The following is a 42906-nucleotide window of genomic DNA, read 5'->3' as shown; positions in this document are numbered from 1 at the left end:
TTTAAGACAAGAAAAATGTTTCCCAAAAACTACGAAGGAGGTCGAAATTCCACTACAGACTAAAGTCTGTTAAGAGTTTCCTTTCGACAAGAATGAAAATGGAATATACCCAACAATTCTATGTGAAGAATAACAAAGAATTATATTTATTAGATGAATTGAAAAAATGTAAGATTTGTGAGTCTATTAACAAAACCTACAAAGAAATGAGCATTTGCCCCGAATGTGGCAGAATAGTTTGTCAAAGACATGTAAAAATAGATTACTTAGATAAAAAAACACCTATATGCAATCTGCATGCTAAACCCTTAAAACTTTGGATACAAACCAAATATTTTGCTAAAAAAGAAAACTTAAGTAAATATAATAATTGGTGGAAATCTCAAAATTTCTTAAAACGCGTATATGAAGATAAAATTATATTTGGATTAATGTTATTAGTCTTAGTTTTTTAATTTTTAGTTTATTCTATTTATTTTAAAGAGGTGACTACTTTTCTCTCTTTTTGTGGTCACCCAATTCTTTTTCTAACTGCTTGTATTGATTAATATAAAATTGAATAGTGGGTTTTAAATCTTTATTTAATTCATAAGCTCGGAGTGATTCGTAATATTCTTTTCTATTTTTGAAGGTTATATTAATTGGAGGTAAATTATGTTTAATTAAAATATTATTTAATAATATTCTTCCCACCCGACCATTACCATCTGCAAAAGGATGTATGTTTTCAAATTGGTTGTGAACAACTGCTCCAAGAACCAAAGCAGGATATTTACTTTTATTTAATTCATACCAATTAACTAAACTCTTAAGCAAATTTGTTATTCTTGCTTGTGGCGCACCTTCATGAATAATATTTCTATTGGCATCTAAGACAACAACTTCTTCTCCTTTTTTTCTTAGTTTTCCTGAAAAAGGTTTTGAATTCTTAAACACAATTTTATGAATTTTCTTAATTAAAAAAAGGGAAATGTGTTCTTTAGTTCCACGGATGAATCTTATAGCTTCTTCTACACCATAGGCTTCAGCAATATCCTCTTTAGATTTATCAGGCCATTTGTCTTCTTCTAATAAATTCTTTACTTCTTTTTGATTTAATTTACTGCCTTCTATAGCATTAGTATTATAAGTAAATAATTCCGAGAAGTTTTTCCAGTCTTGCTCAGATAAATGAGATATCTTTAAGGGGATTTGTTTTTCTAATGATTTTATTAAGAGAATTTCTTCCTTAGAGAGCTCAAACTGTAATGGGTCTTTAATAATATTATATTTATGGATTTCTTCTAAAATTAGTTTTTCTGCTATTTGTACTCTTTCTTTGAGTTTCTCTTTAGTTAAATCATGGCCAAGATATTTTCTGAGCTTATAGGTTTTAAGACCCTCTCTATACGAATAAGATAAGTAATACTTAATCTTCTTTCCAAATTTCCTCTTTTCTATGTTCATAAGAATATAATGGGTGACTACATATTTAAATGTTTCTATTTTTGGGACTACAAAATTATCTTTTCTTTTCATTGCGCATTTTTGTATACATTGCGCTTTCTAAATCTTCAAAAAAGCCATTTAGGGTTATAACTAAAAGATGTTTTCTTATCTTATTTGGGATCTTTTTCCAGTGAATAAAATCACACATTTCATTGACTATTGGCAATTTTTCCACCATTTTTTCTTTTTCTAATAAATCGGCTTCTAACCAATCTTTCCACCATTTTATTTCATATTCTTCTTCATTTTTTCTTTTTTTCATAATATTAAAAAGGGTTTATTTTTTATAAATTTTTGCCTTAATTGTAAAATAGAAATCTTCATCTTGTGATTCTGTAGTACACTTTATGTTAACCTTTGGTTAACAACTGTTTACTGCGTAAACATTTGGTTTATTTTTAATAAACTGCTGTTCATTTATGAACATTTAGTCAATCAATTATATTAATATGCGTTGCTTTCTAGTAAGAAGTATATGTAGCTGCTGAAAGGCAATTGGAAGATATTTTATAATTTAATTCTCTTTTTATGCTTGATTAAAGCAGCTTTATTTTTCTCTAAGAACGCGTTAAACATTTTTCTAAAATCTTTATTTTTAAAATGAGAGATTAAAAATAATCTCTTTTCAAAGAAATTTACTTGTTTGAGTCTTTTAATATAATTTAAAGAATTCTGTCTAAATATTTCGTAATTTAATTTTAATTGAATTAAATTCTTTTGATTAAATAAATTAACTTGTTTTTTAATTCTTTGAGCTATACCTAATGAGTTAAAGAAATCTATAGTTATAGTAACATAAAAAAGTTCTAATAAAATAAATATACTCCAAGAATTAGAACTAAAATTTATAAGTAAATTAAGAGGTCTTAATAAAAATCGATAAAGTAAACTAATCAATAAAATCCAATAAATACTGTATTTTAAACAAATTATTCCTTTAAAGTTTAAAAATTCGTTTGAATAATCCCATAATCTTAAATTATAAAAATTAATGAAAAATAAGCCAGTAAATAATTCTATTAAAGTAACTAAAAATCCACCAAATAAAATTTTTAAAAAAATATTAATATTTAATGAAAAAAGAATATAAAGCAAAACTATTCCAAACCCGTAAATCGGTAGGTAAGGTCCAAACAAGAAACCTCTATTAATTAATTTCTTTTTAGTAACTAAAGCATATAAAACTTCTAAAATCCATCCGAGAAGGCTAGCCACGCAAAAGATTAAAAGAAATGGATATATTGCCGTCATAAATAGATAGTTTATAAACTTCTTTTTATAGTTTGTTATTTTATTCTTAATAAACTAATTAGAATTAAGCTTAATGTAAAAAAGAATTAATCTGTTTTAAATTGATAAATCGTTGCACCTGCAAACTCTGCAATGGAATAAATTCCGTAAAAAAGATATTGTTTATTTGCCAAGAGTATTGAATTTATTTGGGATCCATATAAAAATCTCCCATAAGGTGTTAGTTTGATGGTTGGCTCTTTTTTTTCAAAATCAGCACCAAACTTAAGTTTGCCTGTTAATTCTGCTTGATTAGCTATTTTTTCTAATTCAGATGTGGCAGTAATAATTCCATCATTTTTAATTAAATTTTGAAATAAATTAAATTCTTCTAATCCTAAAAGAACATTTTTTTGAGGATAAGCGGTAGAACAAACTATATGCCGCGTAATTGCTTTTAAAGGTCTCATGATACAATCCAAAATATAAGGTTTTATAAATCTATTGTGAGATTTTAGGCAAGAAGGCATAAAAATGACAGTTAAAAAAGGAGATAAAGTAAAAGTAGAATATGAAGGAAGTTTTGATAATGAAGAAATTTTTGATAGTTCAAAGGGAACTCCCCTAGAATTTGAAGTTGGCACAAAACAAGTTATCAAAGGATTTGATGATGCAGTTTTAGGAATGAAAATCGAACAAGAAAAGACAATTAAGATTTTACCTCATGAAGGTTATGGAGAGAGAGTAGAAGATTTGAAAAAGACTATCCCAAGAGATCAATTCCCAAAAAATCAAAAAATAGAAGAAGGAATGATGTTAGGAATTAGATTGCCAGATGGAAGACAAATTCCTGCAATTATCACACACGTTTGTGATAAAGATATTATAATTGATATGAATCATCCAATGGCTGGAAAAGTATTAAATTTTAAAATAAAGCTTGTAGAAATAGTTGCAAGCTAATTTATTTTTTTAAAACAATAAAGTTTAAAAAGAAAAAGTTTCTATAAAATCAAGTGAAAATTCCACTTAAACTCCCAGTTAAATTACCTGTACAAATTATAAGTTATGAATCTCTAGTAAAATACCAATTATTTATTTTAATGGGTTTTATTATGGCTGTTGGTTCTGCTTTAAATGCTTTAGAAATAATAAAAATTTCTTCTGATTGGTTTTGGTGTTTAGCAGGATTAGCAATAGTAATTGAAGGTTTAACTTCTCTGATTAAGCAGAAAAAATTTGATAAAAAGTATAAAATTGTAGAAAAAGAAGAAGTTAAATAGGCTTTCATTCCAGATTTACTTTTTTTCCGTTTAATCTTACTATTTTTCCTGGTGCTCCAACAACTGTGCAATTAGCAGGAACATTTTTGTTTATAATTACAGGCTCTGCGCCAATTTTTACATTATTTCCAATTGTAATTGGTCCAAGAATTGTTGCTGCAGTTCCAATTGTGATATTATTACCCACTGTCGGATGTCTTTTTCCTATGTGCTTTCCAGTTCCACCAAGAGTAACATTATGAAATAAAATGCAATTATTTCCTAGACTTGCAGTTTCACCAATAACTACGCCAAGACCATGATCTATAAAAAATCCTTTTTCTATTTTTGCACTCGGATGAATTTCTATGCCCTTTAAAAATCTTGAGATTTGTGAAATTAATCTTGGATAAAAGGGATTTTTATTTGATATAAAGGATGTGCAAAATATCTATGTAAAACAATTGCATGCAAACAAGGATAGAGTATAAATTCTATATTTTTACAAGCTGGATCATTTTTATATATTAATTTAATATCTTCGAACATTTTTTAATTTTCAAAAGTATAAATATTTAAAGGTTTAGATTAACCTATTTAAATATGAATAAAAAGCCTGAATTGATGGCTCCTGCAGGAGATTGGATAATGTTAAAGGTAGCAATAAATGCAGGTGCAAATGCTATTTATTTTGGATTAAAAGAATTAAATATGAGAGCTGAAGCTGAGAATTTTAAAATTTCTGAGTTAGATCAGATTGTGGGGGAGTGTCATAAAAATAAAGTTAAAGCTTATTTAACATTAAATACAATTATTTATGAAACTGAAATAGTAAAAGTAAAAGAAATTTTAATAAAAGCAAAAAAAGCAAAGATAGATGCTATAATTGCTTGGGACTTTGCAATAATTAAAGAGGCAAAAAAATTGAAATTAAATGTGTTTTTATCTACACAGGCCTCAGTTGCAAATTCAGAAGCTGTTGAAGAGTATAAAAAGTTAGGAATAAAGAGAATTGTTTTGGCAAGAGAATGTAGTTTGGATCAAATTAAAAAAATAAAATCTAAAACCAAATTGCAAGTTGAAGTTTTTATTCATGGTGCGATGTGTGTTTCTCTAAGTGGAAGATGTTTTATGAGTCATCATTTGTTTGGAAAAAGCGCCAATAGAGGAGAATGTTTACAACCTTGTAGAAGACAATATTTAATAAAAGATGCTGAAGAACCAAACGAATTAATTTTAGGAAAAGATTATGTTATGTCTCCTAAAGATTTGTGTACTATTAATTTTATTGATAAAATAATTGAAACTAAAGCTGATGCTTTTAAAATTGAAGGTAGAAAAAGAAGTGCAGAGTATGTTTATACTGTTGTTTCTGCTTATCGAAAAGCAATAGATTTATATTTCAAGAAAAAATTAAACTTAAAAATCAAAGATGACTTATCTTCTGAATTAGAAAAAGTTTATAATCGTGGATTTTCAAGTGGATTTTATTTTAGAAAGCCTTCTGGAAATGATTTTATTGATGTTCATGGTTCAAAAGCAACTGAAAGAAAAGTTTATGTTGGAAAAGTTTTGAATTTTTATAATAAAATAAAAGTTGCTGCAATTAAAATCTATGCTGCTGAATTAAAATTAGGAGATGAAATTTTAGTTCAAGGAAAAACTACTGGCGTGATAAAACAAGAATTAAAAAGTATGGAAGTAGAAAATAAAAAAATAAAATCTGCAAAAAAAGGAAAGATAGTTGCAATAAAGCTCGATAAAATTGCAAGAATAAATGATTCAGTTTATAAAATTAAAAAAGTTAAATAATCCTGCCAGAGTCACATAACCAGGTAGTGTGTCGGTCTCGAAAACCGATGTCCTTCGGGACTTGTAGGTTCAAATCCTGCCTCTGGCGTCAATTATCTGATAAATAAATTATAAGTGGGATTTCTTTTTAGTTTTGTTTTTGTTATGCTCTCAAAATTACTTAAAAAGTGTTTGCATTTTGATGCTTTGCTAAAATTGTAAGAGTTAGAGGGATTATGAGCCAAATCTGAAAGTGAAACTATTTTGATTTTTGTATTTTGAATTGTACTTTCTTTAACTATTTCAAAATTATAATTATTTGGAACTGTTTTTAATAATTCTACTAATTCCTGAGTAGAATAAGATTTAATTTTAGTTTTAGGACTTTTAACTCTTTCAAGAATCAAATCTAAATTTGTTCTTTCTATATCTATTCCAATTTTACTCCAATCAAAATGTTTTCCAGGATCAGTATGATTTCCTAATTGATGATGATATTTGCTATCTGGATCTCCTGTGTAAGAAGCCATGCCATGCCCAATTACTAAATAATCTGGAAATTTATATCTTTCTTGAAGTTGTTCTTTTAATCTTTCTAAGGTTTTATATTGGGCATTAGTTGGATTAGATTTACAATTTCCACTTAATTCTGCGCCAATAAAAGTCATATTTAAAGAAAATTCATTTTTTAATCTTTCATCAAGAGTTCCTAAACATCTTTCTTCAAATCCGTTAAACATACTAAATCCTGCATGGTTTGATTTGTATTTTGGTGGAATTATAATTCTTAAATCACCATTGTTCATAATTAAATAGTTTGCACTTTGATCTCTAATTAAAACTTTTAAACTTAAGGTGTCATTTAGTTCTGTTCTGTGAACCACCATACCAAATCTATTTTTTGCAGATACAGAATTATCACTATAATATATACCTAAATTGTAAAAGATATAGTCCGGTCTTAAATATTTATGTTTAAAATTGTAAGAAGGTTTGATTAAATTTTTTGAGACAATTTTTGATTTAGCTAGGCTATCCCTATAAGGAAATATACTAAGAAATCCAGTTAATAATAATGAAATTAGTTTTTTGTTCATTTTTCGGGTTGTAAGCCATAATAAATAATAAGCTGAAAGATTTAAGAAAGTTTTGAAGAGTCTAAAAAGGGTTTAGAGAGGTTTAATTTGATTATATTTATATAGTTTTTCGCCTTTTTAAATAAATATGTTATATATAATAGGTATTGGATTAAGTGAGAAAACTGATATCTCTATGAAAGGTTTGTGGGCAATTAGACAATGTCAGACGATATTTTTAGAGGGCTATACTTCTGCATTATCTTCATCTCTTGAAGAAATGGAAGATTTTTATGGTAAAAAGATAACTGTACTAGATAGAGAAGATGTTGAACAAGCTGGAGATGCCATTGTTGAAAAAGCATCTAAATCAGATGTTGCATTTTTAGTTGTTGGTGATGTTTTTTCAGCCACGACCCATATAGATATATGGCTAAGAGCAAAAAAAGCTAAAATTCCTGTAAGAGTTATACATGGAAGTTCAGTTATTACAGCTGTAGGAATTACAGGTTTAGAAGTTTATAACTTTGGAAAAGTTGCTTCAATTCCCTATCCAAAAGAAAATTTTAAAGTTGAAAGTTTTTATGATGTTTTGAAAATGAACAAACAAAATGGATTGCATACTTTGTTTTTATTAGATTTAGATCCTAAAAAAGACAAATTTATGACTGTTAGAGAAGCTATTAACCTTTTATTAGAAGTTGAAAAATCTAGAAATGATAAATTATTTACAGAGGAAACATTTTGTGTTGCTTGCGCAGCTTTAGGAAGCTCTGAGCCAGAAATCGAGTATGGAAAAACAAGATATTTACATAATCTTGAGAAGGAACCAAGATGTTTAATTGTTCCTGGAAACTTACATTTTATGGAAGAAGAAGCTTTAAATTATTGGAAAGTGAAACATGAGTGATTTTAATTCTAAAGAGATTGAAAAATATATTCATAATAGTAAATTAAGAATAAGAGTAAAACTAGGAACACAGAAAACTGAAATTGTGGGTTGGGATGATAAACTGAAAGTTTTAAAAGTCCATATTCATGCTAAAGCTGAAGATAATAAAGCAAATATTGAGATTATAAAATTATTTTCTAAACTACTAAAGAAAAAAATTGCTTTAATAGGATTGAAAAGCAGAGATAAAATTATTATAATTAATTAACCAAAAGAAATTAAGGGTTTTAGACTTTCTTCAATTAAATCTCCTGTTTCTGCAGAGATTTTTAAGTTTAAAGTTTTAAAATTTGCAGTTAAATAAGTGATATTCCAAATATCTTGTTTCTTTCTATTTTGGATTATGATAATTATTTTGTAAGGCCTTTCATTTGAATAATTTTTTTCTCTTATTCTTTCAACTTTTTCTAGAATAGCTTCAAAAGAGATTTTTAAATTTTTTATGTTTACTTTGTGAACTTCTTCATCAGCTTTTACTATTTCTGTTGTTTTCTTAACATTTATTTTTTTATCTTCAAAAGTAAAACTAAACATACATCCAGAATCTTTGTCAAAAAAGTCAATTTGCCAGTCCCCATAATCTCCAGAGTCATAGTTTTGCTTTTCTAATAGAATAAAACCATCTGCGAGAATTAAGTTTTTACATGTTTTTTTGAGGTCTTTAAACTCTTTACTAGACTCTATCTTTTTAACATCTTCTTTAAACTTTTCAAGCATAGTTTAAAGGCTAGGTGTTTGGTTTAAATATTTTATGAAAAAGTTTTATAAAGGCAGGATTACTTATTTTATAATATAATTAATAGGTAAAAATGGTGCTAAATCAAGCTAATAAAGGAAGAATTGAAGATTATCTTATGCCTGCTAAAAAACTAGATTTACTTTCTGAAGAGCCTATACCCGATAGTTTAGTTGGAAGAAGAGTTCATGAATGGATTAAAAGATCTGCTGAAGATTTAAATGTACCTGGCCAAAACAATATAGAATCTTTTAATTTTATATTTAAAACTTTTCAAAGTGAAATCACTGGAAAAATATTATCTTTATACCCAGATATAATCTATGCTTTTGGAGATACAATGAGTGAAGTTGACTATGGTAGAGTTGGAAAAGAAGTACCTAATGAAATTTTATTTGCATTTAAGAATGCAGGTAAGATTGTTGAAGCTTTAAAAAACTATTATTATCGAAATGAAAACCCTAAAATTGATGTAATTACTCCTAAAAGATTTTGGCAAATTTATGGGAGATTTTTAGATACAGATTACATTAACGATACAGACATAAATAATACTGAAGAATTATCTTAAAATTATTTTCTTTCTTTTATTTCTTTAAGAATTCTTTCTATAAATAAATTAATTTTTTCTGTTTTTATTTTACCATCTAAAGTTCTTACTGCTAATTCTTTGTTTTGAATTTCTCTATCACCTATTGTAAGGATATAAGGAATATAATTTAATTGAGCGTCTCTAACTTTCTTACTCATAGATTCGTTTCTTGTGTCTATTTCTACTCTAATATCTAACTCTTTTAATTTTTGAGACAATTTTTTAACATATTCTTTTTGAGCATCTGTAATTGTAAGTAAAATAACCTGAACAGGTGAGAGCCATAAAGGGAATTGTCCGGCATAATGTTCTATTAATATTCCTATAAATCTTTCAAGTGAACCATAAATTGCTCTGTGTAACATAACTGGGCGATGTTTTTTTCCATCTTTACCTTCATAAGTTAAATCAAATCTTTCGGGCATTGCCATATCTAATTGTATTGTTCCACATTGCCAAGTTCTTGCAATTGCATCTTTAATATGGAAATCTATTTTTGGGCCGTAAAATGCACCTTGGCTTTCATTTAATTTAAAATCTAATTTAAGCTCTTTAAGAGCCTTTTTAAGTGAATCTTCTGCATAATCCCATTGTTCTTTTGTACCTATAGATTTTTCTGGTCTTGTAGAGATTTCTACAGAATAAGTAAATCCGAATTGTTTGTAAATTCTGCCAACTAATTTTATTATGTCTATAACTTCATCTTTAATTTGCTCATCAGTTATGAAAATATGTGCATCATCTTGTGTAAATCTTCTTACTCTAAATAATCCATAAGTAACACCTGACATCTCATGTCTATGAACTAAACCTAGTTCTGCAACTTTTAATGGAAACTCTTTATAAGAATGTAATTTTTCATTATATAATAACATTCCACCTGGACAGTTCATAGGTTTTACTGCAAAGTCTCTATTATCTACTTTTGTAAAATACATATTTTCTTTATAATTATCCCAGTGTCCAGATTTTAACCATAATTCTTTATCTAATATAATGGGTGTTTCAATTTCTTGATAATTCTCTTGTTGATGTAATTCTCTCCAAAATTTAATTAATTCATTTTTTATAATCATCCCATTATTGTGCCAGAAAGGCATTGCTGGAGCTTCTGAATGAAATGAAAATAAATCTAGTTTTTTTCCTAAGTGGAGGTGATTTCTTTTTTCAGCTTCTTCTAAAAGCTTTAAATAATTATTTAATTCGTCTTTAGTTTTAAATGCTAAACCATAAATTCTTTGTAATTGTTTATTATCAGAATTTCCTTTCCAATATGCACCAGAAACTTTTGTCAATTTGAATGCTTTTATTGCAGGAGTATAATTCACATGTGGACCCTTACACAAATCTATAAATTCTCCATTTTTATAAAAAGTTGGTTTATCTAATTCTTTTAATAATTCTAATTTATAAGGTTCATCTTTAAGAATCTCTTCTGCTTTTTTCTTTGTTGATTCAAATCTTTCAAATTTTTCATTTCTTTTTATGATTTCTTTCATCCTTTGTTCTATTTTTTCTAAATCTTCTGGTGTGAAAGTATGTTTTAAATCAAAATCATAATAAAAACCATTTTCAATTGCAGGACCAATTCCTAATTTAACATCTGGAAATAGTTCTTTTACTGCTTCTGCAAGTACATGGGCTGCAGAATGCCTAATAAGCTCCACTTTTGAAGATTCTGGAGCATTTTCTTCATCTTTTGCTGAACTAATTTTCATAAAAAAAGGGAGATAATAGGAGTATTTAAATCTAACTTAACTAAATCTTTGTAGGAGTAAAAAAATTAGTAAAGTTTTTATATAAGCTCAACATAAAAAAGAGTTATGAAAAAAGGTGTTTTATTAATATTCGGACTATTATTATTGATGGCTAATATAGCATTCGCGACAGTTTCTATCAACAATTTGGCAAGTACTACCTATAATTTAGGTAGGACTATTTCTGTAAATGGGTTTGTAGTTGAAAACCAGAATATAGAAGGCTTATTAAAAATGGGCATAGATTGTAATAATGGTTCCACATATTCAAATGTATTTTCAAAATATACTACACTAAAAGCAGATGAAAAAGAATTTTTCTCTGAGAAATTAAATATCCCTTCGGATGCTGAAGGAAGATGTATTATTAAAGCAAGTTTTTCATGGGATAGTGAAATAGATGAAGCTGAAAGTTCTTATTTTACAGTGTCTAACGCATTAACTATTAAAACTATATTGTCTGATTATACCCCTACACCTGGCTCAGAGATTATTGTTTCTGGTGATGTTAAACTTGCATCAGGAGAAAATCTTGAAAATGGGGTTGCATATATAATAATCGATTCTAAAATTGACAAAGCTGAGGTTGTTAGAGGTTTTTTTGAAAAGAAAATAGAATTAAATACAAATATAGAATCTGGAGCACATATTATTAAAGTTGAAGCAAGTGATGTTTTAGGTAATATAGGCAATGATGAAACTACATTTACTGTAGATGCCATACCAACTGCATTGAAAATTGTCGTTGACAAAATGAGTTATGGACCGGGAGAGACAGTTGTTGTAAATGCTGAATTAAAAGATCAAACTGGTGAATTATTGGCTGATCAAGCCTCGGTAGTTTTAAGAGATCCAAATGGGGTTGTTAAGTTAAAAAAAGTAATTAATACTGATGAAGATTTTAATATAGTCTTAGAAGGATTAGCTATTCCTGGAACCTGGATTATAGCGGGTGAATCTAAAGATTATTTATCAGAAGCCAAATTCATTGTTGAAAAATCTGAAAAAGTGGATGTTGCGGTTTCTGGAACTATAGTTACTATTCAAAATATAGGTAATGTTGAGTATAAAAAACCGGTTGAAATTAATTTAAGAAGTGATGCAAAGAATTATAGAATCATAAAAAACGTAAATCTAAAAGTAAATGAAAGTATTTTATATGACTTAAAAGAGGAATCAGTTAAATATGGGGCGTATGATATTAAAATGCCGAGTTATCCAGAAATAACAGGACAAGTAGTCTATGAAAAAGTTCCTTTATCTAAATCGCCATGGACATATGTAATTTTAGCATTAGCTTTAGTTACAATAGGAGTATTAGTATTCAAGACAAGTAATGATTCTAGAAGAAAGGAAATAACCTGGCACAGAGATAGAATGGAAGGACAAAATATTCTTAGAAAAATAAAAGATCGGGGATATGTTCCTGCACAAAATAAAGCTAAATCAGATTCAATGACACCAACCAAAGAAGATTATCAGTTTTTAGTAAATCAGGCAAACAAAACTGACTCAAATTCTGGCGGTAATGTCTTTGATGTTTTTAAATAATTTTTTCTTTTTACTATGGTTAAATGCTCTGTATGTGGAAAAGAAATAGAAGAAGAGGACAAAGCAATACTTGACGTGCCCTTTGCAGGAGAAATATTAAATTTTTGTAGTTTGAAATGTATGAACGGAGATTCCAAAGATGAGTGAACTTCAAGATATGTTTGTTTATTTTGGACAATTGAAAGATCGTGTAAGAAGAGTTATAGATCCTAGTACTGCGCAAATCTATGACAATGGTTTAAAAGCAAATGTAGATTATGTTAGAAAAGCTAGTGTTAATATTATTGAATTAAGGAAGTTTCTAAATGAGAATGCTACTAAGTATGAAATTGATTTTAAAGAGGCAATAAGACTTATCGAAGAAATTTATAGAGACATAAATGCTTTGATGGATAATAATTTTGTTAATTATAAAGTTAATGCCTGGGGCAGTAAAACGGTTACTAAACAAATTAATGAAAAGATGTATGAAGTTGATCTAAAATTAAATAGAGAATATATAGAACATACTAAGAAAAAAAACGATGAAGCTAAAAAAGCTCATGAAGATCAACCTTTTGGTTTAAGAAGAAAAACCGAATCTGCTAGTTCTGTTGGTTTGATTTAATTTCTTTTACAAACATAATATCAATGCCTATATCTTTTTGTTTGTAGTCTTTAAGAATTTTTGAAACCTTATTTAATTTCTTTGATTTCTTTAAACAAGTAATTATAATTAGTTTTTGTGCAACTCTTTCTATTTCTTTTATTGCCTTTTTTATATCTTTAAAATTTTGAATTGCTGTAACTGAAATTACTGTATAAAAAGATTTATTTTTAAAAGGTAAAGATTCTGCCTCTCTGACTAAAAATTTGATTTTTGGGTAAGAAGATTTTGCAATTTTTATTAATTCTTTGGAAGGATCAATTCCAACCGAGTTGATTGTCTTTATGGTTGAAATTCCAGTGCCACAGCCTATGTCTAAAAGAGATTTAGACTTGTTTATACGGGGAATTATAAATTTTAGCTTGTTTAGCTGTTCTTCTTTGTGAAGTTCATTATATCCTTCTGAAATTGAATTATAATAGCCCATAAGAGCTTAATTTATAAAAAGATTTATATAGTTTTTTAAATATCTTATTAAAATAACAATTAAAAGAAGTAATTAAGATGAATGATTTGACAAATCAAACAATTGCTCTAAAAACAATTCAGGCCAGTAAATTAAAGGCTCTCGATGAAAGAGATTTTTGGCTTGTTAAAACCGATTCTAATTCTTTAATCGACCCAAATAGTAAGAGGGTTATCTTTAGGCTAAAGGAAATATCTCCTGATGCAGGAAAAATTAAAAAAGGAATTGATAATGAAATAGACTGGATAAATAAAAACTTCTGCGGTATAAATGGTAAGGATATTGCGCTATCATTAGAAAATATTCCAGAAATGATTTATAACGATTTAATTTATGCGTCTAATGCAAAACTCGTTAGACAAAATATTTATTTCTTTTTAACAGGATTAAGAAATTTAAAAAGCAGACAAGAGTTTCAACCTAGAAAATTTTCTATAATTAACCCCAGAAAAGATTTTTTCTTATACTCATGGTACAAAAGTCATGATGTATTGAAGGATGAATATTATAAAATTTTTGAAAATCATTCAGATTATAGAATGAGATATGTAAAAGAAAGAAAGGATTTAGATGAAATACTAAATAAAATAAATTCTAAAGAAATGCACAAAGATATAGAAAACGCTTTGGTGGTGCTTATTAAGGGTTGGGATGGAGCTATAAAAGACAGAAATTTGAAAATGATTATTCCCAATCTTAAAGAATATGATCAAGATATATATAGCCAAGATGAAATGAAAGAGATATATAAAAAAGAAAGATTTGAAAATTTGTATAAACAATTTGCAAGATTTATTGGAGAGATTAGAAGTAAGAATGGTAATTTTACAAATAATACAGATTTATATTCACTTTCTTTAATTTATTTAGAACTAGTTGCTAAGAAGATTGGATCTGCCAAAGCAATTTTAGAAAGATATAATAAAGGAATAGATTCTAAGCTAAATACTGAACAAATTATTCTTAGAAATGAAATAGCGCCAGACAAAATAATAGAAACGATGCATAAAATTAGAGAAGCCCAAGTAAAGAAGGCGCTTAATGATTATGGTTACATAGCATATCTTCAGGCAAAAGAGATTTTAGGAAAATTAGAAGACCCTTATTCTATTATTTGTGATAGATAATCTAAATTTATTAGTGTATCTTAACAAGGCTAACCGTAACATTTAAATATTAACTATAGTTTAATAAAATTAAACTGAATTTACTTGGGTAAATTATAGTTTAATAAAATTAAATATTCAAAGGAGTGTAAAATGACATTAAAACAATTTCTAACGCCTCAAGAAATAGAAGTATGGTATATATTGCCTGCATTAAGAAGAGCCATTGCATTAGAACTACAACATAAAGGTTTAAGGCAGAATAAAATTGCAGAGTTATTGGGAATAACAGAAGCGGCAGTATCTCAATATCTAAGTGGAAAACGTGGAACTGAGTTAAAATTTGAGATGGATGTTGCACAAAAAATAGAACAGTCTGCTGAAAAAATAAAAAATAATGGTGACTTGCTTGAAGAGATTGAAAGTTTATGTAAATTAATAAGAAATAAGATGATAACCTGCAAAATTCACAAAAAATATGGTGTGGCTAAAAAAACTTGCGAGGTTTGTTTTAAATGAAAAAATTAATTTATCTGGATAATTCGGCAACAACACCTCTCGATAAAGAAGTGTTTAAAGCGATGAAACCTTACTTCTCAAATAAATTTGGAAATGCATCTACTTTATATGGGTTAGGTTTAGAATCTAGAATGGCTATTGAAAAGGCAAGAGAGCAGATTGCAAAAGCTATAAATGCTGAGCCTGAAGAAATTTATTTTACATCTGGAGGAACTGAATCAAATAATTTAATTATAAAGAACTTTGATTCTGTTTTAACCAGTACTATTGAGCATCCGGCTGTATTAAATACTTGTAGATTGAGGAAGAATTGTGAAATTGTTAGTGTCGATAAAAAAGGCTATGTTAATTTAGAAGAATTAAAACAAAAATTAAATTCTAAAAAAATAAATTTAGTAACAATTATGCATTCAAATAATGAAATTGGGGCAATCCAACAAATAGAAAAAATACATAAATTATGTCAAGAAAAAAATATTCCATTACATACAGATGCAGTGCAAAGTTTTGGAAAAGTTGAGCTAGATACAAAGAATTTTGAAATGTTAAGTTTAAGTGCGCATAAGATTTATGGTCCAAAAGGCGTTGGAGCAGTTTATATTAATAAAAAAGTTAAAATTAAACCTCTTTTAATTGGTGGTGGACAAGAATCTGGATTAAGATCTGGAACTGAAAATGTTCCTGGAATTGCTGGTTTAGGGAAAGCAACTGAGATGGCTATTAAAAATATGGAAAAAGACAATTTAAGAATATCTAAACTAAGGGATTATCTTAAAAATAGGGTTTTAAAAGAAATTAAAGATTCTTGGGTAAATGGAGGGAATAATAGACTTTCGGGAAATATTCATTTTGGATTTAAGGGTATAGAAGGTGAAGCATTGATTCTAATGTTAGATGAATACGGAATTTGCGCAAGTACTGGAAGTGCTTGCTCTTCAAAGTCTCTAAAGTCTAGTCATGTCTTAAGTGCTATTGGACTAAAACCAGAAGATTCGCATGGTAGTTTAAGAATTACAATTGGAAAACAAAATACTAAACAAGAAATTGATTATGTTTGTGAGGTTTTACCAAAAATTGTTAAAAAATTAAGAGAGATAAGTTCAGAATATAAAGGGTGAAAATATGATATTATCTAAAGAAAAAATATTGGAAGAGATTAAAAATAAAAAAATTGTAATAACTAAAACTGAAATAGATGATACAACAATAAAACTTCATTTAGGTAATGAGTTTAGAATATTCAAAGAAGGAATTAAACAAATAGTGTTAACTGAAAATCAAGATTGTAAGAAATTTACTAAAGTTGTAAAGAAAAAAGAATATCTTTTGCAACCAGGTGAATTTATTTTAGGTGTAACAAAAGAAACAATAAAACTTCCAAATAATGTTGCGGGTTTATTAACAGGAAGAAGTAGGTTTGCTAGATTGGGTTTAAGTGTGCATTCTACTTCAAATTATGTTCATCCAGGAGTTAATAATAAACAGGTTTTAGAAATTAAAAATAATTTAAATAGGCCTATAGTCTTAAAGGAAGGAATGGGTATCTGTCAATTAATTTTATTTGGAGTTGAGGGAAAAGCAGGTTATAAAGGTAAATTCTGGAGGCAAAGTCATGTCTGATTCAAATATTTATAGTAAAAGAGTAATGGAATATTTTAAACATCCAAAATTTGTAGGTGAAATCAAGAATCCAGATGGACATGGAAAGAAAGGAAATGTTAGTTGCGGTGATGTAATGGAAGTTTTTATTAAAGTTGAAAAAAATAAAATTAAAGATATTAAATTTAAAACTTATGGTTGTGTTGCGGCAATTTCTTCTTCTGAAGCTTTGTGTAGGCTGGCTAAGGGCAAAACTTTAGAACAAGCCGAAAAAATAAATGACAAGGATATCGCGGAGCATCTTGGTAAATTACCTGCAATAAAGCATCATTGTTCTATATTGGGTTCTGAAACTTTGGAGGAAGCAATTAAAGATTATAGAAAAAAGCATAAAAAATGAGTTATTTCTTTCTCTGGATGTTATTTATAAGATTACAACACTGACAAATTTCTCCAGAACAAGGCTCTTTACATTTCTTACAAGATTTAGTATCTGGCAGAGAAGAATATTTCTTTTTTAACAAAGGTAAAATTTCTATAAAGGATTTTATTATTGAATTTTTTATTCCAGGATGATTTTGTTCAAAAGAATTTAACATATTTCTTACATCTCCTCTATAAGACTTATAAGTATAGGGACAGGAGTTATAATTTGAAGTAAATTTGTGAAGATAAGCATATGCAGTGGTTTCTTTTTCTGTTAAAAAGTAAAAGGGCTTAATTCTGCGTATAAATAAAGGATTGTCTTTTATACCTGTTATAGGTCCTAATCTTGCATTTACTTCTGGATTGTTTCTGAATTGATTCATAACTATAGCTTGAGATTCATCATCTAAGTTATGCCCTGTTGCAATTTTAGTTGTTTTTAACTTTCTTGCATATTTATTTAATAGATATCTTCTGAGAACGCCACAAACAGAACAGGGTTTTTCTTTCGAAAGTTCGAGTAATTGATCCAAAGTATAGCCGAACTCTTTTTTATATGAAAGGATGTTCAGCTTCAGATTTAATTGTTTACATAATTTTTTAGCATCTTTTATTGTTTTATCCCTATAATCTTTTATTCCCTCATCGATTAAAATAGGAATTAATTTAATATTTTTATTTTTAGAAGTAATTTTATTTAAAATATACAATAAACTTAATGAATCTTTTCCTCCCGATACTGCAACCGCAATATTATCATTTTTATCTACTAAATTAAATTGTCTAATTGTTTTAAAAACATTCTTTTCAAAATATTTATTAAAACAAGAGATACATAAATAAATGTTTGAGTTAGGAAGATTAAATACCGGATTTGTTTTACAACTTTTACAAGTCATTTTATCCTCCAGAAACCACTTCTAAAATTTTTAATTTATCTTTGTTTTTTAATCTTACAATTTCTGGTGTAAGTTGGTTATTTCTTGTTACTAAGACTATTGTGGGATTTAGATTTAATTCTATTAAAAGGTCTTTTACAGTTGAATTTTCTTTTAATTCTAATTTTTTTGAATTTTGATTACTTTTTTCTTTTTCAAATTCTATGAAGACTTGCATTTTTAACTGCCTCTTTAACAAGTTTTTCAACATCTAATTTTTCTTCTTCTTGTAAAATAATATTTAATTTCGATTTTGTAATGGGACATTGTGGAACTGCACCACAACAACTGTTTTGTGTTATTGAAATTTCAAAAGTTCCTATTTTCTTTGCAATGTTTATTACTTCTTGTTTATCTCTACATAATAAAGGTCTTAAGATTATTAACTTAATTGATTTATCAGTGTTAACCATATTCTCTAAAACTTGACTTGCTACTTGTCCTAAATTTTCTCCTGTTGCAAGATAGTCTGCTTTTTCTTTTTCTGCTAATTTTTCTGCAATTTTAAACATAAATCTTCTACATAAAACGCATCTGTATCTTGGATTACATTTTTTGATTATTTCAATTTGTAGGTTTCCATATGGAACAAGATAATAATTTTTAAAATTGAGTTTTTTGCATAATTTATCTATTTTGAGCTCTTTAGTTTGTCTCAAAGGATAATGATCAAAATGAACTGGAATTAGGTCTGTGCCCTGTTCTTTGAGCAAATAACCTGCTACAGGGCTATCTATACCTGACGACAGCAATAGTAAGGCTTTATTTCTTTTAAATTTTGCATTCATAAGGGGTATTTAAATCAAAGAGCTTTTAAAGGTTTTCTAAGAATTATTAAATTTTCACTAATTCAGCTATGACTTCTGAATGAAAGGTTTGTGGAAAAAAGTCGAACAAAGCTACACTTTTAATCTTGTATTTTCTGAATCTGGGAATATCTTTACCTAATTGCTGCGGGTTGCAAGAAATATAAATTATAACTTCAGGTAAAAGTTGATTTAAATGGTTTATTGTTTTTTGGTGCATTCCACTTCTTGGTGGGTCTAAAATAACAAACAAAGGTTTTATTTTTTCTAGGTTTAGTTTATTTATTTTTGCTGCATCAAGAGTAATTGCTTTTATATTTTTACAATTATTGTTTTTTGTATTTAATTCTGCAGATTCTGTACACTCAGTATTATTTTCAACTGTAAAAACTTGTTTAAATAAGTTTGAATTTATAATTCCAAATGTTCCTACTCCACCATATAAATCTAAAAGGTGGGCTTCTTGAGTTGGATACTGCTTTAACAAAGAATTACAATAAGAATGCATTTCTTCAAGTAATTTGGAGTTGTTTTGAAAAAAACCTTGTGAGGAATAAACAAAATTCTTATTTAAGATATTTTCTTTTAAAAATTTTGAACCCTTGATTACTAAAATTTCTTTAGATATACTTAATTCTGAATTTGAAGGTGTATAAGCAACTAAAACCTTTTTTGCAGTTGTATTTTTTGAAAAGTGTTTTATTTTTTTTATGGCTTGTTCAATTCTAAATGAATCTGAATTTAAAACGAATGAAATTGATGAATCTGATTTTGGAGTTCTTATAACTGCATATTTAAAAGTTCCTTTATAAGTTTTAAAGTCGAAATGGTCTACTTCTTTAAAAAAATCCCTTAATTCGATTAAAAGGGAGTTTATTTGTTGTTCTGCAATAATACATTGGTCTATATCTAAAATTTGGTTTGGAGTATCTTTTTCTCTAAAACCTAAACCTTTTTCATGAAAAACAAAGTCCATTCTATTTCTATAATTAAATTCGTTGGCTGAGAAGAGGTCTATTTCTGAATTTTTAATCTTTAAGAGACTAGCAAGTAAGTTCTTTTTATTTATTAACTGAGTTTTATAGGGGATATGTTGAGAAGTACAACCACCACATTTACCATAATATTTGCATATTTCAGCCATAACTTAAAATTTATGGGTTAGCTTAAAAAGATTTCCAAAAAGAAAATTTATAAACTTGGGTTATTGATTAAACCTATGGATATAGATTTAAAGATTTTATTGGATAAAGTAAGAAGGAATTATCCAAAAGAGGATTTAAGTTTAATTGAAGAAGCTTATAATTTTTCTAAAGAAAAGCACTCTGGTGAAAAGAGGGTTTCTGGAGAAGATTTTTTTATACACCCTTATAATGTAGCTTTAATCTTAGCAGATTTAGGATTAGACCCCGAGACAATTGTTGCAGGTTTATTACATGATACCTTAGAAGATACTTCAACAAAAATAGATGAAATAAAAAAGTTTGGAGAAAAAGTTTATGAACTTGTTGAAGGAGTCACTTTGCTAAAAAAAGTAAAAAATGCTTCTGCAAAAAAATTAAGTAAGCATGAATGGGCGGCTGAAAAAGTAAGAAAAGTTATTTTGTCGTCTGTAAGGGATATAAGAGTAATATTTGTTAAACTTGCAGACAAACTACATAATGCAAGAACATTAGAATACTTGGACTTAGAAAGTAGAAAGAGAATATCTCAAGAAATATTGGATGTTTACGCTCCTCTGGCTTACAAACTAGGCATAATAAATCTAAAGCATGAGCTTGAAAATTTAGCTTTTAAAAATTTATATCCCAAAGAATATTCTGAATTAGTTGGAAAAATAAGAAGAAAGGAAAATAAGAGCCAACAGGTGATTGAAAGGGCAATATTAGACATAAAAGAATTACTTAAACAGCAAAATATAGACGCTAAAGTGTATGGAAGGCAAAAAGAGGTTTATGGTGTCTATAAAAAAATACATGGAAAAATTGATGATTTAAACAAAATTTATGATTTGTTTGCAATAAGAATAATTACAAAAGATATTAAAGATACTTATAAAGCCTTAGACTTAATTACTAAAAAATGGAATGGAATTCCTGGAAGATTAAAAGATTACATTGCTCAGCCTAAAAAAAATGGTTACCAAAGCATCCATATTGGAATAAATTATTCTAGAAATCCTTTAGAAATACAAATAAGAACTGGAGAAATGCATGAAATTGCAGAACATGGCTTGGCTGCACATTGGAGTTATAAGAATGTAAAAGACTCTGAAATAGATGATAAAATAAAATGGTTAAAACAAGTATTGGATTGGCAGAGAGAATTAAAAAGTGAAAAAAAATTTACAAAGAATCTAAAAATAGAAGTATTTGAAGATTTAATATTTGTGTTTACTCCAAATGGAGATTTAATTGAACTTCCACATGACTCTACAGTTGTTGATTTTGCATATGCCATCCACAGTACAATAGGTGATAGATGTACAGGTGCAAAAATAAATGATTCTTTTTATGGAATATCACATACTCTAAGAAATGGAGATATTATTGAGATTATTACTTCTAAGAATCATAAACCTAATCGAGATTGGTTAAAATTTGTAATTACAAGTAAAGCAAGAAGTAAAATTAATAGTACAATAAGAGCGACTAGTAATATACCTACTAATGCCCAAAGAGTTAAAATTCCTGTTAAAAGAAAATTTAGTTTGTTTAATCTTAATACTAATTTTCCTGTTGCTTCAATTAAACTTGCTGTTTGCTGTGATCCTTTACCTGGAGACTTAATTGAAGGATTTCTAGCTGGAACAGGAAAGTTAACTATTCATAAAAAAGGTTGTATAAAAAGTTCAAGAAATTCTGATAAAATTAAAGTAGACTGGGCAGAGGCTATTGAAGGGATTGTTAATTTAAAAGTTTTAGCTAATGAAAGAGTAGGAATATTAACTGAATTGTTAAATGTAATTACGACTATGAAATTGAATATAGATTCTGCTAAAGCTAAAAACTCTGGAAATCAGACTGTGGCTTGCTATTTTGGTGTTTTGGTTGAAAATTTAAATAAGTTAAAGTTGCTAATTAAAAGATTGGAAAAGATAAAAAGTGTTAAAACTGTTTCAATTGAACTGAGTTAATTACCTATATATTTAGAATAAATAGATTTAGCTTCTTCTAGAGATTTGGCTTTTATTATTACCCTACCATCTTCAAAGAAAATATTGTTATTATAATTTACGTAAGAATCCATTTTTCTTGCATTTGGAAGATTTTTAGAAAGATTTGTAAGATTTAATTTTGGTCCGGTAATTTGATAAGTGCCGACACCACATAATTTTATTGCATCTGTTGCTTTTTCTCCATTAAGAAATTCGTAATTTCCTGAGCAAGCAGGACATTTTTGTAATTTTTTTGTTTTAGTTTTAGAAAGTTTGCCTTTCCATATTTCGAAATGAATTAATTCTTTTGAATAAGCTTGTTTTGTGATAATTTTTATTGTTTCTGTTACTTGTAGTGCTGAGATTGCTGCAGGTATTGTATTAATTATTCCTTCTGTGTCGCAAGTTCCCAATTGAGATGTTGGTGGTTGAAATATGCATCTAAAACAAGGTGTTTTTTTGGGAATAATATTCATGACCATACCTTCTGAACCTAAAACTGCAGAATATATCCAGGGGATATTATTTTTTAATGCAAAGTCATTAATTAGAAATCTTGTTTCCATATTATCTGTACAATCTAAGATTAAATCTGATTTTAATAAAGAACTATTCTTATGAGTTAAATCTGCAAAGTAAGATTTTATTTGTATTTTTGAGTTTATTTGTAAAAGTTTTTCTGTTAGTACTTCGGTTTTTAGTCTGCCTATATCTTGCTCGCCATAAACATTTTGTCTCTGTAAATTGGATTCTTCAATAACATCTCTATCTATTAAAGTTAATTTGTTTATTCCTGCTCTTACTAAGAAATTAGAAGTATATGAGCCTAAAGCACCTAAACCAACTATACAGACATGTGCCTTACTTAGAAAATCTTGTCCTTTTTGGCCTATTCTTTCAAATATAACTTGTTTTTCGTAACGCATAGTTTAACTGAGAAGGGGTTGATTTTTATACTTTTTGGATTAAAAAGCTTTAAATAGCTGTTTCTTATTTTCAAATCTATGGAACAAAAATGCGAGATGTGTAAGAAACCTTTAAAAGAAAAGGAAAGGCAATTATGTAAGAATTGCCGCAAAATAGTCAATAGTAAGTTTTAGCTAATTTTATAAATTTCGTGCTTTGGAAGTATTTCATCTGTTATTTTGTTTATTACTTGATCCACACTTAATTTTGTTGTATCTATGATATAATGGAAGTTTGACTTTGAATAAACATTTTCAATATCATACCATTTGTAATATCTCCTTGCATCTGATGTAGCTCTATCCTCAATTGCCATTTTCGCTTCATCTATACTTTTAAATTTTTCTTCTGATCTTCCTGCTTCAAAAACACGTTTAGCTCCTTCATTAGGATCTACATCTAAAAATATTTTGAGTGCATAAGGTATAAAAAAATAAGAAAGTCTTCCATCAACAATAAAATTATCTTCTTCTTGAGCCAACTTTTGCATATAGGCGTCTGCATCATTATCTGTATAAGCTTCATGCTCACCTATTTTATTTAATTCTGCTAAAGGAACTCCTTTTTCTTTAGCCATTTTTCTTCTTATTTCGCCTATAGAATAATGTGTGTAACTTATTTTTTCTGCTAATTTTTCTGCAAATGATCCTTTTCCTGAACCAGGTGGTCCTGAAATAGCAATAATATTTTTATGATAATAAGGTTTTAAAGTCGCGTAAATTTCTTTTAGAATTTCATCCTTACTGCGATTTCCGTCAATGAGATATACACCTGGAAATTGTTTTGCGAGGATATGGTATGTTGCTTGGACCCTACAAAGTTTTTCTTTTTCTTCAAATAACTCCATAGAAGATCTTGAAGCTTTGATTCTTTCTATACATACTTCTGGTGGGACATCAATTATAAATGTAGCGTCAGGGGTTCTAAAATAACTATTTAAACTTTTTAGCCATGAAATATCCGCATCTAAAGAACCATAAGCTATTGTTGAAAAAAAGTATCTATCTGTAATAATATTTCCTTTTTGCAAGGTTGGTAGAATTTCATCATCTAAATGATGTGATCTGTCTGCAGCAAATAATAACTGAAAACCCTTTGGATCTATTTTCCAGTTTTTTCTTAATACACCTCTAATCAATCCGCCAACAAGATTGTTTGTTGGTTCTTTTGTTTCGAAAGCTTTTCTTCCTGTTAGGTTTAATAAATCCTTTAATGCACCTACCTGTGTAGAAGAACCGGCACCATCACATCCTTCAATTGCTATAAATAAATTTCTTTTCATCTCAAAAAAACTGAGCTTATTTTATTTAAAAGGATTTACCAACTCTAATATAGATACAGAAAATGATATATTTTTTTATTACTAAAATTTACAAAAATGAGGATAGGTTTTTAAATCTATGGGGTATTTATAAACTATGAAGGAAATAAGTGAAGAAAGGCTAAAAAGGTACTTTAAAGTCACTAAAGAAGCGTTTGCTATGGCTAAAAAATCAGGAAATAGACTGCCTGAAATGGATAAGCAAAGAGCAGATTTTATAGATATGATATTTAGATATATTTCAGATGCAGAACATTTTTATAAAAAAGAAGATTATGTTAACGCTTTTGCTGCCTTAAATTATGCTCATGGTTGGTTGGATGCAGGTGCAAGATTAGGATTATTTGATGTTCATGATTCAGAATTATTCACAGTTGATTAAAATAAAAAAGTTTATAAACAAGTGTTTAAAGAAGTTTACTAAAATCTGAGAGTTGTTTTATCAAAAATTAATGAACTAAAACTATAAAATGAATAAAATATTAAAAAATGGAATGGTAGTATTGTTATCTGCTTATTTTTTAGCAGGAAATTATATGCCTAATAAAGTAAGTGAACAAAAAGTAAATAATCGTCAGGTAAAAAGTGTAGGAATGTACAACTTTTTACAGAATAGAGATCTTCACCTTATTAATGGGTTAGATGAAACTATTAATGAAGTAATGAATAAACTAGTAAAAGATTTCGGTCATGATCCTTATGAAGTACACTTACTTCTTTCTAATAAAGCTATTGATTTTGATTTGTATGCTCCTAAAAAAAGTAGATTAAAACTCTTGAAGCAAAAAAAGAAACCAAATTTTGATAATAGTTTTGGAAATTTATATCTTGAATATTATCAAGCAAAAAATCTTAAACTAGAAAATTTAAACTTAAAGAGTTTTGTCAATAAGTATAAACCTGAACTTAAAAAAGCTGAAGCGGAATTGGGTGTTGACTATAGATGTTTAGTTGGAATTGTAGGAATTGAAACAAAATATGGTAATCCAAATTATATTGGGAATCATAGGCCTGTAAATGTTTTTTTATCTTTGTATAAATTTGAACCAACTAAAAAAAACTTTGCAATCAGAGAGTTATCAGAATTACTTAAATTTGGGAAGAAAGCAGAAATACCGCCTTATAGACTAAATGATATACCTTCTTCCTATATGGGTTGTTTTGGTTTTGGACAGTATCTTCCAAGCACAGCAAATGAATATTATCCTGATGGCGATATTTGGAATATAAAGAAGACAATACATGCTTCTGCAAAATATCTTGCGGATAATGGATGGAATTCGGATTTAAATGGTGAGCCTTTACATCCCAATAATCCTAATTGGAAGGTTGTTAGAAAATATAATAGATCTGATGAATATATAAGAAATGTTGGAAATATTGCTGAATCTCTATCAGGGGAAATTTAAATGAGTGAGATAATATTTTTAGATGATATAAAAAAAGAAATTGTTAGTTCAGAGAAGTCTATATTAACTTTTGGATTTAAAAAATTTCAAGACGAGAAAAGAGGTGATTTTAATAATTTATTTTTTTATAATCACACATTTAATGATGAAGAACTTGATTATTTAGTTGAAATTGCAAAAGATGAAAAGGGGTTTAATTTGGGTCTTATGTTAAACCAACAATTTGAATCTACTTCTGATTACATAAATACAATTTCTAAGCTGTATAGATATTCTGAAGGTAAATTAAATTATTATTTAATCAGAAATCTTCAAAAAGATTCAACCCTTAGAGAAAATAAAGTTGTGAGATCTACACTCTTAGATGCTTATCACCTTTCTGGAACTCATGGTCCAATAAATATAGATAGGGCAGATTTAAAATATCTCCCAGGAGGCTCCTTAGATTTATTTAAAGAAAAAATAGATCAAATTAAAGTAAGATATGAATTTAAAAGTTTAAAACTTGTTTAAGCTACTGCTTGTGTGTATGTGGGCAGATAATGAACATTTCTATTTCCTTTTTTATTTAAATTTTCAACAGCTTGCTTTAAATGATTATCATTACTTAAAATAACCACATTAATATTTTGTCCTGCAAAATAAATTCCTTCAGCTAATATGTCTGCGTCTGTATTTGAAAGGCCATAATTTTGATCCAGTTTTTTAAGAATATAATCTTTAGTAATCGTTTCTCCGGGTCTAGCATTCTTTTGTATAGTTTTAACAGTTTTAATTATTTGATTCATTTTAGTATTATCTAGATTTTTTGGTGGCTTTCCTGTTTGAATAAATTCTTTTGCTATGAGATAATTTTCATTTTTAATAGTTCCTTCTAAAGAACTTTGGGCCCAATCTATGCAATGTTTATAATTATTGGGATCTTTTTCAATCTTATCTAAGATTATTACATTTTTTTCTAATATAGATTTGGTAGGATAATCGTGTACTTCATTTAAAACAGATTTTGTTATGTAGAAATTACCTTTACTAGTATTTAAAAGAGTTAATAATTTTTGAGTATTTTCTGAATAAGTAAAAATCGCTGAGCTATCTAAAATATAAATTATTTTTTCCCCTGCTGTTAAATTAGCCATTTCGTTAGCTAAATTAAATTCAGATTTAACTAAATCTTCAAGTGGTGCTTTTGGAGCAGTTGAAGTATAAAACAAACTAGAAAGCAAAAGAAAAGCTAGTGAAAATAAAGAGCTTGCAGTAGCAGGTATTGAAACACCTATAAAACTGCCTGTAATATTTGTTGAAGTATTCAGAAAGAAAAAAGCAGCTAAAACTAAAGAAATTTCACTAAGAAGTCTATTTAATTCCCTCTTTTCCATGGATTTAGATAAAATTAAGAAGTTTATAAATTTTGTCCATTTGTTAAGATAAATTTAAATAGAATTAGGAGTTTTTAATTGTAAAAGGGGTTTAAATGAAAATAGTAATATCTTTAGGTGGAAGCTTGATTGTTCCTAATGAAATAGATTATAATTTCTTAAAAAATTTTAAAAAGTCTTTAGCTAAGATTAAAAAAGACAATAAAGTTATAATCGTAACTGGTGGCGGAAGTATTGCAAGAAAATATATTGAAGCTTTACGTAAAGATAAATTATCAGAAGAAAGATGCTCTTTAATTGGAATTAAAGTTACAAAATTAAATGCTATGTTCTTGAGTAATTTTTTAGATGAAAATAAAACAATTCCAGATTCTTTAGAAGAAGTAAAAAAACATTTGAAAAAATCTAATGTTGTTGTTTGTGGTGCTCTTGGATATCATCCAGACATGACTTCTGACGGAGATTCTGCTATGATTGCAAGATATTTACATGCAGATATTTTTATTAATATGACCAATGTTAAGGGTTTATTTGATAAGGATCCTAGAAAATTTAAGAATGCTAAGTTTATTTCTGAGATAAGCTTTAGTGATTTTATGAAAATTTCAAACAAAATAAAGTATAGGGCAGGGCAACATTTTGTTCTTGATCAAAGTGCTGCAAAAATAATAAATAGATATAAAGTAAAAACTGCAATTCTTCAAGGTATAGAAAATCTTGAAAAGGCTATTTCTGGAAAGAGATTTATTGGAACTATAATTCGTTGAGTTTAAAAGAGAGCTTTATAAACTATTTAAATAAAGTTGGAAAGTTTTAAAAGGTTTTGAGGGTTAAAAAGGCTATGAATAAACCTTCAAAGATAGCGACTTATGGTGCTGCATTAATCTTTCTTCTTGGTGGAACAGCTTATGCTGCAGACAAAAAAACTAAACCTGCAGAAATTAAAGAATACTCTACTGAGGGTTTTGATAGAAATACTATAAAAGATTATAGCTTTCAAAAAAGTGCTTTATTATTCTTAAAATCAATAGGCTATTCAGAGGAAGAAATTTCTAAGTTTGTAGTAGGTTTTGATTATACCTGGGGAAAGTTGGATAAAGGTGTTTTAAGTAAAGAAATTGCTCAATATGTGCTGGCAAATAAAAAAGAAATATGTAAATTAACTAAACAAGCCATTAATAGGGAAGTTGAATTTAATAAAAATAGAATGAATCAGTTTTATGAAGAAAATTTAGAAAAAATAAAAGATATAAAATCTCCCCAAACTACAATTATAGATTATCTAAAAATAAATGAGATAAATAGAAAAGATTTGGATAAAAAATTAGATAAATCTGATATTGAAAAGAAAGTAGAGGAAGAATACCGAAATATCTTGGATTCTAAATCAAGTAAGAATAATAATTTTAAAGTTGAACAAGCTATGAATTATTACGAACTTGCTCTGAAGATTATTGATCAAAAGAGAGATCAAATAGAATTTATTTATTCTAATTCTGAAGATAAATTAAAGAAAAAATATGAAAAGTTCTTAAAAGAGCTCAAAACTACAAGAAAGGATTATCTTAAAGATATTGATGTTCTTGCAAAATATGAAAATCAGCTTGTTGATAATATTGAAAAAATGGTTGAAATAGATATTATAAATAATACAGATGCAACTAGAGATAAATTATATAATCAGGCTCTAAAAAATGTAATTAATTTAAGCAAAAGAATTTCTGAAACAAAAACTGCTATGAACGCTGCAAATGAAAAATATAATAAACAAATGCAAGAACTAACTGATAGTTATTCTAAATCTTCTGAAAGTTTGGTAAATAGAAATCAAGAACGAGCTCAGAGAGTTATCAAGGGAATGGAAGAGCTTTTAAAACAAAATTATAACCAAGCAATTGAACTGATACAAATGCAAGGTGAAGAGTAAGTTTTAGTATAAGATAAAGAATCTAGTTCTCACTAAGGCTATAAATTGTTTAATAATTTTAATTATCTAGACTTAGGTCTAATCAAAGTATTATTAGTTTCAAATTTCTTATAGAATTATTTCTAAGTGTATTCAATTTAATCGAATACGCTCGCGTTGATACACTCAACTTGTTGAAGTACAATCAACTATGTTGATAGTAAGCGTGCGTGTTATAAAAAAATGAAAGCCATTCATAAATTAATTTTAGTGGTGGAGCGATTAGTAATTGCATGCTGAACATCTCGTTACCTTAATGCTTACACATCAATCCTATCAAACCTGTCATTTACAGGAGCTCCAGTGTGTCTCTTTTCAAGGCGGGTTTCATCCTTAGATGCTTTCAGGATTTATCCCTTGGGGCGTGGCTGCTCGGCATACCTTACCAGATAACCGATTGACTAGAGGCCCCGATTCCTCGTTCCTTTCGTACTAGAAGATCCTTCCCTTCAGACACTATACACTTCCAATAGATATCATACATACTGTCTCACAACGTATTGAACCCAGCTCACATCCGCTTTAATGAGTGAACTCCTCCACCCTTGGCCACTTCTGCATGGCCAGGATGCGGAGAGCCGACGTCGATGTCGCAAACCGCGCCGTCGATCCGAGCTCTTAGGCGCGACCACTCTGTTATCCCCGAGATAGCTTTTCTATTTGCCTTAGCCCTCACCAAGAAGGCATAAGGGTTCGCTAGACCGGACTTTCGTCCCAGAATTTTTTATTTTTCAAAATTCTGTCAAGCTGGCTTTTGCTCTTGCACTCTACAGAGGATTTCTAAACCTCTTGAGCCAACCTTAGGGTCCTACTGATATCTTTTCAGCAGGGTGCCGCCCCAGCCAAACTGTCCGCCAATAATTGTCCTCTTCCGAGTAAGCAATGTAGAGTCCATTGAGTAGTATTACACTGTTGTCTACACTTAACCTAGCGATCAAGCTTTGGCGACTCCTACTTATGCTGGACAACAAACTCCACATTGCAGCTACAAGCTACAGTAAAGTTCTACGGGGTCTTCGCTTCCCATTGGAAGTCACTGGCCTTTGCACCAGTACAGTGGATTCAGGGGGTTCCAACCAGGGACAGAAGCGATCTCGTTATACCTTCATGCAGGTCGCCAATTAAGCGACAAGGCATTTCGCTCACATTTGTTACTTTCCTCTTTAAAATTAAAGAGTACTAACCTAAAAAATATTTTAGAATTAATTTAGGCGAGTATGCATTTCTACATACTTCCATTACTCGCATAATGGGTCGGACTATATCTTACTCTTTCGAGTTTCAGCGTATAGTCTCTGAGGATACAAAATGTTTTTTCAAAAACATTCAGTCTTTCCTGCTGATTGTCTGCACTCAACACATTGTTACTTTAAAAATTTTAAAGTAGTGTGAGATACTCAGATTTTCCAGCATATAGCTGAATTTTACTAAGGCAACTTTTATTTTTACCTTAAGAGAATTATAGTTATTCCCGCCGTTTACTCGCTCTTAGACCCGTTGAAACAGGTTTTGAAGTACGAGCACTGGGCAGATATCACCTTCTATACACATCTTTTCAGATTGGCAGAAAGTTACGTTTTTGTTAAACAGTCGGATCGCCCTTGTTATTGAACCCTGCAATCGCATACATACGTACACAATCACAGGGACAGCTTAAACCGAAGTTACGCTGCTAATTTGCCGAGTTCCCTTGATTGGATTAGTCCCTCACATCTTAGGCTTCTTACCTAGAACACCAGTGCCGGTTCTGGGTATGGTTATTTGAAATCCTTGATGATTCTTTTTTCATGGACTCCAGGCATCAACCAGATGCGCCATAAGCGCACTATTCCCAAATTTAATCAGGTTCTCACCATTACGGTACTTCCCCAATTTATTTTAGTTAACATTACAGGTTAGTAATGCTGATTTAGCCCAAAGTTTCAAAAATCACCCTTGTGTTGCCACACGTATTCAAATAGTAAAGGAATCTTAACCTTTTTCCCTTTCTTATAGGTCATGTTATGACTTAAATTAGGACCAACTTACCCTTAGCTGAACTACATTGCTAAGGAACCCTTGTTCTTTCGATGCTAGAGATTCTCACTCTATACAGATCCTACTAACGCCAGGATTCTCATTTTTGCAAGGTCCACTCCTCCTCTCGGAAGAGCTTCTGCCCTTACAAAACGCCTGCCTACCACTTTCATTTCTAGAATGAAGTCTGTAATATCGGCAACTGATTTAGTCCCGTCCGTTTTCAGGGCACAAGACCTAGACAGGTGAGCTATTACGCTTTCTTTAAAGGATTGCTGCTTCTAAGCAAACCTCCCTGCTGTCTTGGGTATTATACACCTTTCACCCTCTAACAATTAATCAGTATTTTGGGGCCTTAATTACAGTCTGGGTTGTTACCCTCTTGCGATACACGTTTACCGCGCACCGCCGTTTCTCAAGGTCTACAATACTATAACCTTCGGAGTTGAACAGAGAACCGAGGAATTTCTTCCCCTAAATCCCCAATCCGTAGCTCTACAGCTATAGTTATCTCGCTCGAGACTAGACTTAGGCCTATTTCGGCAGGAACCAGCTATCACCAGATTCGATTGGCTTTTCACCCCTAATCCAAGGTCAGAAGAACAGATGCACCTAGAACCTCTTCAGGCCTCCACAGGGTTTTACCCCCACTTCGCCTTGCCCCGGATTAGATCATCTGGATTCGGGTCGCATCCAAGTGACTAATGGCACTTATCACACCATGCTCCTCGTAAACTGCGAGCTATTGGTTTCCCTGCGGGTTCTCTTTTAGATTACCCTTGCCACTTAAATGCACTCCCTGGCCCGTTTTTCGAAACGTACGATACAACTCCTTTAGAGCCGTATCCTGCTATCTCCAACAGATTTCAAGTTCTTTTAATTCCCTATTACGGGTTCTTTTCAACTTTCCTCCACAGTACTCGTTTGCTATCTGACTCAAGACATATTTAAGGTTGGAAGTTGATGCCTCCCAATTTCCTGCACAATTTCCAATGTGCAGTACTCAGGATACCTAAAAAATCCACTTATGAATTTCTACGGGACTTTCACCCTCTATGGTATTTCATTTCAGAAAACTTTGAATATACAAGTTTGGATATAAAATAGGTCCTATAACACCACATCTCTACCGTATTACTACGGCAGATTCAGTTTGCCTTACACCCTTTTCTCTCGCTGATAATCAGGGCATCTCGATTGATTTCTTTTCCTTCGGGTACTAAGATGCTTCAATTCCCCGAGTTCGCCATCCTTTCGGATTATGCTAAAAGCATAGGAAGTCCTATTAGGGCATTCCTGGTTCGAAGGCTACATGCGCCTCGCCAGGACATTTCGCAGCTTGCCGCGCCCTTCTTCGCTGTCTTGAACAGAGTTATCCGTCTGCTGGACTAATCCACTATTAATTTATGAATGGCCTCATCAATATGAATATGAATTAAAATTTTTATGAAAAATATTTTAAAATATTTTTTTTATTTTATTTTAACATTCAGAGCAAAGATACAATTTTAAAATTCCGATTTTAAATTGTAATTCACATCTCGGTTCTTCACTAAACAATCTCTTGATTGAATAGTTGTCTGCAAATAAATTTGCAAATTTTTCTCAAAGATTTGATTTTAAAAAGTATGAAATGGACTCGTCGGGATTCTCAATAAAATGCTTTTAGGCAAATTATACTTGAACCCGAAACCCCCACCTGTCTTTGAGAATCTTGCGATTCTTAACATGCAAGGGTGGTGCGATACCATTACGCTACGAGCCCATTTTTTTTGTGATGAGTAGTTTGAGCGTTATAAAAACCTTATAGTAACATTTAGTTTGAATTTCATTTAAAAATATTTTTTTATTATGATATAAAAATAAAAAAAAGGAGGTGATCCAGCCGCAGGTTCCCCTACGGCTACCTTGTGACGACTTGCCCCTCCTTACTGAATCTATGTTCGATTTAAGCATATCAAACCTCACATAGACCCTGCTCGGATGAGATGACGGGCGGTGTGTGCAAGGAGCTGGGACATATTCACCGTAGTATAGTGAGCTACGATTACTAGGGATTCCGACTTCATGAGGGTGAGTTACAACCCTCAATCCGAACTAGGATAAGGTTTAGAGGTTTAGCTTCTCTTCTCAGAGTTGCATCCCATTGTCCTTACCATTGTAATGCGCGTGTAGCCCAACAGATTCGAGGCATAATGACCTATCGTTGCCTGTACCTTCCTCCCATTTACACGGGCAGTCTCTACATTGTGCTCACATCCCGGAGGATATGATTGCAACTGTAGATACAGGTCTTGCTCGTTGCCTGACTTAACAGGACACCCTACAGCACGAGCTGACGATGGGCATGCACCATCTCTCGGCTTGTCAGGTAAAACCTTTAATCTGACCTTCATACTGCCGTCGCCGTTGGTGAGATTTCCCGCGTAGTATTGGATTAAACCGCACATTCCACCCCTTGTGTGCTCCCCCGCCAATTCCTTTAAGTTTCAGTCTTGCGGCCATACTTCCCAGGTGGCGAGCTTAACATCTTCACTTCGGCACTGCAGGTTCCCAAAGAACATGCAACACATAGCTCGCAGCGTTTACAGCTAGGGCTACTCGGGTATCTAATCCGGATCGTTCTCCTAGCTTTCGTCCCTCACTGTCAGACCTGTTCTAGACAGACGCCTTCGCCACTGGAGGTCCTCCTTGGATTATCACATTTTACCGCTCCCCAAAGAATACCTCTGTCTCCTCCCAGTCTCAAGTTCTACAGTCTCTCTTGCAAGCCGTTAGGTTAAGCCCAACGATTTCACAGGAGATTTATAGAACCAGCTACGGACGCTTTAGACCCAGTAAACGTGGTTGCCACTCGTGGCGCCGGGGTTACCGCGGCTGCTGGCACCGGTCTTACCCACCACTTATTCGCCAAGCTATTTACACTTGGCAAAAGCCAATTATAAATTGGCACTAGGGATTCCCTTATCGCACTTTCGTGCATTGTAAAGTTTTCGCGACTGCTGCACCCCTTAGGGCTATGGTCCGTGTCTCAGTACCATCCTCAGGGCTTCCTCTCTCAAGGCCCTTACTGATCATAGGTTTGGTGAGCCATTACCTCACCAACAGCCTAATCAGCCGCCGACTCACCTTTAGGCATTACTTTTGAGAAAATGCACGATTCCAGTGTCAATTTCTTATCCGGGTTTACTCTCAGTTTCCCAAGGATATTCCAGACCTAAAGTTAGATTATCGACGTGTTACTGAGCATTACGCCGAGAACTCTTGCGAATCCTCTGACTTGCATGTCTTAGTCGAATCCCTATAGCAGCAACCTCCCATAGGATAAATGGGATTTAAAATACTGGCCGCTATAATATAAAGCTTAAAAAAAACTAAATTGTAGGAACTACAAGGTTTAATTTATAACAAAACTCCTACTCATCTGCATCATACTCTCCAACAATATGAAAAGTACTCATAACAAAGATATGTTTATCATTTTTCCAAACATATCAGAACAAAAAGCATTTGTATAGCTTTTCCTTAGTTTTGTGAAGACAACATGTATATAAAGCTTCCGAAAATAAGACTGCGCTTTATCAACGCAAGCCACCTTCGGTAGGCTAAATAAAAAATATTTATAGACTGATTTGAGATTTTATTAAAATCATTACTTTATGGTTGTGAACTTTGAATAGTTTTAAAAATCTAATAGTAGTTTATTTTTGTTATTGTATATAAATTGAAACACTAAAAAGTGAGAATCTGAAAAAGACACTTGTAAGTGTTTTGGAAAAGATGTAATATGTTAAAATTATGGGTTTTCCAGAAGAGAATTTTTGAGAGTTTTTTAGTTTGAAGTATATTGTTTTTCTTTGAAATTGAAAATTATTGTGAAATAAGTTAGGAATAGGTTTTAAAATAAATTTGAAGTGAGTTATGAAAAAGCTATTACTTGGATTAGGGAATTATATTAATATTCTTTCAAAGTTGACTTTTCTATTTATATTCCTTTTTGTAGTTTATATTTTTCTTGAAAAGAAGATGATTACTACATCAGATATACTAATCGTTTTTTCTATTATCCTGATACAATATGCACTACCGCCGTTTATTAGTTGGATAGTCAACATGAAGATTAAAAAATAAAAATTAAAGGAGAAAAGAGAAAAAAGAGTTCTTTGCAAAATATTCTGAAAATTGAAGGGGGTAAATACTATGAACTTGATAAGAGTTGTTTTAATAATTATTATCTGGGCAATTTCTCTCCCACTTTTATGTTTAGATGTTATGTCTCCACAGAGCATAGATCCAGATACTCGCCTCGGAGTCATGTATGGGATAATTTTCGTGGCAACAAGTCTAACGTTATTTCTTGCCTATAAACATCCTTGGCTTAAAAAATTTAACGATTAAATTTGGGAGGAAAACAAATGCGCGGAGTTTTTTCAGCAATACTTACAGGTCTCAAAGAGATGTTTATAGGAATTGGAATTCTTACATCAGCTTATATCTGCGTAAATGTTGCAAAGGTAATAATAGATATTGTGATGAAATAAATTTCGCTGAATTTAATTAAGTTTAGTATATTTGAGAAGTCGGCATGAGATTTTAAAAATTATGCCCAAGTTTTTAGCTTGTGCCGGCTTTTCTTTTTTCTTTTTTTAAATTTGATATTAAGGAGAAATAAAATGAAAGAAAAGAGGGTATACTACTGGATAATTCTTGCTTGCCTTGCAGTTATAGTAACTTATTTTCTTTATAGGCTGATGGTGCCCGCTTTGTTAGTTTTCTTAATATATAAAGTATATCAGCTTGAAAGATTAATAAGATCAAAAGATGATACTTTTTCTGAAAAAAATAATTAAAACAAATTTTAGAAGGGGGGTAAAATTATGCTATTCAGAAACTTTATATTCCCTGCAGTTATAATGGCAATAGCCACATTAGTTGTAGGAGAAATATTTGCTAGTATATTTGCAAAAGAAAAAAATGGAAGAATAATTATAAAGAGGATATTTACTGTTCTTTTTATTATTGTTCTCTTTTCTTTTGTTGGACATAAGGCGATTTCTAAAATTCAGAAGTATTTAGTTTATGAAACCAAATTCAAAAATCTTCCACTTCAAACAGCAAAAGAAACTGTTTCTAAAGATAAAAAAATTCTTGCTAAAGAAGAAGTTGAAGATACTTATGTTCTATCTCGAGTATATTACGCAGAGATAAATCAAGGGTTTAAACCCTTATCTGAACAAGCAAAGAAAGATTCTGATAGAATTAAGTCTTTTCTTGAAAATATTGAATATGTTCAGATGTTTAAAGGATTTGTGATAATAAATTTCAATTCTACACTATGTTACTTAAATAATAATTCAGAGATAAAAAGGCTACAAAATCTGAAGTTTAAGATTATTAAATCAACGCATAAAAGAATTGAGATTGAAATTCTTGATGAAGAGGTTTAATTGAAAAAATTTATCTTTAATGTCTACAACAGGCGGGGTGTTTTTTTCTCTTCAATCACAACTGTTTAATGTTTTCAATAGTGCACCGCCATTGTACTTAACTGAAAAATAGAACATCTTGTGTTGAGCCCTGCCTGTTTGAATATATCTGGGAGAGCTGGTGTCTTGCTGTTTTTTGCGCCCACATCTTGCAGTGAGCATCAGCTCTTCTTTTTTAATTTAAATTTTAAAGGAGGTGAAAAAGAATGAAAGATTATTGGACATTTATCTTAGTGGGACTGCTACTTGCTTTTTTGGGTGGATTTATACTTTCATCAAATCTGCCTAATTCTATGGGGTCATTATTTGGATATGCGGAGGAATACTCACTCTGATTTCAGGTATTTGCCTCTATAAAAAATGGTTCGAGAAAAAAAGAGAGCAATATTCTATTGAAGAAATCAAAAAATAGAACGGCCTGTTTTTAATTTTAAGGGTCTAAATAATTTTTAAGGGGGTATTTTTTTATGAAAAAGATGTTTTATATTCCTATGGTATTTTTTGTTATTTTCTTTCTTACAGGGTGTGGAGTTACAAATCCGTCAACTCCCCAAGGCTGCGTAGGCTATCTGATCGATAAACCTTTTCTTTTTGGTAAAGGTGGCTACTTAGGCATGCAAGTAGGACCTACAAAATATGGCATGGGTTGGAGAAACATGGTCCTGAATCTTAATTATACACCTAAAACTTATCACGAGAATTTTGAAATCCTTGCTAAAGACGAATTAAAAATACGTCTTAATTCTCACGTGATATTAGCCATTGATCCACAGAGGATTAAAGAAGTTGTGGAAAAATATGGGGCAGATGGGTGGTATGAACGATCATTTAAAGCGCTTCATCGCGGATTTGTAAGAAATGCTGTAGTAAAATATACTACCAAAGGTGTAAAGGATGAACAACTCAAAGTCCAAGAAGAAATTAAAACTCAACTCTCAAAGGTTTTTGAGAAAACTCCTTTCATTTTCGTAGATTCCACGATAGGTAGTATAAACTATCCTGACTCTGTAGCTGCATCTATTGAAACGAAAATTGTAAAAGAACAGTTGCTCCAGCAAAAAGATTTGGAAGAGCAAATTGCTCAAAAAGATGCCAAGATAAGAATTACTAACGCAGAGGGAATAAGGAAATCACAGGATATAATTCAGTCAACCCTTACCCAAAATTATCTTCAGCATGAAGCAATCGAAGCATATGCCAAACTTGCTGGATCACCTAACACAACTTTTGTGATACTTCCTACAAATCCGAATGCGGCCGGGATGCCCCTCATCTTGAACGCGAAATAGAATTTATTATCTCACAATATAAGAAGCCAATTTTATCTAAAAAATAAGATTGGCTTTTTTTTCTTTTCAAATCTAAAGGAGGTGAAAAAGAATGAAAGATTTATTATTCTATATCTTAGCTTATATTACCCTACCTCCAGTCTGGGCAATTATTGGTTTACTGGTTTCATGCTTTTTAACCATTATTATAGTTGCCTGCGTTCCAAATAAATTCTACGGTGAACATTCAATCTCAATAGTATCCCTTGCTTATTCTGCGTGGTTTAGTGTGTTTTTAGTGTGGACTTTTGTTTTATTACCTAAGACATATTAAGTCAACAAAAAATTAGAGGTTAAATTTAGTTTTAACCTCTTTTTTATTTATAGCATTAACTATAGTTAATATAAATCTAGGAAAAAAATATAAATTTTAAATCAAATAAAAAATAAGTTCTAGAACTACTTCATCTTTCTTCTACGCTTTTCTTTCTTCATACGTTTTCTTTGCCATTTCCAACGCATTTGGCCTTTCTTTTTCCAACGTCTTGAGCTTCTCTTCATTTAAAACTTAAAATTGAGTAAGGGGTTTATAAAGCTTTCTTTTAAACCTTTTTAAAGTATTCAGAGTCAAATATATTCTCAGGATTGAGCTTTTTTAGGTCTTTTAATAAATGTTTATCTTGCAATTGGTCTTGTTTTAAAGGAACTGCAATTCCATCCACAGTTAAAGCATCTTTCATATGTAAAGAATAAGGTGCTCTTGCTAATTTGCCTGAAACAGATTGTGAAGGATCCAAATTAATTTTATTTGGAAATTTTTCATGTCCTGCAAAAACATCTATTTTTGTTTTTGACTTTATCAAAGCAGCCCACTTTCCAGTAAAACTTTTTAATGGGTGTTTATTATTATAAGATAAATAGTCTTCATAAAATTCGTGTTCTACTTTATCTTTTAATAACAAATATATATGAAATGATGAACCTGTCCACATAAAGAATTTTTTATAATTTATAGGAAAATTTGAATCTGAATCTATTATTTTAATTAATTCATTTGCAACAATTTGTGCTTTTTCAGCAGGAAGATTGTGTCTGTCTATATCAATGAAAATTCTATCTAAGGGCTTTTCATAACCTTCACCATTTGTAGAATAAAATAAATCCATGTTTTTTCTTGGAACAAAATAATTCCAAAGCGATTCTTGTTTTTTAGTAAGTAAACTTCTTGCATCTTTGAGATGTAAAAATTCTTTTCTTGCGTCTAAGAATTTTTTATTTGTTAATTCAACAACATCTTTTGCATAAATAATTCCATTTTTCGAACCACGCTTTAATAATTTAGGTCCTGCTGGGATCCATATTCTTGTTGCTAAAGGTTTTTTATCTAAGAAATCTGTTAATTTCTCACAGACCTTTTTATAGTATAATATATGGTCCATCAGTGGTTTAAAAAGTTTAGAATATATAAATTTACTTGTTAGAAATAATTTCTACAACATCTCCAAATTTAAGAAGATGCTCTTTTCCAACTGTTCTTTTAGTTTTAACATCAATGGCTCTAATAAATCCTTTTCCTAAATCAGTATGTATCCTAAATGCAAAGTCTAAGGCGGTTGAATTTTTAGGCATTAAGAAACAATCTGGAAGTACATTTCCATTTCTGTCTACTAAATTATTTAATCCACCAGGAAAAACAGGCATATATTTCAATAAGTCAAATATTGCGATATCTAAAACTTGTTGTACCCCCGTACTTTTAAATTTATCAAGAATATTTTTTTGTATAAAGTTTAAGGCTTTTATTTGCGATTCTGAAAGTTTTTCTTTGTTTAAAATTTTAAAAGTACCTTCTCCAGGAATATATTCTATTAAACCTTTTTTTGCTGCTTCTCTTAATGCGAGTTCAGATTCTGCTGAACAAGGAATTATTTTTAGATTTGTAAATTTTTGTTTTGCTCTTTCAAAATTCTCTTCTGCACCAGGAACGTCGATTTTATTTGCAGCAATGATTAAAGGTTTATTTCTTTGTCTAATTTCTTTTGCAAATTTTCTTAAATCTTGTTCTGTCCATTTTTCTAATTCAGTTGGAAAGGGTTTAATAACTTCTTCAATCATTTCTTTAGTAACTTTTAGTCCAGTTAATTGTTTTAATAAAGCATCAACTGCTTTTGCTTTTTCTTGTTTTGCAGTTCTTGCAAACTTTTCCCAACCTTTTGAAATAATTTGGAGAATCCACATTTCCATTTCATATTCTAAAAATTCAATATCTTTTAATGGATCATATGACAAGGGTGTTACTGGTTCTCCAATTTCATTTATTGAACCTGAAATATCTACAACATGAATTAAGACATCTGCCGGAATTAAATCATTTAAGAATTGGTTGCCCATTCCTTTTCCTTCATGTGCACCTGGAACTAATCCAGCAACATCAATCATTTGAACAGGAACAAATCTATTTCCGTGAATACAAAATCCCTCTCTAGGATTACATTTAACATTAAAGAATTTTTCAACACATTCTAATTTTACATAACCTACTCCAGAATTAGGTTTTATGGTTGTAAATGGATAATTAGCTATTTCTGCTTCTGCTAAAGTTGCAGCTTTAAAGAAAGTACTCTTTCCGGCTGAAGGTTTTCCTACAAGTCCAATTATCATAAGATTAGTTGAAATAAAAGGATATAAAAAGGTTTCCTAAGCAAAATTTAAATAGCCTTAAAATTAAAGAAGATATATGTATATTGATATTGATGGTATAAAAATTCACTACCTTGTGAAAGGCAAAGGTAAAGATGCAATATTTATTACAGGTGTTTTTGGAGATATAAAAAGATATGATGAAATAATTAATATTTTAAGTAAAAAATATAGAGTGTGGGCATTTGATTTACCCCTGCATGGAAAATCAGGTAAACTAAAAAAAGGTTTTTCTTTAGATGGATTAGTAAATTTAACTAAAAATTTTGTTGAACTTTTAAAAATTAAGAATCCAACTTTATTTACTCATTCAGCAGGAGGTTTAATAGCAATTAGATATGCTTCTAAAAATCCTACTAACAGAATAGTTTTGATGAACGCCGCAGGATTAAAAGTAGATAAATCCAAAGTTTCACCAAAAGCAATGGCTCTTGGAACTATCCGAGCCTTTCTAAAGTCTAAAGGACATTTTTGGAATTCTTTAGTTGTTATGCTTTTTGGAACTTATAATTATGCTAAGAATATATTTAATAGAGATTTTCAAAGATTATTTAAAAATTGTTTAGACCAAGATTTAAAAGAAGATATCAAAAATATTAAATGTCCGATTATATTTTTATGGGGAAGGAATGATACCCTTTTGAATGAAAATTATGTTAAGACTATGAAAGAATTATCTAAAAAAGGGGAAATAATCTGGCTAGATACAAACCATGATTGGCCATTATTTGAACCTGAAAGGATTGCTAGATATTTATCAAAATGGGCTTAAAATAATAGTAAGCTTTAAAAGTTAGTCTTTTGTTTTTAAAGGTAAGGATGATCCCGTAGCTTAGTCTGGTAGGTGTAAACACCTGGACAACTATAGCACCGGTCTTATATGGCCACCTTCGGTAAATATTACCGAATCTCTCTAAGAGAGCCGGAGGTCCGGAGTTCAAATCTCCGCGGGATCACCATTTTTCTATAAGTTTATAATATCTCAAATTTTAATTAATTAAATGAATAGTTGGGATGAACTAGCACAGACAGAAATTAAAGGAAAGGCTAAATTCTTAAAAGCATTTTCAGATATAATTGAGAGGGTTAGAAAAGATACACTTAAATTAAAACTTGGAGAAAATGAAAGAAAAGATTATTTTATTATTGTCGAAGAGAATAGATTAAATAGTTATTTTATTCATGTTGTTCCTAAACAAGTTTATCAATTATTTAAAGAAATGCAAGTAAATAATCCCAACGCAGTCCTTGGTTTTTCTGTTTTAGCTGGAAGACACAAAGACAAAGATGTAAGAGTAAGCTGTTTTGGCATTAAATGCAATTTATTGGGCAAGGCATTATTTTCTAAGAAAGATTTATAAACAAGCTACTTAAGAAATTGAAGTTTGCGAAGGTAAAAAAATGACCCCAAGAATTTATTCGATAGTCACACCTGAAGATATTAGTAATAGGGTTAGAGATTATTCTGATAGACTGAAACATAATGTACCCATTGAATATACTTCTGCAAATGGAGATATAAAAAATTTACTTTGTGAGTATTTAAGACATAAAAAAAATTTAAATACTGATATAAGTAAAAAAATTGGAGAAATTTATCTTACAGTTGTATGGGCAATAGAAGATGAAAAAAACAAAAAGATGTTAATTAATCCTAATATTAGTCTTTCCTCTTATGGTTTTATTACTAAAGAACAAAGGCATAAATTTTATGATAAAATAAGAAGTAAATTCAAACTTTCTACACCAAATATAAATGGATATGGTAGTAAGCCTTTGTATGAACTATGTTGGTTTTTATATGAGCACTGCATTAGTAAAGAGAAGAAGATAACTGAGAAAAAAGGTTGATTTTAGTCAACGACATAAATAAGGCATTTCTGCCCTTGTATTATTACCTGTCTTGTTTAACTAAGCCAATTTATTCTTCTTAGACATATGCTTTTCTTTTGTCATAGACTATTTAATAGTAAGGTTTAAAAAGTGTTCTTATCTCTTTTTAAAAGGTTCTATGCTCCCATGGTGTAGCCCGGTCAATCATTCGAGCTTTTCGAGCTTGAGACACGAGTTCAAATCTCGTTGGGAGCGTTATACCTTAAGGTGCGAAGCTCCCCCCTAATTAGGGGTTATAGTTGGAGATAGCAAGTTTTAATTGAAACCCTTTTACTCTTTCTGAATGTAAAAATATGCATGACATTCCAAGAAGAGAAAATGGATACGAAAAAGAGTTGCAGCTTCTAGAAAAAGCCCAAATTTCTCAGATAAATAAGGAAATTATACTAAAATATCATAGACATATT

Annotated in this window: 46 protein-coding genes, 4 tRNA genes, 2 rRNA genes and 1 pseudogene; 32 read left to right on the top strand and 21 right to left on the bottom strand. The window is 30.0% G+C overall.

All coding sequences use genetic code 11. The annotated features are described in order from the left end of the window. Window positions 1–98: 98 nt before the first annotated feature. Entirely contained in the window at window positions 99–455 is a 357-nt protein-coding gene (locus J4403_04465) for a hypothetical protein (protein ID MBS3167427.1), read from the top strand. A gap of 34 nt (window positions 456–489) precedes the next feature. Here the strand turns inward: J4403_04465 and J4403_04460 are convergent, their stop codons facing one another. The 4 genes from J4403_04460 to J4403_04445 all read right to left on the bottom strand — a co-directional run bounded on the left by J4403_04460 (window position 490) and on the right by J4403_04445 (window position 3188). After that, a complete protein-coding gene (locus J4403_04460; GenBank protein MBS3167426.1) occupies window positions 490–1518 on the bottom strand; it encodes a Fic family protein in 1029 nt (342 codons plus the stop codon). Continuing rightward, on the bottom strand, window positions 1502–1750 hold the full coding sequence (locus tag J4403_04455) for a hypothetical protein (GenBank protein ID MBS3167425.1): 249 nt from the start codon (window positions 1748–1750) through the stop codon (window positions 1502–1504). The genes J4403_04460 and J4403_04455 overlap by 17 nt, the downstream gene beginning before the upstream one ends. A gap of 245 nt (window positions 1751–1995) precedes the next feature. Continuing rightward, window positions 1996–2739 carry a putative ABC transporter permease gene (locus J4403_04450; protein ID MBS3167424.1) on the bottom strand — a complete coding sequence of 248 codons (744 nt, stop codon included), beginning with the start codon at window positions 2737–2739 and terminating at the stop codon, window positions 1996–1998. Window positions 2740–2825: 86 nt separating this feature from the next. Then, entirely contained in the window at window positions 2826–3188 is a 363-nt protein-coding gene (locus J4403_04445; GenBank protein ID MBS3167423.1) for a hypothetical protein, read from the bottom strand. Between the two features lie 64 nt (window positions 3189–3252). Between J4403_04445 and J4403_04440 the strand changes: the two genes are divergently transcribed. Next, on the top strand, window positions 3253–3681 hold the full coding sequence (locus J4403_04440; GenBank protein MBS3167422.1) for a peptidylprolyl isomerase: 429 nt from the start codon (window positions 3253–3255) through the stop codon (window positions 3679–3681). A gap of 53 nt (window positions 3682–3734) precedes the next feature. Then, window positions 3735–4001, top strand: coding sequence for a hypothetical protein (locus tag J4403_04435; protein ID MBS3167421.1), 267 nt, complete (start codon window positions 3735–3737; stop codon window positions 3999–4001). Between the two features lie 4 nt (window positions 4002–4005). Here J4403_04435 and J4403_04430 read toward each other — a convergent pair. Next, a pseudogene (locus J4403_04430) lies at window positions 4006–4529 on the bottom strand (serine acetyltransferase). A 54-nt stretch (window positions 4530–4583) separates the two neighbouring features. Between J4403_04430 and J4403_04425 the strand changes: the two are divergent. Together J4403_04425 and J4403_04420 are read left to right on the top strand one after the other, a co-directional pair. Beyond that, window positions 4584–5792, top strand: coding sequence for a U32 family peptidase (locus tag J4403_04425; protein ID MBS3167420.1), 1209 nt, complete (start codon window positions 4584–4586; stop codon window positions 5790–5792). Window positions 5793–5796: 4 nt separating this feature from the next. Next, window positions 5797–5880 (top strand) — tRNA-Ser (locus tag J4403_04420). A gap of 4 nt (window positions 5881–5884) precedes the next feature. Here the strand turns inward: J4403_04420 and J4403_04415 are convergent. Continuing rightward, the gene (locus J4403_04415; GenBank protein MBS3167419.1) at window positions 5885–6868 is read right to left on the bottom strand and encodes an N-acetylmuramoyl-L-alanine amidase; all 984 of its coding nucleotides are present in this window, start codon (window positions 6866–6868) and stop codon (window positions 5885–5887) included. 127 nt (window positions 6869–6995) lie between these two features. Here J4403_04415 and dph5 point away from each other — a divergent pair, with 127 nt between their 5' ends. Next, complete coding sequence (gene dph5 / locus J4403_04410; protein ID MBS3167418.1) at window positions 6996–7757, top strand: diphthine synthase; 762 nt, start codon at window positions 6996–6998, stop codon at window positions 7755–7757. Next, window positions 7750–8007, top strand: coding sequence for a DUF167 domain-containing protein (locus J4403_04405; protein MBS3167417.1), 258 nt, complete (start codon window positions 7750–7752; stop codon window positions 8005–8007). Before dph5 ends, J4403_04405 begins: the two co-directional genes overlap by 8 nt. On the opposite strand, the gene J4403_04400 is transcribed toward J4403_04405, so the two are convergent. Then, the gene (locus J4403_04400) at window positions 8004–8516 is read right to left on the bottom strand and encodes a hypothetical protein (protein MBS3167416.1); all 513 of its coding nucleotides are present in this window, start codon (window positions 8514–8516) and stop codon (window positions 8004–8006) included. The two genes, J4403_04405 and J4403_04400, sit on opposite strands and share 4 nt — an antisense overlap. 92 nt (window positions 8517–8608) lie before the next feature. On the opposite strand from J4403_04400, the gene J4403_04395 reads away from it, so the two are divergent. Next, window positions 8609–9106 carry a hypothetical protein gene (locus tag J4403_04395; protein ID MBS3167415.1) on the top strand — a complete coding sequence of 166 codons (498 nt, stop codon included), beginning with the start codon at window positions 8609–8611 and terminating at the stop codon, window positions 9104–9106. 2 nt (window positions 9107–9108) lie between these two features. Here J4403_04395 and thrS read toward each other — a convergent pair whose 3' ends face one another. Then, window positions 9109–10845 carry a threonine--tRNA ligase gene (thrS, locus tag J4403_04390; protein ID MBS3167414.1) on the bottom strand — a complete coding sequence of 579 codons (1737 nt, stop codon included), beginning with the start codon at window positions 10843–10845 and terminating at the stop codon, window positions 9109–9111. 105 nt (window positions 10846–10950) lie between these two features. On the opposite strand from thrS, the gene J4403_04385 reads away from it, so the two are divergent. Beyond that, on the top strand, window positions 10951–12435 hold the full coding sequence (locus J4403_04385) for a hypothetical protein (GenBank protein MBS3167413.1): 1485 nt from the start codon (window positions 10951–10953) through the stop codon (window positions 12433–12435). A gap of 139 nt (window positions 12436–12574) precedes the next feature. Beyond that, window positions 12575–13042 carry a hypothetical protein gene (locus J4403_04380; protein ID MBS3167412.1) on the top strand — a complete coding sequence of 156 codons (468 nt, stop codon included), beginning with the start codon at window positions 12575–12577 and terminating at the stop codon, window positions 13040–13042. On the opposite strand, the gene J4403_04375 is transcribed toward J4403_04380, so the two are convergent. Beyond that, on the bottom strand, window positions 13020–13508 hold the full coding sequence (locus tag J4403_04375) for a class I SAM-dependent methyltransferase (protein ID MBS3167411.1): 489 nt from the start codon (window positions 13506–13508) through the stop codon (window positions 13020–13022). The two genes, J4403_04380 and J4403_04375, sit on opposite strands and share 23 nt — an antisense overlap. A gap of 77 nt (window positions 13509–13585) precedes the next feature. Here J4403_04375 and J4403_04370 point away from each other — a divergent pair, with 77 nt between their 5' ends. From J4403_04370 to J4403_04350, 5 genes are all read left to right on the top strand, one after another. After that, window positions 13586–14674 carry a hypothetical protein gene (locus J4403_04370; protein MBS3167410.1) on the top strand — a complete coding sequence of 363 codons (1089 nt, stop codon included), beginning with the start codon at window positions 13586–13588 and terminating at the stop codon, window positions 14672–14674. A gap of 132 nt (window positions 14675–14806) precedes the next feature. Next, complete coding sequence (locus J4403_04365; GenBank protein MBS3167409.1) at window positions 14807–15172, top strand: helix-turn-helix domain-containing protein; 366 nt, start codon at window positions 14807–14809, stop codon at window positions 15170–15172. Next, the gene (locus J4403_04360; GenBank protein MBS3167408.1) at window positions 15169–16290 is read left to right on the top strand and encodes an aminotransferase class V-fold PLP-dependent enzyme; all 1122 of its coding nucleotides are present in this window, start codon (window positions 15169–15171) and stop codon (window positions 16288–16290) included. Before J4403_04365 ends, J4403_04360 begins: the two co-directional genes overlap by 4 nt. 4 nt (window positions 16291–16294) lie before the next feature. After that, window positions 16295–16792, top strand: a complete 498-nt coding sequence (gene dcd / locus J4403_04355; protein ID MBS3167407.1) for a dCTP deaminase — start codon at window positions 16295–16297, stop codon at window positions 16790–16792. Next, window positions 16785–17171 carry an iron-sulfur cluster assembly scaffold protein gene (locus tag J4403_04350; protein MBS3167406.1) on the top strand — a complete coding sequence of 129 codons (387 nt, stop codon included), beginning with the start codon at window positions 16785–16787 and terminating at the stop codon, window positions 17169–17171. The genes dcd and J4403_04350 overlap by 8 nt, the downstream gene beginning before the upstream one ends. A 1-nt stretch (window position 17172) precedes the next feature. On the opposite strand, the gene J4403_04345 is transcribed toward J4403_04350, so the two are convergent. Genes J4403_04345 through rlmD form a run of 4 tightly spaced genes read right to left on the bottom strand, consistent with a single transcriptional unit; the run spans window position 17173 to window position 20085 of the window. After that, window positions 17173–18096: a TIGR00269 family protein gene (locus J4403_04345; GenBank protein MBS3167405.1), complete on the bottom strand. Its 924-nt coding sequence runs from the start codon at window positions 18094–18096 to the stop codon at window positions 17173–17175. A 1-nt stretch (window position 18097) separates the two neighbouring features. Then, a complete protein-coding gene (locus J4403_04340; protein MBS3167404.1) occupies window positions 18098–18313 on the bottom strand; it encodes a MoaD/ThiS family protein in 216 nt (71 codons plus the stop codon). Further along, the gene (locus tag J4403_04335; protein ID MBS3167403.1) at window positions 18291–18923 is read right to left on the bottom strand and encodes a hypothetical protein; all 633 of its coding nucleotides are present in this window, start codon (window positions 18921–18923) and stop codon (window positions 18291–18293) included. Before J4403_04335 ends, J4403_04340 begins: the two co-directional genes overlap by 23 nt. A 46-nt stretch (window positions 18924–18969) precedes the next feature. Beyond that, the gene (rlmD, locus tag J4403_04330) at window positions 18970–20085 is read right to left on the bottom strand and encodes a 23S rRNA (uracil(1939)-C(5))-methyltransferase RlmD (GenBank protein ID MBS3167402.1); all 1116 of its coding nucleotides are present in this window, start codon (window positions 20083–20085) and stop codon (window positions 18970–18972) included. Between the two features lie 75 nt (window positions 20086–20160). Between rlmD and J4403_04325 the strand changes: the two genes are divergently transcribed. After that, window positions 20161–22077 carry a bifunctional (p)ppGpp synthetase/guanosine-3',5'-bis(diphosphate) 3'-pyrophosphohydrolase gene (locus tag J4403_04325; protein MBS3167401.1) on the top strand — a complete coding sequence of 639 codons (1917 nt, stop codon included), beginning with the start codon at window positions 20161–20163 and terminating at the stop codon, window positions 22075–22077. Here J4403_04325 and J4403_04320 read toward each other — a convergent pair. Together J4403_04320 and tmk are read right to left on the bottom strand one after the other, a co-directional pair. Next, window positions 22074–23024, bottom strand: coding sequence for a ThiF family adenylyltransferase (locus J4403_04320; protein ID MBS3167400.1), 951 nt, complete (start codon window positions 23022–23024; stop codon window positions 22074–22076). The two genes, J4403_04325 and J4403_04320, sit on opposite strands and share 4 nt — an antisense overlap. A 170-nt stretch (window positions 23025–23194) precedes the next feature. Next, window positions 23195–24346, bottom strand: a complete 1152-nt coding sequence (tmk, locus tag J4403_04315) for a dTMP kinase (GenBank protein ID MBS3167399.1) — start codon at window positions 24344–24346, stop codon at window positions 23195–23197. A 136-nt stretch (window positions 24347–24482) separates the two neighbouring features. On the opposite strand from tmk, the gene J4403_04310 reads away from it, so the two are divergent. From J4403_04310 to J4403_04300, 3 genes are all read left to right on the top strand, one after another. After that, entirely contained in the window at window positions 24483–24767 is a 285-nt protein-coding gene (locus J4403_04310; GenBank protein MBS3167398.1) for a DUF357 domain-containing protein, read from the top strand. 88 nt (window positions 24768–24855) lie between these two features. Next, window positions 24856–25794, top strand: coding sequence for a lytic murein transglycosylase (locus tag J4403_04305; GenBank protein ID MBS3167397.1), 939 nt, complete (start codon window positions 24856–24858; stop codon window positions 25792–25794). Beyond that, window positions 25795–26307, top strand: coding sequence for a hypothetical protein (locus J4403_04300; protein MBS3167396.1), 513 nt, complete (start codon window positions 25795–25797; stop codon window positions 26305–26307). On the opposite strand, the gene J4403_04295 is transcribed toward J4403_04300, so the two are convergent. Then, window positions 26304–27170, bottom strand: coding sequence for a hypothetical protein (locus J4403_04295; GenBank protein ID MBS3167395.1), 867 nt, complete (start codon window positions 27168–27170; stop codon window positions 26304–26306). The two genes, J4403_04300 and J4403_04295, sit on opposite strands and share 4 nt — an antisense overlap. Before the next feature lie 95 nt (window positions 27171–27265). Between J4403_04295 and pyrH the strand changes: the two genes are divergently transcribed. Together pyrH and J4403_04285 are read left to right on the top strand one after the other, a co-directional pair. After that, complete coding sequence (pyrH, locus tag J4403_04290; protein MBS3167394.1) at window positions 27266–27937, top strand: UMP kinase; 672 nt, start codon at window positions 27266–27268, stop codon at window positions 27935–27937. Window positions 27938–28011: 74 nt separating this feature from the next. Beyond that, window positions 28012–29097, top strand: a complete 1086-nt coding sequence (locus J4403_04285) for a hypothetical protein (protein ID MBS3167393.1) — start codon at window positions 28012–28014, stop codon at window positions 29095–29097. A 242-nt stretch (window positions 29098–29339) separates the two neighbouring features. On the opposite strand, the gene J4403_04280 is transcribed toward J4403_04285, so the two are convergent. The 3 genes from J4403_04280 to J4403_04270 all read right to left on the bottom strand — a co-directional run bounded on the left by J4403_04280 (window position 29340) and on the right by J4403_04270 (window position 34488). Continuing rightward, window positions 29340–32556: ribosomal RNA gene (locus tag J4403_04280) — 23S ribosomal RNA — on the bottom strand. A 230-nt stretch (window positions 32557–32786) separates the two neighbouring features. Further along, window positions 32787–32917 (bottom strand) — tRNA-Ala (locus J4403_04275). Window positions 32918–33023: 106 nt separating this feature from the next. Further along, window positions 33024–34488 (bottom strand): 16S ribosomal RNA (locus J4403_04270). The 16S and 23S rRNA genes sit together here with 1 tRNA gene alongside, the layout of an rRNA operon. A 585-nt stretch (window positions 34489–35073) precedes the next feature. Here J4403_04270 and J4403_04265 point away from each other — a divergent pair. The 6 genes from J4403_04265 (at window position 35074) to J4403_04240 (ending at window position 38240) form a co-directional block, all read left to right on the top strand. Next, complete coding sequence (locus tag J4403_04265) at window positions 35074–35283, top strand: hypothetical protein (GenBank protein ID MBS3167392.1); 210 nt, start codon at window positions 35074–35076, stop codon at window positions 35281–35283. Window positions 35284–35352: 69 nt separating this feature from the next. Further along, complete coding sequence (locus tag J4403_04260; GenBank protein ID MBS3167391.1) at window positions 35353–35550, top strand: hypothetical protein; 198 nt, start codon at window positions 35353–35355, stop codon at window positions 35548–35550. A gap of 275 nt (window positions 35551–35825) precedes the next feature. Next, on the top strand, window positions 35826–36002 hold the full coding sequence (locus tag J4403_04255) for a hypothetical protein (GenBank protein ID MBS3167390.1): 177 nt from the start codon (window positions 35826–35828) through the stop codon (window positions 36000–36002). A gap of 27 nt (window positions 36003–36029) precedes the next feature. Further along, a complete protein-coding gene (locus J4403_04250) occupies window positions 36030–36599 on the top strand; it encodes a hypothetical protein (GenBank protein MBS3167389.1) in 570 nt (189 codons plus the stop codon). A 506-nt stretch (window positions 36600–37105) separates the two neighbouring features. Beyond that, entirely contained in the window at window positions 37106–37927 is an 822-nt protein-coding gene (locus J4403_04245) for a hypothetical protein (protein MBS3167388.1), read from the top strand. A gap of 91 nt (window positions 37928–38018) precedes the next feature. Further along, window positions 38019–38240: a hypothetical protein gene (locus J4403_04240; protein MBS3167387.1), complete on the top strand. Its 222-nt coding sequence runs from the start codon at window positions 38019–38021 to the stop codon at window positions 38238–38240. A gap of 268 nt (window positions 38241–38508) precedes the next feature. On the opposite strand, the gene J4403_04235 is transcribed toward J4403_04240, so the two are convergent. Together J4403_04235 and J4403_04230 are read right to left on the bottom strand one after the other, a co-directional pair. After that, window positions 38509–39345 carry a hypothetical protein gene (locus J4403_04235; GenBank protein ID MBS3167386.1) on the bottom strand — a complete coding sequence of 279 codons (837 nt, stop codon included), beginning with the start codon at window positions 39343–39345 and terminating at the stop codon, window positions 38509–38511. Window positions 39346–39376: 31 nt separating this feature from the next. Further along, entirely contained in the window at window positions 39377–40567 is a 1191-nt protein-coding gene (locus tag J4403_04230) for a redox-regulated ATPase YchF (GenBank protein MBS3167385.1), read from the bottom strand. A gap of 76 nt (window positions 40568–40643) precedes the next feature. Between J4403_04230 and J4403_04225 the strand changes: the two genes are divergently transcribed. The 5 genes from J4403_04225 to J4403_04205 all read left to right on the top strand — a co-directional run bounded on the left by J4403_04225 (window position 40644) and on the right by J4403_04205 (window position 42694). After that, on the top strand, window positions 40644–41378 hold the full coding sequence (locus J4403_04225; protein MBS3167384.1) for an alpha/beta hydrolase: 735 nt from the start codon (window positions 40644–40646) through the stop codon (window positions 41376–41378). A 49-nt stretch (window positions 41379–41427) separates the two neighbouring features. Beyond that, a tRNA-Ile gene (locus J4403_04220) sits at window positions 41428–41565 on the top strand. 42 nt (window positions 41566–41607) lie between these two features. Continuing rightward, window positions 41608–41967 carry a hypothetical protein gene (locus J4403_04215; GenBank protein ID MBS3167383.1) on the top strand — a complete coding sequence of 120 codons (360 nt, stop codon included), beginning with the start codon at window positions 41608–41610 and terminating at the stop codon, window positions 41965–41967. 40 nt (window positions 41968–42007) lie between these two features. Then, window positions 42008–42457, top strand: a complete 450-nt coding sequence (locus tag J4403_04210; GenBank protein ID MBS3167382.1) for a hypothetical protein — start codon at window positions 42008–42010, stop codon at window positions 42455–42457. Between the two features lie 162 nt (window positions 42458–42619). Continuing rightward, window positions 42620–42694, top strand: a tRNA-Glu gene (locus tag J4403_04205). Window positions 42695–42906: the final 212 nt, after the last annotated feature.

The organism is Candidatus Woesearchaeota archaeon, from assembly GCA_018302225.1.
GTDB lineage: Archaea > Nanobdellota > Nanobdellia > SCGC-AAA011-G17 > JAGVZY01 > JAGVZY01.
Note: the sequence above shows the minus strand (reverse complement) of the source record. Positions and strands in the feature narration are given on the sequence as shown.

Bases quoted from the DNA above. Each gene is read 5' to 3' on its own strand.
- J4403_04465 (MBS3167427.1), top strand. From the start codon at position 99: ATGGAATATACCCAACAATTCTATGTGAAGAATAACAAAGAATTATAT.
- J4403_04460 (MBS3167426.1), bottom strand. From the start codon at position 1,518: ATGAAAAGAAAAGATAATTTTGTAGTCCCAAAAATAGAAACATTTAAA.
- J4403_04455 (MBS3167425.1), bottom strand. From the start codon at position 1,750: ATGAAAAAAAGAAAAAATGAAGAAGAATATGAAATAAAATGGTGGAAA.
- J4403_04450 (MBS3167424.1), bottom strand. From the start codon at position 2,739: ATGACGGCAATATATCCATTTCTTTTAATCTTTTGCGTGGCTAGCCTT.
- J4403_04445 (MBS3167423.1), bottom strand. From the start codon at position 3,188: ATGAGACCTTTAAAAGCAATTACGCGGCATATAGTTTGTTCTACCGCT.
- J4403_04440 (MBS3167422.1), top strand. From the start codon at position 3,253: ATGACAGTTAAAAAAGGAGATAAAGTAAAAGTAGAATATGAAGGAAGT.
- J4403_04425 (MBS3167420.1), top strand. From the start codon at position 4,584: ATGAATAAAAAGCCTGAATTGATGGCTCCTGCAGGAGATTGGATAATG.
- J4403_04415 (MBS3167419.1), bottom strand. From the start codon at position 6,868: ATGAACAAAAAACTAATTTCATTATTATTAACTGGATTTCTTAGTATA.
- dph5 (MBS3167418.1), top strand. From the start codon at position 6,996: ATGTTATATATAATAGGTATTGGATTAAGTGAGAAAACTGATATCTCT.
- J4403_04405 (MBS3167417.1), top strand. From the start codon at position 7,750: ATGAGTGATTTTAATTCTAAAGAGATTGAAAAATATATTCATAATAGT.
- J4403_04400 (MBS3167416.1), bottom strand. From the start codon at position 8,516: ATGCTTGAAAAGTTTAAAGAAGATGTTAAAAAGATAGAGTCTAGTAAA.
- J4403_04395 (MBS3167415.1), top strand. From the start codon at position 8,609: ATGGTGCTAAATCAAGCTAATAAAGGAAGAATTGAAGATTATCTTATG.
- thrS (MBS3167414.1), bottom strand. From the start codon at position 10,845: ATGAAAATTAGTTCAGCAAAAGATGAAGAAAATGCTCCAGAATCTTCA.
- J4403_04385 (MBS3167413.1), top strand. From the start codon at position 10,951: ATGAAAAAAGGTGTTTTATTAATATTCGGACTATTATTATTGATGGCT.
- J4403_04380 (MBS3167412.1), top strand. From the start codon at position 12,575: ATGAGTGAACTTCAAGATATGTTTGTTTATTTTGGACAATTGAAAGAT.
- J4403_04375 (MBS3167411.1), bottom strand. From the start codon at position 13,508: ATGGGCTATTATAATTCAATTTCAGAAGGATATAATGAACTTCACAAA.
- J4403_04370 (MBS3167410.1), top strand. From the start codon at position 13,586: ATGAATGATTTGACAAATCAAACAATTGCTCTAAAAACAATTCAGGCC.
- J4403_04365 (MBS3167409.1), top strand. From the start codon at position 14,807: ATGACATTAAAACAATTTCTAACGCCTCAAGAAATAGAAGTATGGTAT.
- J4403_04360 (MBS3167408.1), top strand. From the start codon at position 15,169: ATGAAAAAATTAATTTATCTGGATAATTCGGCAACAACACCTCTCGAT.
- dcd (MBS3167407.1), top strand. From the start codon at position 16,295: ATGATATTATCTAAAGAAAAAATATTGGAAGAGATTAAAAATAAAAAA.
- J4403_04350 (MBS3167406.1), top strand. From the start codon at position 16,785: ATGTCTGATTCAAATATTTATAGTAAAAGAGTAATGGAATATTTTAAA.
- J4403_04345 (MBS3167405.1), bottom strand. From the start codon at position 18,096: ATGACTTGTAAAAGTTGTAAAACAAATCCGGTATTTAATCTTCCTAAC.
- J4403_04340 (MBS3167404.1), bottom strand. From the start codon at position 18,313: ATGCAAGTCTTCATAGAATTTGAAAAAGAAAAAAGTAATCAAAATTCA.
- J4403_04335 (MBS3167403.1), bottom strand. From the start codon at position 18,923: ATGAATGCAAAATTTAAAAGAAATAAAGCCTTACTATTGCTGTCGTCA.
- rlmD (MBS3167402.1), bottom strand. From the start codon at position 20,085: ATGGCTGAAATATGCAAATATTATGGTAAATGTGGTGGTTGTACTTCT.
- J4403_04325 (MBS3167401.1), top strand. From the start codon at position 20,161: ATGGATATAGATTTAAAGATTTTATTGGATAAAGTAAGAAGGAATTAT.
- J4403_04320 (MBS3167400.1), bottom strand. From the start codon at position 23,024: ATGCGTTACGAAAAACAAGTTATATTTGAAAGAATAGGCCAAAAAGGA.
- tmk (MBS3167399.1), bottom strand. From the start codon at position 24,346: ATGAAAAGAAATTTATTTATAGCAATTGAAGGATGTGATGGTGCCGGT.
- J4403_04310 (MBS3167398.1), top strand. From the start codon at position 24,483: ATGAAGGAAATAAGTGAAGAAAGGCTAAAAAGGTACTTTAAAGTCACT.
- J4403_04305 (MBS3167397.1), top strand. From the start codon at position 24,856: ATGAATAAAATATTAAAAAATGGAATGGTAGTATTGTTATCTGCTTAT.
- J4403_04300 (MBS3167396.1), top strand. From the start codon at position 25,795: ATGAGTGAGATAATATTTTTAGATGATATAAAAAAAGAAATTGTTAGT.
- J4403_04295 (MBS3167395.1), bottom strand. From the start codon at position 27,170: ATGGAAAAGAGGGAATTAAATAGACTTCTTAGTGAAATTTCTTTAGTT.
- pyrH (MBS3167394.1), top strand. From the start codon at position 27,266: ATGAAAATAGTAATATCTTTAGGTGGAAGCTTGATTGTTCCTAATGAA.
- J4403_04285 (MBS3167393.1), top strand. From the start codon at position 28,012: ATGAATAAACCTTCAAAGATAGCGACTTATGGTGCTGCATTAATCTTT.
- J4403_04265 (MBS3167392.1), top strand. From the start codon at position 35,074: ATGAAAAAGCTATTACTTGGATTAGGGAATTATATTAATATTCTTTCA.
- J4403_04260 (MBS3167391.1), top strand. From the start codon at position 35,353: ATGAACTTGATAAGAGTTGTTTTAATAATTATTATCTGGGCAATTTCT.
- J4403_04255 (MBS3167390.1), top strand. From the start codon at position 35,826: ATGAAAGAAAAGAGGGTATACTACTGGATAATTCTTGCTTGCCTTGCA.
- J4403_04250 (MBS3167389.1), top strand. From the start codon at position 36,030: ATGCTATTCAGAAACTTTATATTCCCTGCAGTTATAATGGCAATAGCC.
- J4403_04245 (MBS3167388.1), top strand. From the start codon at position 37,106: ATGAAAAAGATGTTTTATATTCCTATGGTATTTTTTGTTATTTTCTTT.
- J4403_04240 (MBS3167387.1), top strand. From the start codon at position 38,019: ATGAAAGATTTATTATTCTATATCTTAGCTTATATTACCCTACCTCCA.
- J4403_04235 (MBS3167386.1), bottom strand. From the start codon at position 39,345: ATGGACCATATATTATACTATAAAAAGGTCTGTGAGAAATTAACAGAT.
- J4403_04230 (MBS3167385.1), bottom strand. From the start codon at position 40,567: ATGATAATTGGACTTGTAGGAAAACCTTCAGCCGGAAAGAGTACTTTC.
- J4403_04225 (MBS3167384.1), top strand. From the start codon at position 40,644: ATGTATATTGATATTGATGGTATAAAAATTCACTACCTTGTGAAAGGC.
- J4403_04215 (MBS3167383.1), top strand. From the start codon at position 41,608: ATGAATAGTTGGGATGAACTAGCACAGACAGAAATTAAAGGAAAGGCT.
- J4403_04210 (MBS3167382.1), top strand. From the start codon at position 42,008: ATGACCCCAAGAATTTATTCGATAGTCACACCTGAAGATATTAGTAAT.